The organism is Nostoc sp. FACHB-892, from assembly GCF_014698795.1.
Classification (GTDB): domain Bacteria; phylum Cyanobacteriota; class Cyanobacteriia; order Cyanobacteriales; family Nostocaceae; genus Nostoc.
This window is the reverse complement of the sequence record NZ_JACJTR010000018.1, coordinates 1-57,671: the sequence shown is the minus strand read 5'-3', so window position 1 is coordinate 57,671 and position 57,671 is coordinate 1. Positions and strand designations below refer to the sequence as shown.

Genomic DNA, 57,671 nt, shown 5'->3' with positions numbered 1-57,671 from the left:
TATTTAAAAATATTATTAAATATTTAAACTATTTGAGTCGAGTCAATTACTTTTCCCTGTTGTACCGTCAATTTTTTTAACGAACCGCATACTCCTACGGAGAAGCAAGCTACGTGCAGCGTCTCGTCAGAGAAGAACGCAAAGGAAGAGAAGTAAAGAGAAAAAAGAAATTCTTAACTGAACTGTATTGCCACTAAAAGATTGCTGAATTCTGTTTGGAGAATTCTTCTTAAAAATATAAAATTTGATATGTCAGAGTCTAAATTTACCGTTACTGTGTCTCAAGAGTTACTCCACTCAGAATTGTCTGAACGATCGCCTCTTCCTAACCTGCGACAGAAGATTCTAGCAATTCGCAACAGTCTACGTCCTGGACAACAACAAATGGCTGACTGGCAATCTGGCCCTCTAGCTATTTCTGCCGTTCCTGGCGCAGGCAAATCTACTGGTATGGCGGCGGCGGCAGCGATCGCGATCGCCCGTCAATATGAAGGTTCATCCTCGCGTCGTCAATTGGTGGTTGTCACCTTTACTCGCTCTGCTGCTGCCAACATTAAAGCGAAGATCCGGAAATTCTTACGAGATGATTTATCTTTACCCCAGACAGGCTTTTTTGTCTATACTCTACATGGTCTAGCGTTGAACATTGCCAGTCGCCATTCTGATTTATCGGGTTTGCAACTAGACAATGTCACGTTAATTACACCAACCCAAAGTCATCGCTTTATCCGAACAGCTGTAGAGCAATGGATTGCAAATAATCCAGGAATATATTTGCGGTTATTAGAAGGTCATCAATTCGACGGAGAAGAGACAGAAAGGTTGCGTCGCCAATCGGTGCTACGAACAGAAGTATTACCGGAATTAGCTAATACAGTAATTCATGAGGCAAAAAGTTCTGGGATATCGCCAAAGAAATTGCGAGAGTGGAGTAAACAAACTACAGACGAATATGCAATTTTGAGTGTAGCGGCGGGATTATATGAACAATATCAAAACTTAATGCGATCGCGTGATTTCATTGACTACGACGATATGATTTTAGCCGCACTACGCGTTTTAGAAAACGACAGCGCCCGTCGCATCGAGCAAAACCAAGTTTTCGCCGTCTTTGAAGACGAAGCCCAAGATTCTAGCCCCCTACAGACGCAGCTATTAGAAATTTTAGCTAGTAATGGGGATAAAGGAGGTAACTCCTCACTCCTAACTCCTAACTCCTCACTCAACTTAGTCCGAGTCGGTGACCCCAACCAAGCGATTAACTCTACCTTTACCCCAGCCGATCCGATTTATTTTCGGCACTTTTGCGAAGAGTGCGATCGCATCGAACGATTAGCAACAATGGATCAAGCTGGTCGCAGTACTAGAATTATCATTGAAGCCGCTAACTTTGCCCTCAAATGGATCAATAATCAGTCATTAGCAAAAACCAATAACGCACAACAGATTCCTGACAACCGACAAGTACCATTTCGCTTGCAGACAATTCGCCCTGTTGAAACAGGCGATCCACAAAAGAATGCCAACCCAGCACCAGTAGGACAAGGACTGGAACTTTATACCCCGCGTGACATTCATCACACCGTTGAATTGTTATCTCAAAGAGTAATCGAGTTATTTGGCGAAGACCCAACACAAAATAGTGCAGCGATTTTAGTGCGAGAAAATCGCCAAGGAAGATGGTTAGCAGAGGCTTTAACCCCTATATGCAAAGAGTATAAAATTACACTTTACGATGTAGGAGAACGCGATCGCCGTTCCCATGTTCCCCAAGAAATTTTAGCATTACTGCAATTTTGCGATCGTCCTCATTCCCCCGATTATCTCAAAGCCGCATTAGAAGCATTAGTACAACGCCAATTAATTCCTACTCAAGACCTCAACGCCCTTGCTAGTCTCCCAGAAGAATTTTTGTATCCTGGCCCCCTAGCAGCACCCCAGCCAGAAACAGTCCAAAAAGCCGCTCGTTTGTGTCGCAATTTACTTCGCGCCCGCTTGGAATTGCCTCTGTACCAGCTAATTTCCTTTCTCGCCTTGACTTTAAATTATGACCAGGCAGAATTAGCAACTGCTGACAAACTCGCAGAACGGGTCAACCAGCAAATAGCTGGCAATAGTTCAATGGGGGGAATGCTGTCTGCTTTAAGTGAAATCGTCAGTTCCGAACGGTTTGAACCAGTAGAAACCGAAGATTCGGAAGAACGTTACACTCGTCGCGGTCAACTGACCATTATTACCATGCACAAAGCCAAAGGGCTGGATTGGGACTATGTATTTCTTCCCTTCCTCCACGAAAGTTTGATTCCTGGTCGATTTTGGGTTCCTCCCCAAAGCCAATTCTTAGGGGATTTCACCTTAGCAGAAGTAGCCCGTGCCCAAATTCGTGCTGCTCTCCACGGAGAATCTACAATACCAGATGTCACACAAGCATGGGAACAAGCAAAGCACTTGAAAATGTCTGAGGAGTACCGTTTACTCTACGTTGCCATGACACGAGCAAAGCGTCTGGTGTGGATGTCAGCATCACAGAAAGCCCCTTTTACTTGGAGTAAACCGGAGAATTTGCAAGAACAAGCTCCTTGCCCTGTGTTTCCAGCATTAAAGCGTCAATTTCCTGAATCTGTGGTCAATTTAGCAGTAATTAATAAATAAGGATGATGAAAACTTTTATTAAGCTTATCCCACCCCTAAAAGGAGATGAGATAACACGAAAGACTGTTGACTGTTAACGGTGTCGAGGGATCTCTCTCTTTAAAATATTGGGTTTTCCCGATGCCTTTTTACAAATATAGTTTTAGATAGTTTGAGTTCGTTCAAAATGTATATCATTTTGCAAAAATTACGAAACAGCAAAGGGAAATTCCATGTCCGCTTTGTAAAGATGGAATTTCCCTTAGATTTTTGCCTTACCTCTAACAAAAAATACCTATGTCGAGCTTCAATTTACTCAATTTCCACCAGACACAACAGATTTATTATGTATAGCAGTGTCTTCAGGCTTTCTCTGCCATTTTCCATCGTCGCCTGCTTCGTATTCATTCTTTACACTATTCCAAGCAACTTCACGGGCACCCTCTTCACTCATACCATCACTTTGAGCAGCACTTAAGGCTGCTGCAAAAATCTGCTGTGCGTGTTCAGGCAACTGTTCTCTAATATCATCAGGCAATTCATTTATTGTTTGATCAGGCATAAACTTACTCCAATTATTTCAACTTATAGTTCATGTTAAAAAACTGGCAATATAATTTCCTCTTTCTGGAAGTAGAGAAGTAAATAATCATACTTTTGGCTGAGTCAAGCAAATTTTAAATCAGCGGTACAACTATTTATATTGATACTCATAGCTAAAAGGGTATATTGAAAAAGAAGCATAATATGCTATGTAATCGAGTCAAGCGCCTCACCTTGTGGGATGTCGTCTGCACATCTGAAACTTGACTGGTCATGCCAATTACAAATGAATAATATAAACATTGGCAATAGTCTGGATGTTAGTAAGCAATCAAATGCTTCCCCACTAAATGAACCTTAAGCTTAATACAATAAGCTATTATGCCTTTAAATTACACAATAACTCATCAGGCTGTTGACTGCTGAGAGTCAACAGTCAGAAGTCAATAGTCAACACAGAAAAATGTGCAACATTAGATAGACGATAGCTTACCATTTAGTTAATGGGTGTTAACCATTGGTTATTATTCGACCAAAAAGCAAACCTTTGAAACTGTGTTTCTAAGAAGCAAGAATTTCCCACTAACCGCAAAGCGGTTAGCGGGAAATGTCAATTTAATTTGCCTCTGATCGTCTCTATCCGTTGACGATTTACACCTAAATCACTCTGGCCTAAACGTGAAGCTGAACGTACTTGGATTACATTAGCATTCCGATCTAGATAGAATTCTACATCATCCACAAATCCCAACAAGGCACTTTTAAATTCTGCATATAAATAATCTTGGCTTTCGCTAATGATTTTGGTTCTTGGTAAGGACTGAATAATCTCTTTAAGATTAGCGATTGCTTCTTCTGGGGTAGATGTAAAAGTCAGTGGTGCAATTTTGTGGGTTTCATCTGTACTTTGACTAGAAACGCAATTAGGAGAATTAGGGCAGGGTGCTAATTTACCGTTGCTGATACCTAAATTATTTGGTCGTTTGCCAGCAAAAACCATAATTATGTCTTTGGATAAGTTAATAGTATACTCTCATACATTTGTTTGAATCACTGTAATACTCGCATCTTCTGACAAATGACAAATTCATAATACTTACCCCGCATTTCTCACAAAACGGTAGGGGCGGGTTCACGAGATATTCGTGAACCCGCCCCTAAAGTCTCTAGACTTGGGTTTCATAAATTTGGTGAGAAATCCAGGTTACGCAGGAGAGATCCCCCAACCTGTAATAGATAGCTTTTTAAAGGGGGTTAGGGGATCTTCCGCAAATATCACTGGCACTAAGGGTACTGAGAAACTACATCCCCTTACCGTTATTTTTAAAGTAGATTAAGGGACTAATATGTAACAAAAATTTGCCAAACTGATATCAAATGGCGCGGGAAAATTTTGTCTCTCGCATTCTTGTGTGAGTATCAAATATGACAGCAGTATTTCTTACTAGTAATCTACCGATATCTGTAATCTGGATCTGGCTATTTGATAAAGTAACTAAACCATCGGTTTCTAGTGGCTTTAACGCCTCTAGTTCCTCAAAGAAATATTCATCAAAATTGATATCATATTTGTTTTCAATGTCTTGCTTATGCAATTGAAAGTGAGACATAATCCCCATAATTACATCCCGTCTGATGATGTCATTTTGAGTAAGCTTGATACCTTTGCTAACAGGTAAAGCACCTGTTGCAATTGTGTTATAATAATCTTTTAATTCCTTGTGGTTTTGAGCATAAGCATCTTCTAGCATACTGATGGATGTAGAACCAAAACCAAACAGTTCCGTCTCGGCGTGGGTAGTGTAGCCCTGGAAATTGCGTTTTAGAGTACCATTGCGTTGAGCGATCGCTAGTTCATCATTAGTTTTAGCAAAATGATCCATCCCAATAAATAGATATTGGTTATTCGTTAATTCTTCAATGGTCATTTTCAGAATTTCTAACTTTTCCTCTGCTGGGGGTAGCGCCTCTTGAGGAATATTTTTTTGTGTAGGTTTAATCCACGGTATATATGCAAAGTTAAAGACAACAATTCGATCAGGATCTAACTCAACAGTCTTTTTCAACGTCTCCCGAAATGTTTCGCGGGTTTGATAAGGTAAACCGTAAATAAGGTCTACATTCACACTTTCAAACTTAGCTTCTTTAACCCAACTCATGACATCAAATAGCATTTCTTCTGGTTGAACACGATTTATGGCTACTTGAACTTGGCTATTAAAATCTTGAATACCAAAACTAATCCGGTTAAATCCAATTTCTCTCAGAAAGAAAATGTAATTTTTATCAATATAGCGAGGATTAATCTCAATTGAGATTTCTGCTTGTAGATCGATGTTGAAATGACGATTAATGTTTTTCCATAAAAATTCTATTTGGTCACGATCCAAGTAATTAGGAGTACCGCCTCCCCAGTGGATTTGTAGCACTTTTCTGTCTGGATCAATTAAAGCTGCGGTGTTTTTAATGTCTTGAGCCAAAGACTCCACATAAGGTTTAGCAATATTCTTGTTGTTGGAAATTACCGTGTTACAGCCGCAGAAATAGCAAGCACTTTGGCAAAAGGGGATATGGAAATATAGACTCATAGGAGTTCTGCGTTGATTCGAGGCTGCGATCGCGGCCTTAAAATCAGTTTCAGTAAATGTTTCGCTCAACTCTGTAGCAGGCGGGTAACTGGTGTATCTAGGTGCGCGAGTGTCGTACTTTTGAATCAAATCCAGATCAAACTTGACACCAGGTAATAGAAAAACCATTGAGTTGCTTTCCAGTGAATGAGGGGAGTAGGGAGTGGGGAGTGGGGGAGCAGGGGGAGAATGACAAATGACAAATGACTAATTAGTTAGGCTATTAAACATAACTTGACCGAGTGCTTTAATTAAACTTCCTTCTAACTCTTGAGCCATCTGCAAATTGAACCCAAAGGCATTATTAGCTTCTGCAACAATCCGTTCTGCTGTTATATCATCAATGGGTAATGCATTTAATGCCTGACGATACTTATCCTTAAATGCCTTTTTGTCAGGAATTTGCTCAAAATTATAAAAGGATGTGCCTTCATAGTCAGAAAGCTTCAGGGTTGACTGAGCAACTTTTTGTAGCATTTGACCCCCAGAAAGATCGCCCATGTAGCGAGTGTAGGCATGACCTAGCAATAAAGCTGGTTCACTAACAGAAATTTCCCGAATGCGGTCAATGTACTTTTGGGTAGCGGGTGAGGGTATAATTTGCTCTTTCCAATTATCCCCATAGTAAAACACCATGTCTTTTTCGAGCGAAGATTGGCGATTAAGTTCGGGGAAGTAAACCGTACTAATCACAGGATGCTCTACATGGCTCTTTAATGCCGCTTCTAGTTCGCTGTAGACGTAATACAAGTTGCTTAAGAACTTGGCGAAGCAGTCTCTATCCACAACTCCTTTCAGAAAACATTTCATGAATCCCACATTTTCTGCTGAGGTGTGGGCTTGTTGAGTTCCAGAGCGCAGTTTGATGGCTAGATTACTACTCATTGTTGCTTCCTTTATGTTCAAGGGCAAGGTTTCTGGGCAGTCACCGACTCAAGATGCCTGCCAGTGCCAGCTAAAAAATTGTTATTCTAGGTTTAGAGAGGATCTGCATCACTCTATCTGGCAAGTACCACTGCCGATGTCGATCCAAACTATTTTTATTTCTCCTAAGATTATTTAACTATTAATTTATATATAACTATAAAGATATTAGTATTTATTTATATTTTTCTGATTTTCACCCTTAGACATATCTTAGTTGAGTAGTAACAAAACTGATTGGGGAATAGGCATTTAAACTCTGTTGAAACAACGGGTAATAAGTTTATTTCTCACAATTTACTCTCAATAATTTAACTGATGTCTACAAACAGCTATTTATGCTTATATAACTTTTAAAGGATGAAATAATCAAAGGATTCTTATGGTTAAGTCTCTGGAAACTTCCCAACCTGAGTTGCTAAAACCAGGTGTAAAAGCGCCTGTTCAAGAAACATTATTAACACCCCGATTTTATACCACTGACTTTGAAGCTGCGGCGCAATTGGATATTTCGTCCCAGGAGGCTGAGTTACTGGCAATTGTAGAGGAGTTACGAGCAGACTATAACCGTCATCACTTTGTCCGTGATGAAGAATTTCAGCAGTGTTGGGATCACATTGATGGGGAAACACGCGTTGCCTTTATTGACTTTTTGGAACGTTCCTGTACCTCAGAGTTTTCTGGGTTTCTGCTGTTTAAAGAGTTATCACGCCGTCTGAAAAACCGCAATCCGATTTTGGCGGATGCTTTTAATTTTATGGCGCGAGATGAAGCACGCCATGCGGGATTTTTGAATAAGTCAATGGCAGATTTTAATCTTTCCCTCGACTTAAGTTATTTAACCAAAAATCGCACTTATACCTTCTTTCCGCCAGAGTGGATTATTTACACAGTCTACCTGTCTGAGAAAATTGGCTACTGGCGTTATATCTTGGTGTATCGCCACATGGAAAAACATCCAGAACACCAAATTTATCCTTTGTTTCGTAAGTTTGAAAGTTGGTGTCAGGATGAAAATCGACATGGAGACTTTTTTAAAGCACTGCTGCGATCGCAGCCTCAACTATGGAACAATTGGAGAGCTAGATTATGGGTGCGTTTCTTTTTGCTAAGTGTTTTTGCTACTCACACATTAACAGTATTTGAACGCGCCACGTTTTATCAATCCATTGGGATAGATCCGCGCGAATATAATACCAGAGTTATTCAAGAGACGAATAACACTGCTGCACGGGCATTTCCCCTGATTTTGAATGCAAATCATCCAGAGTTTTTCCGGCGGTTGGAAAAGTGTTCTGACCTTAATTTGAAACTAACAGAGATTAACAATAGCAATCGCTCACCAGTTGTCAAATTCTGCCAAAAATTGCCCTTGATAGCTTCCATTATTGGGCATCTATTGCAGACTTACCTAATCAAACCCGTTGATGCTGAATCATTGAGAGAGACAGTTCATTAACTGGTAACTGCACATATCAACTGAATCTACAAGTCTTCTTTGGGAATCTCTTAACTCGAATATAACCCAATACGGTTTGTACATCTTTAGCGTTGGCATGATGAATCATGAAATTAATCGCACTGCTGCCCCTCAAGATATTGCCACAAAGACAAAAGATTTTGCGCTCGTTGAGGTAGGGTTCCGGTTAGGAGAAGTAGCTCCATTCCACCTCAGAGCCTAGTAAGCTTGAATGCTCTGACGGAATTTGAATTTCTGGTTTCGTATCTGGATTACCCGCTTCGAGGAGTAACACGGTTGTTTCACTGTCTTCTATAAGACGGTTGGCGATCGCGCAGCTAGCCGCCCCTGCACCAATTACGATGTAATTAGGAAACTCCAAAAAATAAATTATCCCAATTTCTGGATTCAATACGACTGTTCCTCCCCCAGCTAAGAACTCCCTGCTCCCTTGCCCTAAACGCGGTCGGATATTTTTTTAGTTGGAAGTCCCTTATATTGAGTCATCCGATTCTCACTGTCTGCTGTTTGTCGTGTGAATCGATTGGTCTTCAGCTAACGCAGTGACCCGAACGCCGCGCGGATCTCCTCAGAGAAGAGCTGCGGCTGCTCCCACGCCGCGAAGTGACCGCCCTTGTCGACCTCATGGAAGTAGCTCAGGTTGCGATAGGCGCGCCGAGCCCACGTTTCTGGAGCTCGATATATCTCCCCCGGAAATACTGTGATGGCCACCGGGAGCAAGATATCGGCGGTCTTCTGCGCGACCGCGTTCAAGATGCTGTTGTTGTTCTCCCAGTAGAGCCGAGCTGACGAGACGGCGCTGTTTGTCAGCCAGTACAGCGTGATGTCGTCCAGCACCTCGTCTTTCGTCGGGGACTTTTCGGAATCGCTGTTGCTGCTTGTCCATTGCGCGAAACCTGGATGTCCGAGCATCCACGCCGCGAGTCCGGTCGGCGAGTCCGTCAGTCCATACCCCACCGTCTGCGGTCGCGTACCCATTATCACGGCGTAGGCTCGTTCCTTCTTATTGAACTTGTCGAGTGAGTCGAACGCCGCGCGTTCCTTCTCGGAGAGTCCCGTTGGCGCGGACCCGCCGTCGGCGAGTACCGAGGCCACCTCTGGCGGTATCGTCGCCGGCAAGTTGATGTGGATGCCGAGTAATCCTGCCGATGCCTGGCGCGCCATTGCGCTAGAAATAGGGGATCCCCAGTCGCCGCCTTGGGCGACGTAGCGGGTGTAGCCGAGGCGTTTCATCAGCTCGGCCCAGGCCCGTGCGATGTGGTCGGGGTTCCAACCTGTGCCCGTCGGCTTGCCGGAGAAGCCGTAGCCGGGAATTGACGGGATAACTAGGTCGAAGGCATCCTCCGGGCGGCCCCCGTAGGTCGTCGGGTCGGTCAGAGGGCCGATGATCTTTAGCTGTTCAAATACCGATCCAGGCCATCCGTGCGTGACGATCAACGGCAAAGCGTGAGGATTTTTGGAGCGGACGTGGATAAAGTGAATGTCCAATCCGTCGATGTTCGTTACAAACTGCGGCAAAGCATTCAGCTTCGCCTCGGCTTTGCGCCAGTCGTACTTCGTTCCCCAGTAACGGACAAGTTCCTTCATTGTCGCCAGTTGCACGCCCTGCGACTGGTCGGCAACAGTCTCCTTATCAGGCCAGCGGGTCGCCGCAATGCGCCTGCGGAGATTGACGATCGCCTCTTGCGGGACGTGGACGCGAAAGGGACGGATGGCGTTGTCTTCGGTCGCGCTCGCCTTGCCCGCGACCTGGGTTTGTGCGCCGGTTTGGGCGAATTGCTGTGCAAGCAGGCGAGCGGACGGTGTCAGAAACACCGTTGCCGCCAAGAGCGCGACAAGGAGTCGCCAGAGCAGGACGAAGGTACCTGCGGTGCGGGTTTTGGTTTTGTAGTGTACTTTTTTCAGTTTGGTCATAGTGTTTTCTCTTTGCTGCAAATTGTCCGTTTCACAACTTAGGCTAAACCCAATCAGTAACCGTCAACTTCGACGACGGCCTTAGCAAACTCCCGCGGTGCTTCTTGGGGCAGGTTATGACCGACACCGCCCTTGATGATCCGATGTGCGTATTTACCCAAGAATTTCCTTGCGTAGGAACTGGCATCTGGGTGCGGCGCACCGTTGGCATCACCTTCAAGAGTGATGGTGGGTACGGCGATCGCGGGGGCTTTGACGAGTCGCTTCTCAAGATTGTCGTACTTCAAATCCCCTTTGGCTAAGCCGAGCCGCCAGCGATAGTTATGGATGACGATACCGACGTGATCCGGATTGTTAAAGGATGCAGCACTACGCTCAAACGTCGCGTCATCGAAGTGCCATTGCGGCGAAGCGAGCTGCCAGATGAGCTTGTTAAAGTCATGCCGATATTTTTCGTAGCCGTCGCGCCCCCGCTCCGTCGCGAAATAAAATTGATACCACCATTCGAGTTCGGCCTGCGGCGGCAGAGGTGTCTTGTTAGCTTCAGGGCTGCCGATCAAATAACCACTCACGGAGACGAGTGCCTTGCAGCGTTCCGGCCAGAGTGCCGCGATAATGTTGGCTGTTCGCGCCCCCCAATCATAACCAGCGAGAATCGCCTTCTCGATCTTGAGCGCATCCATCAGTGCGATAATATCGACAGCGATCGCTGACTGCTGACCATTGCGGAACGTCTCGCTCGAAAGAAAGCGCGTCATGCCATAGCCGCGCAGATACGGGACGATCACCCGGTACCCCGCCGATGCCAACAACGGGGCGACATCGACATAGCTGTGAATGTCGTAGGGCCATCCATGTAGGAGAATTACCGGACGGACATTCGCGCTACCAGCTTCAGCGTATCCGACATTCAGCACACCGGCATCGATCTGCTTTAGTGAGCTGAACGACGTGTTTGTCCCTGGCTTAGTCATGGACAGAACTGCTGGTTTTGTTTTGCTCGACTGTGCGATGGTAGAACCGAATATGCCTAGCTGTGTAGTAGCAATGGTCATAGCCGCAGTACCCAAAAAGCGGCGGCGCTGATAGTTGATTTTTTCAGACATTTATCTTCTTCCAATTGGATTCAACTCAACTTGCTTATCTTCCGACGACAAAATTCTATGCAGGATATTCCACCAGAGAGTCCAGCCCATAGAAACAGCAGATTGCCCGTCTGCATAGCTTCCACATCAGCACCGAACGACTCAGGTAGCACCGGAAGCTTGATGCCAATTGCTTACAACTGCTGCTCGGCGCTGAACGTCCCAGAGCTTTCGCGGGTTGCCATCTGCTCTTTCAAATCCATTTCTAATCCTGTTCGCCGAACGTTTGCGCGTAGGTTTTGCCGTACGGGTAGAAGAGTTCTTTGCGTCCTTCCTGCCATGCTGCTTTCAGTTCAGGTGTTGTGATGTCCCAGTCCGGTCGGCATTTCCTGAGAACAGCGTGCAGATCCTGGCGAAGATTTTCTAGAGTGGGTCGCCCGAAAAACCAGTAACCCATGTAGATTTTATAAATGACCAGACCCGGTTCCAGGACAATCGTGTAGGGGATCATGGGATTGTGGAGAGGGTCAGTGTATTCGGCGATGTCGAGGTCTTTTTGGATTCTGCGTCCCGCATCAGAGAGGAAAGGCCAGTGGGCCCCGACACCACTGCGATATTCATTCGTCTCGGTGATGTTGTCGGTGCTAATCGTGACCAGGCGGCAATAGCCGACCTCAAGCTCACGATGGAGTTGAACCAGCCCTTCAGCCTGTCGGCGATCCTTGGGGCAGTACCCTCCGCGGCTAAGGACGATAATCATCGGATGTTGACCTTGCAGATCGGAGAGCTTCCGGCGTTTCGCAGTATGGTCGGGCAGTTCGTAGTCGGGGAAGACCGCCCCTGGAACAATGTCAGATCGCATTTGAAATCCTTCTTTCTTGTTGAAATTGACAACCTCAGCATAAGGAACCGACAAAGCCCCTCAAGCCGTGGCTTTACTGGGCGTGAATTCAGCGGCGTGCAATTTCACGAAGTCGTACATGCTCGTCGGCATTTTGTCGGTAAGCTTGAACAGGTCATCCGTCATGCGGTCATACCGCCCCTGCGCGTGAAGTTCAGCCATCACTGCGAGGTGGTTGACGAGGTGCATCGGCACCCCAAACTTACGAAGCGTATTAACCCACTCGGAGAGCGGCACGTTACGATAGCGGATCGTTCGGCCGAGTGCCTGGGAAAAGACGCGTGCGTAGTGTTCCAAATCGGCTGACTCAAATCCGGTCAGGTTGTAAACATGACCAATGTGCGAGGCAGGATCGTCGAGGATCACGGAAACGGCGTGCGCCACATCAACAGCCGATATCGGAGAGGTCTTGCTGTTACCCAGGGGCAACGCCAGTTCATCGCTGTCCCGGATGCTAGCAGCGGCGAGACGCAGGAAGAAGCCCTCAAGGAAGACTGTCGGCCGCACCGTAACGACCGGCAGCCCCGACCACGCCAATGCCTGTTCTGCAAGCCAATGCAGCTTGTGCTGCGGGCTTGGGGTAGTCTCGGTGATGCTCATCTGCGTTACCGTCATCTGCGATATGTTCACGAAGGCTTCAACCCCGTGGTGGCGCGCCACCGCAGCAGTGTTGACCGTGGCTTCGAGATAAGCCGCCGAGACCGACATTCCGAAATAGATGCGCGCAACCCCTGCGATCGCGCGGTGCATTGAGGTAAGGTCGGTCAGATCGCCCTGCACAACCTCGGCACCAAGCTGGCGCAGGCCAAGAGCGCGTTCATCCTCCCGTCGTACCAAAGCACGCACCTTATGCCCTTTAGCGAGCAGCATTGCGGTGAGGTGGCGGCCGATCGCACCGAGATCGCCAGCCGCTCCGGTCACGAGGATTGGGCTGTCATGTGTGGATTTCATCGTCATATCATTTACCTTGCGTTCACTTTCTTGTCCCTTGTTGCGAAGGCGTATCTGTTTGCGTTATCAGCCGAACGTGAATGCAAAAGCCTCTACCCCAGAATCCAGAAACTCGATCTCGAACTGTTGATCAGTGATGGGCTTCGGCTGTCGAACCAGTTGGTACAACCGCTGTTCGGTAGCTGTTCCTTCGCCTCGCACATCGACATCAAGTCCGTGAGCTGCAACTACCGGCTGCCCGTCTACAAGCACGCGAAACCGCACGGACGTTCCTGGCTCGGACGGCCCCATGACGAGATGAAGGTCGCGTGCGTGGAAGCGGTACGCAATCCGCCCGCCGGACTTGTTCAGTACAATGGCTTGTTTTCCGATTGTCCAATCGCCCGAAAGTGCCCATTGATTAAGTTTCAATTGCGCGGGGACGGTATATAAATGAGGCTTGTTTAACACCGCGCTGTCGGGGGATGCAAAATTCTCCGTTCTTTCGTAGCCAAGGTAGTTTTCAGGCGATTTCAGGCTGTTCCAATCGGCGGCAGCCTCAAAACCGTGAGCATCGACTTTGACTATTTCCTGACCAACACGGCCAGTTCCGGACTCAGACAGTAGCTGTTGAATGACCCTTTCCGATTGCTCGTACTCGCCCTCGCCGAATTCGTGATGACGAATGCGTCCTTGCGTGTCTATAAAATAAAGGGCCGGCCAATAATGGTTCCCGAAAGCACGCCATACCGCATAATCGTTATCCACGGCGATCGGATAATCAATTTTCATTTCTGTTGAGGCTCGGCGGACATTATCGACATTCTTCTCGAATTCAAACTCTGGCGTATGTATACCAATTACTACTAGTCCCTGATCCTGATACTTCTCGGCCCACGCGCGAACATAAGGGAGTTGGCGTAGCCAATTGATGCAGGTATAAGTCCAGAAGTTGATCAGCACGACTTTTCCACGGAGTTCGTCAACTGTTAATGGCTGTGAATTGAGCCACGCGATCGCGCCGGCAAGAGACGGTAGTTCGCCTTCAATCGGTAACTCAGTCGTTGCTGACGTAGCATATTGTGTGGTGCAGCCGATTATGCCAAGCTGAGTGGCAGCAATAGTTTTAAGCATGGTTGTTAAGACGTAGCGGCGATTATGATTGATTTTTTTGGACACGTGCTGGCCTTCCTGTAGTTGCGTTCCGATAGGTACGGTAGCATTAGAGAACCTCGACGGTTCTCTCCTCATCAACGGCTGCGCGCGCGACATCAGACTTGGGGTGTGCGATGCGCTCATGGACGGGCGACGTGGGTGTCCGATCAATCAGTAAACTGAGCAGTTCAGGGCGGCTGTAATGACCGCGCGTGTCTATAAGCCGCTTGCGGGCATCGATCTGAGCAAAGTCAAGCTCGGCAATTACTTCACCTTCGCCAGCTTTGAGCGGCTCACCGATGATCCGTCCGTCGGGACTGACAATGGCCGTAAAGCAGCCACCCGAAATCGGCTCGATCGCACAACCCGTATCCTGCATAATCTGAGTCTGCTGATCGGCATTCAGCCACGCAGTTGCACAGACGACAAAGCAGGCGGATTCGAGGGCGTGCTGGCGCACGTTAATTTCTGCTTGCTCCGCGAACAGTGGACCGACGAACGATCCGGGATACATCGCTGAGTGGATTTGCTCACCATCGGCGATCAGGGCGTAACGTGCCAAAGGATTGTTATGCTCAAAGCACGCAAGTTGTCCGATGCGCCCAACCGCACTATCGATGGCGCGCAGTCCTGAGCCGTCACCCTGACCCCAAAGTATCCGCTCGTTATAAGTCGGCGTAAGCTTGCGGCGGCGCTGGATCAGCGTACCGTCTGCGTCGAAGAGAAGTTGCGTATTGTAGATAGAGCCACCGTCGCGCTCATTGACACCGATAGAAACAACCATATTTGCTTCTTTCGCGGCTTCGGCGATCGCCTGGGTTTCCATAGACGGCACTCTAACCGACTCTTCAAGCAACCGCAGATGTTCCTTTGCTAACGCGAATGGGGCTAACACGTATGAGAAGTAGGGATAATAGGGAATGATGGTTTCGGGGAAGGTTGCGAACTGAACGCCCTGTTGACCTAACTCTTGGATCTTTTTCACGACCTTCTCGACGGTACCCTGCCGACTGTACAGCACGGGGCTGATCTGCACGGCTGCTGCTTTAACGATCGTACTCATTGCGTCTTCCTTTCTCGTGCTGAGACTAGTTTCATTAATACCGATACCTCTTGGTGGGCGACTCGATTTACGCTGACAGCGAAGGTTTCTCACTTCTAGTGCTTTGGCCCGATCACTTGCTGTGCCGAAGCTGGAAGTAGGCTTGGCTTGCGTGCTTCTTCTACTCCGGCGAGATAGGCCGGGCATGAAGGCTCCGTTAGTGCGCGTGCGCGCTGTTGTGATCAGGTACGATGAACTTTAGCGTCACCACCTGTCCGGGGAAGACGTTGTGGTTAGGGTCAACCAACTCGATCTTCACCTTGTGCTGTCCGGGCGGCAACCCGGCTATGTCGATTGTGTTGTTGTCACTCGCATCCGCCCACCACCAGGGCAGGTCGTCGACGGTTATGTGCAGATGCCCGACCCGTGGAGATACCTGGACAGCACCCGCCCCGAACACGGGTACGATGCGTAAGTTCTCTACTCGGTACTGGGCCCAGAAGATGCCCTGGGCCAGCCCTTCAGGAAGCGGGGGATCTACGATCAGCTTGGGTGCGGGTTCGTTCTTGATCGCGACATACGGTGAAGCACCACGAATGTCCCTCGCGCTCTGGGCGGAGGGGCGGATTGCGTTTGGGTCAGTGGACTGCACGGTTCTAGGTTGAGGTGTGGCAGTCTCCTTTGGTTTTGTTTGGCTCGATTGTGCGTTCGTAGAACCGAATCGACTTAGCTGTGTAGTTGCAATGGTCATGGCTGCAATGCCCAAAAAACGGCGGCGTAGTGGGTTGATTTTTTCAGACATTGATCTTGCTCGAATTGGGTTTAACTGAGGTTACTTATGGTCTGCCCACATGATTCAGCTGTGATAGTGGGGCGAGTTTGGGTTTAAGTTCCGTCGCTCGCCCCATCGCTCAATGCAGCGAGGAAATGGCGATCGCTGCTAGCAACGTGTTACTGATGTTCTGCATGATAGGTGAGCTAGTTGCTCTCACCGATTAGCGTCGTCCAGAACTCGGCCTAGTGGATGCCATTGTGAGCGCATCATTTGGAAAGAACAGGCAAAATCTCTTCCATGTAACGGTCAGCGGCGGCGGCGGCCTCTTCTGGGCTACTGCCATTTTGACGCGCACTCAGGTAAGGCGCGTACCAGTCCCACCAGTTATGCTCGCCGTGAGTCTTCTCGTAATGGTCGTGGCGTTCTGCCGTCTCGTGAAGAAGGGTTGCAAGGGTTGCAATGTCCATGTCTCGTGCTGGCATGGAGTCCCACAGACGACCAGGAAACCGCGTTGTGATTTCCTGGAGCAGCCAAATGTTTCCGTCCGGGTCCTCAAACGAGGCAAATGAGAAGTAGGAACGACCTTCCGGGTCGCGTCCGCTGACGCGCGGGTTCTCCACGGCGTTGTTGAATGGTCCGCCAGTGTAATGAAATATCTCGCTAACGTTGACACCACGAGCGATCAAGTCTTCGCGGGCAGCGTCGAGGTCGTCAACGGCAAGGACTAGGTTTTGCACCGAGCCGGAATTGGCTGGAGTGACTCCCTTGCCGAAGATGATCGAGGCATCCGAGTGGGGTGGCGTTACATGCACGTTGCGGTAGCCGCCCTCCGCGATGTCAATATCGAGTCGCCAGCCGAGATTCTCGTAGAATGCCTTCGTGCGATCAACGTCGGAAACTGTGAACACCACAACTTCGAGCTTCATGTTTGGACTGTTTACTTGATTGCTACTCATCTTTTTTCTCCTTTGAATTGTGAGCTTGCTGCTCACCTCGATTAACTTCATTCTTCTGCAATCGCCCCATTCACACCACTCAAGTTCTTTGAGTTAACACGCGACTTAGATGTGCGTCTGCCAATGAAAAGCGCGGTGATTTTATGGCGCGCCTGAGACTGTTTTTACAGTGGTTTGCAGTTGGTGTTCGAGCTGTAGAATTTCCGCTGCCCGCTCCCCAACGATCACGCAGGGAGCCATCGTGTTGCCCGTGGTTACTCGCGGCAAAATCGATCCATCCGCAATCCGGAGATTGTCGATTCCATACACTTTCAGGTTGCTATCCACCACCGACAGGTCATCTCGACCCATCTTCGCGGTGCAGGTTTCGTGCCAGAAACTTGTCGCCGCATCTCGAACAAAGCGTTCGAGTTCGGCCCCTTTCAAATTACCTGGCATGACTTCACGCTTGACAAACGGACGAAGCAAAGCAGAGTTACCGACTTCGCGGCAGAGTTCTACGCAGGCGATCGCAGTTTTGAGATCATCCGGGTCAGACAGCGTGTTTGCATCAATCAGAATCGGGTCGGATGGATCGGCTCCCGTCAGGTGCAGACGACCTCGACTTTTGGGGTTTGCGATCGCCCCAAATAACGTCCAGCCTGCATCAGGTAGCCCAAAGCGGATGGCATTCTCAGCAGTGGTTTTTGGCACCTCGGCCTGACAGACAAATAAATCTGGACTATCAAGCCCGGACTGGCTGGTTGAGAAAAAGATTGCCTCGGACAAGTTGTTTCTGGGTTCGAGAGCGGTTTCATATTCCCAGACACAATCAAATGCAACGTGGTCTTGAAAATTTTGCCCCACACCGGGAAGGTGCTGCACGACAGGAATTCCAAATCGTCGCAACTCGGACTCATCGCCGATACCAGATTGCATAAGCACTTTTGGCGTATGGATTGCACCGAGCGACAGCACAACTTCGACTGCCGCACCAATGCGATAGATCGCATCACGATAAGCAATCTCCACGCCAGTCACCCGCTTGCCCTGGAACGTCAGCCGTGTGACCAGTGCATGACTAAGAACCGTCAGGTTTGGCCGATCCATATAAGGGAAAACGTAGGAGCGGAATATCGATTCGCGTTTGCCATTGCGGACTCGCACATCGCTGATAGAAGCACCCTTCGCCGCTTCCATCATGCGTCCGTTCGGATTTTCAAAAGTAGGAATACCCACCACCCGCGCTCCTTCGACTGTTGCGGGTGCAAGTGGGTTTGGCTCCGGCGCGGGCTGGACAAATACTGGCCCTCCCGTTCCGCGATACATTGGGTCTGGTACGCCATGCCAATCTTCCAGGCGGCGATAAATCTGCAAGACGGATTCATAATTCCATGCCGGATCGTTGGCAACGGATGCGAAGAAATCCCAATCATGCTTGTGTCCGCGTGCCCAAACCATAACGTTGATGCTCGATCCACCGCCGAGTGTCTTGCCCATAGAGAACGGAATCGAACGACCGTTCACATGTAGATTCGGCTGACCCTGGAAACTCCAGTCGCGATCGCTTCCCAGGTTCATCGGCCATTGATTCGCTTCCATGACATTTGGCACATCATCGCTGCCTCCAGCTTCAAGCAACAGAACGCTGACATCGGGATTCTCGGCAAGTCTGCGGGCAACCACCGAGCCAGAAGATCCAGATCCGCAAACAATAAAATCGTACTGGTGCCTTAACTGGGAGGTGATCTGGTGCTGGTTGCTGCGGACACGTTCGGCAAAAATATCACGGTTATCAGTGCCACGTTGATAGTTCTCACGTTCATCCTCAAAGGACTTGTTCTCAAAATTCGTCTTCATCGCGCCTACCTCGCTTTCAAAATCGAATTAACTCAGGTTGCTTATTGTCCGTTTCCCCTGCTTTGGGAGAACTTGAAGTTCTGCCTACGCCCGAGAATCATGTGGAGGGTAATCTCTTTTAGATTAGTGAGCTTGCTGTCCACCTCGGTTAACTTCAATTCTTCTGCGATCGCGAAGCGTGGTCTCTGCCCAATCGCCCGAAATTCCAATCCTGCTGCTAGTGTCGTAGCTTGGGCATCGAGAACTCCGAGAAAGGTAACGCGATGACCGCGCCGTTGCAGTTCACGACCTAATACGAACATTGGGTTGAGGTGACCCGTTACCGCTGGACAGACAATAGCAAAATGAGTCATATAGTTCTAAACCAGTTATCTTGATTTGCAAGCAGTTGTTCAGAGATAGAGTTTGGTTTGAACTGTTAACTTTTTACTTGAGTTGTAAAGAAGCAGTTACGGCAATAAATTCTTGTATGATTTTTTCGATCAGTTCACCTGCTGGGAGAGCTTCGGCTAATGCTGCTCCCTGTCCTGCCCACATACTGACAAAATCTGGACTTGATTGTTGAGCAGAAGTTTGATACAAAACCCGTCCTATAGACATCTGAGCCGGGAATGGCAGTACTTTATCCCTATTATTTTCCATTTCACGGATAAATCGATTTCGGATTGCTCTGGCGGGTTTGCCGGAAAATACTTCAGTAATAACCGTGTCTTCGTCCTTAGACTTGAGTACCGCCTGCCTATAGACTTCTGGGATATTGTTCTCAGGGCAGGCGAGAAAGGCGGTTCCCATCTGTACCCCGCTTGCCCCAAGTGCAAACGCAGCAACGATTCCTCGAGCATCCATGATTCCGCCCGCCGCAACGACCGGAACCGATACCGCATCGGCTATTTGCGGCACTAACGCTGCTGTTCCAATCAATCCGTGTTCATAAGGTACCGCAAAGGTGCCGCGATGACCTCCAGCTTCAAAGCCCTGGGCTATGATGACATCGACTCCTGCTTCGACGAGCGCTTTGGCTTCACGGACGGTCGTGGCGGTTGCTAATACAATTGAGCCGATCGCATGTATCTCACGAATTGCCTCAATTGGCGCAGGCCCAAAGTGGAAACTAAAAACAGGTATTTTCTCCTCAAGCAGGACAGTAAGTTGATCTAGAAATGGTCCTAGTATCGGTATTGGTTCGGGCACAGGTCCGGCATTTAATTCGTTATGCCATTTTGTTAATAGCTCAGACATCGGTGTTTGCTGCTCAGGCGTCAGTTGATACGCTTCAACGGCTGGGGCAAACAAATTCACGGCAAAGGGTTGGTCTGTCAGCTCTCGAATTTGCCTGATAATGGAGCGAAGTTTGGCTGGTGGGGTGGCCGCACCACCATACGAGCCAAGACCTCCTGCATTAGAAACAGCCGCAACCAACTCAGGTGTGGAAGCACCAACCATCGGAGCCTGAATGATTGGATGCCTGATCTTGAGCAAATCTATCAGTTCTGTTTTAGCCCACATAAGTATCTCCTACGCCTGCTAATAGAAGCAGCAAGATATATGTCTTTCAGTGATTGTCTGCATGATTCAGTTGTGACGGTGGAGGGGAGTCTGCATGCCAGATGCCACGGATTCAAGTTCCCTCACTCCCCCCACCGAGGAAAAGGCAGTCGCTGCCAGCAACTCGCTGCTGATGTTCTGCACAAGTTGACCGTCCTTCTCGGTTTCGGCCTTGATCGCGATCCATTCGGGGTCGGTGAGGAATGCACTCCAGCGCTCCTCGCGCTCAGTCATGCTGTTCCAGGCAAGCAGGTAGGTAAGCCGATTACTCTCGTTCGCGCCGATTAGCGTTGTCCAAAATCCTGCCTGGCGGATGCCATGCTTTTCCCAAATCTGTAATGTGTGGTTCTCGAAGCGCGAAAGCAGCGCTGGTAGTCGTCCGGGCATGGCATCATAAATACGTAATTCGTAGATCATACCTTTTTCGAGTGGGGTCATGGTATGCGCTCCTTGGTCAACAGGTTAGACGATCACGCAATTTTGCTTGAGAGCGTCAGAGTCATTTTTCTAATCGCAAGGCGATATCAGTGTCCCGCACTCTGACCACCATCTACATGAAGGATTTCGCCCGTCACAAAGTTAGCTGATTCGAGGTAGAGAATTGAATCAATGATGTCAGAGATTTCGCCCATACGATCAATTGGGTGCATGGCAGCGAGCTGTGCATGGGTATCGGCAGGGTGCATTGGCGTTTTGATGTTACCTAGCGCGATCGCGTTCACCCGGATACCGCGCTTGGCATACTCGATCGCCAGCGATCGGGTCGCGGCATTCAGTCCGCCTTTTGTGAGTGATGCAAGTACAGATGGTACGCCAGCGATCGGGTTGTCAACCAGGCTTGTCGATATCTGCACAACATGACCCCTCCCCTGCTTCTCCATCTGGGCGATCGCAAGTTGCGTCATGTGAAAGAAGCCAGTGACGTTTGTACCCAGGTAAGCCGCATAGTCAGCCTGGGTGTATTGGGTAAATGGTTTGGAGATGAAGATACCAGCATTGTTGATGAGCGTGTCGATGCGGCCAAAGCGGGACACGCCTTCGGAAATAGTACGCTCGGCGGTTTTGCGATCGGCAATGTCGCCAGGTACTGTGAGAATTGCATCATCGTTCGATGGCTCGATCGAGCGCGAGGTGGCGACTATCAGATAGTTGCGATCACGGTACGCCTTAACAAGAGCCGCGCCAATGCCCTGCGATGCGCCGGTAATAATAGCGACTTTCTGTTCGGTACCCATGATAAAACTCCTTTGGAAATACTGTGTGAATGTATGAATGTTACAAGTCAGGCAATGGCCTAAGCTGCGATGCGCTGGTCATGGTCGGTACTAGTCGCGACGGGCAGCCATGCTTCAATGTCCTGTGCCATTTTCGCGGCGCTGCTTCGGTACATCGCGATCGTGTCGTTGCCAACGGGCAAATGCAGCGGTGGATGGTCTGTATTAGCGAGTTGAATCATCACAGCCGCAAACTTTTTCGGATCACCGGGCTGGTTCCCATGTAGCGCATCGGCTCCGCTTCGCATCGGCCCTACTGTTGCCTGGTAATCGGCGATGATGGTTTTAGCGGCAACATAGGATTCAGTACTCAGGAAGTCGGTCGTAAAAAGACCGGGAGCCACTACGGTGACGTGGATGCCGAGCGGTGCCAGTTCAACCGCTAGCCCTTTTGAAAGACCTTCGACTGCAAATTTAGTAGACCCATACAATCCCCAGCCTGGAATTGCATCGTAGCCAAACAAAGACGAGATATTGATGATGTGTCCGGACTTTTGCTGGCGCAGGTACGGCAATACGGCACGAGTCACGTTGAGTAAACCAAATACGTTGGTGTCATACTGTTTGCGAACTTCGGCATCCGTGGCTTCTTCAATGGCAGTCACCATGCCATACCCGGCATTATTGACTAAGACATCGAGCCGACCGAAACGGTCAATGCCTTGCTTGACAGCCGCTTGTACCTGGTCTTCCTGGGTGACATCCATCTGCACAACGTAAAGATCCGGGTGGTTGTCCAGGGTAGCGGTGAGTTGTGCGGGCTGAGAGCGAACCGTTGCTACTACTTGGTCGCCTGCCGCTAGGGCTGCTCTGGCAATTTCTAACCCAAAGCCTCTGGAGGCTCCGGTAATAAACCATACTTTCTGCGTTTTCATCTTGTTCTCCTTTAGATTGGTGAAGCTCAATGCCCACCTCGATTAACTTCATTGTTCTGCGATCGCTCAATTTACACCACTCAAGTTAGTTGAGTTAAAACGCGACTTAATCATTCGGCTTGGCGGAAATTATCAGGAACTGAGCCGGAAGTCATTAGACCTGATATGCTTTAGGTGAGCTGCGTGATGAAGTAATTCTGGATTGTCCTCCTCACGCATATAAAGTTGAGTAATATCACCGTTGCCGATGATATTATCATCCCAATTCACTAGCTCTAAAGTGTCTCCGGCTCCAACTTCGGTAGTGTCGATACATAAAAATCTTTGTGTGCAATTTTGCGTCTTACTCGTCGTCCGGTGTGGTCAGGTTCTCTTCATTGGTATCGACAACAAAGACGGCTAGCATACGCATGGGTTGAGTATTACTGGCATTTGCGCTGACACGATGATGATCGCCAGGTACTTCAAAAAAGTTCTCACCAGCGTGATACACCTGCTCCGGATTATCATTGATTTTGCTACGAATCGCACCTTCCAGCACTGTTGCATAGACAAAAGCCGAGGCTGCATGGGTATGTGCGGGTGTTGAGCCACCTGGCGCATATTCGACCAGCAAGCCTTTGACACTCTTTCCAGACACATTGGGAAGGGCGCGATCAAAGACCAGCGTTACCTTAGACGTATCAGCAGATAAATCATTGGCTGAAGCTGCAAAAACAGGGAGAGTTGTGAATATGGAGAGTACTATGAATATGGAGAGAGTCATGAATGCAACTCGCGAGAAAATAAGAGTAAACACTTCCGTTCTCCTTGCGTGAATACAAACTGGTAGATATAAATTCGTATGATGTGCCCTCATGCTGAATCAAGCCGATCGCGGATTAGACATATGTAGGTTGAGTTGAGCTTTGCAAAACTTAGCAGTTGCGGGATGCTGGGCTTTGTGTCCTCAACTCAACCGATGTCAGCATTGAATTCTCATTGCTGATCTTTAAGCGATAGAGCGGTTGAGCCAGTCCTCGAAACGGGTCGAGCCAATGAGCGAGTTGCCCTGTGGAACGAGCTGATCGTTCAACGCTGCACCAAAGTAACGGGCGTGGCTGTCTACAACTACCTGACGTGAGTCGTGAGTTACACTCAGGAATTGGCGGATGATTTCCTCAAAATGAAACCGATCTGGACCCGCTAAATCGATAATGCCGTTGACTGGCGCTCCCAGTGTGATATCGACCAGCGCATCTGCAACGTCATCTGACAGGATGGGCTGGATAAAGGCAGGGGGCAAATGAACTGTTTGCCCATCCGTGGGAAATTGAGCAATGATCGTCTCGATGAACTCAAAGAACTGCGTAGCGCGAACGATAGTATAGGGTATTCCTGCGGACTGGATCAACTTTTCCTGAGCGACTTTCGCACGCATATAGCCGCTATCAGGGATGCGATCGGCACCGACTATTGACACCACAACGTGATGAGCCACACCCACGTTTGCTTCCGCCGCAAGCAGGTTTCGGGATGACTTCTCGAAGAACTCCAACACCGCCGCATCCTCAAAGGAGGGTGAATTCGTCACATCGACAACAACTTGGGTGCCCACTAACACCTCAGCTAGTCCCTCACCTGTAACGGCATTGACACCTGAAGAAGGGGACGCTGCCACCGTTTCATGTCCGCGCTCACGTAGCCTACTGACAAGCTTCTTACCGATCAGTCCATTGCCACCAATGACAACAATTTTCATGACAAAACCTCTGATAATTTAAAGAACAGAGTTGTTGAGTTTTGAGCCATCCGCAGTGAGTTGTGAAAAAACGAGAACTTACTCTCGATTGAATGCGTAGGTCTTTGCCAATATTTTGCTCCTAGCTCAATTTCCTGCCAGTTTGGTGTGTTGGTGGCGGCACAGGCGACAAATACGATGCACCTCTAATTGAATGGAATAGTGAGATGTGCGAAGCTCGTAAGCAATCAAAACTATGCCCCCAAAAAGAACGGCAACTCCGCCGAGAAAGACTATCAGTGCCATCTGTGATAGCCAATTGGCATTAATGGCGACTGCTATAGCAATGACCAGCATATCCAGCATAAAGACTAGGATGGAAGTATAAGTAAGAACAAGAGCATCATGCACGAAATGATGGTGTCTCAGCAGATCCCTCAGCAGGGATTCAAGTTCTTGTAACCTCTGAGCTTTGTTTTGATTGTGAGCCAGATCGGACTCCTGCAAGTCGCTCAGTTCGTGGTTGACGGTACGTAGGCGATCGCCAAGGGAACCGTACCGGACAATCAACCCATTTACCACGATGGCACAAGCCGTGATCATGACGACAGGCGCAATGATCAGGTCAATTGTCTTTGTCACTTCCTCAATTGACGACATAATGCCACGCTCCCTTAGATAAGGCGTTAACCATATCTCTATTTGATTTCGGCGGGGTCGAATTCGGTGACTCGTCCCGGACGGGCAGCCAGAAATACATCGTAGGAAGAACAATAGGCAATCGTGACATCATCAGCTTTGTTGTAAAGATGAACGACCGTGTTCGCTCCTCCAGGTTGAAGGGCAATAGGTTCCAGGTCGCCAAAAAAGAGGCGACGAATGGTATCACCGCTGCCTAATTCATCCCTTAATTTCCGCAACAGAGCCAGTTTCCCTTCCAGGGTTGGAGGGGTTGGATCAGCAGGATGTTTTACTTGAGTCATAATTGTTCTCCAAGGTTGTTGAAATTACTGGTCAAACTTTTTCATACCCAGACGCAGTCAAGTTGCGATGAAACCATGCTGCTCAGGCAAGTAGCAGGTTTCTTTTTAACCAAGAGCCACAGTGGTGTGAACCTGGGAAGCCACACTTTTACCGTCTAAATCACTGAATGTTGAAATGCTCTACTTTGTTTAGACAGAAAGATTGAGTTTGGCAGTCACTGTTGCGAGTTTGCTGCCAAGTTGCAGGATACTTGTCTGTTGGGCTTCATCCTTCAAATTGCCATTCTCATCAAACGCTTGATAAGCGTTGCCAATTGCCTGCTGATCTGGCAATACCAGAACTCCAATGTTGCCAAGAATGGAACGGACATGAGTTAATCCTCGCAAGCCTCCCAAATTCCCAGGGGAAGCACTCATTAACACCGCAACTTTTTCTTTGAAACACACCAATGAAGGTTCGTCCGGTTCAGGACGCGATGCCCAATCGATCGCATTTTTCAGCAGTGGGGTGATCGAACTGTTATATTCTGGGCAGGCAATGAGGAATCCCTGATGCGCTTTCATGAGGGCCTTGAGCTTGAGGGCATTCTCTGGCAGTCCCTCAGCCTCCTCCAAATCTTCATCATAGAGCGGTAAGGGCAGATCGCGAAAATCCAGGTAGGACACTTCTGCACCTACGGCTTTAGCTCCTTCAACGGCAATTTTCGCCAGTTTTTTGTTGACAGAATCTTGGCGAGCACTCCCAGCAAAAGCGAGAATTTTGGCAGTAATCATGAATTCCTCCTTTCCTTCTAGTTTTCTCGTGATGAGTCTATGGTTGTTGAGTTAAATTGTGAAAACATGAGAACTTACCCTCGTTCAGGCGTGTTTTTCACTCATGGCATTTTCACAGAGGTATGCAAACCGGAACAGTAGGGGACGAGAGTGGTTAAAACCGTTGAGAGGAAATCATATTGCCTTCTCTGGTGACTGAATTGTTCTCAACGCTAATCCACTAATCCAACATCCCAATCCATCGACAATTAACATCAGGTAAGCGGTGACTTGGAAAAGCAAGCCAAACCCTTCAAAGGACACTTGAGAAACATGATCTGGGCTAATGACCAAGTGATGATTGTAGATTGCAGAAAGGAGTGAGCCTGCCATTGAACCTAGCAAGAGCCAGCTACCGATGCGGTAGAACGGTGTCCAGAGTAAACCGGCTGCAATAATGGGAGCTAATATCACCACAACACCTACAAACAAACCCTGAAGTAGAGAAAGGGAAACTGGGATTTCGTTATGCGCGAAGCCGTGCAGTCCATGAACGATTACATGCATAACGACGATCGCTGTTCCATACTGAGCAATCTTCATCTTACTTTTCCTTTAACTTGTTAACTGGCATGAGCCGCAACGGTATTAACCATCCATTCCAACGGTCGAGGCTGAAAATTTAGTTCGCGTTTTGCTTTGGCATTCGATGCGCCTCGCATTTGAGTTTGGTAGTAAACAATGTCTGCACCCCCCTCCAGTTTGAGAGCATCTTCAACGGATACTCGCGGCGGGGGTGGAGCATTCAGCGATTGAGCAAACGCAGGCAGCCAATCGCGCACCGCTAAAGGCTGATCATCCACAATCAGATAAACGCCCCTGTTGCCCTGCTCTGCGGCTGCAACTGTTGCGATCGCTGCATCCTCAATGTGTAACCACGACCAAACGCCATCACCATTTCCAACAATTGGAAACTGTTGCTGCCGCACCTGTTGCCCTACATCACCATCAGGATTGAACCAGGTGCCGGATCCGTAGAAGAAACCATAGCGTAAGGCAATTCCTTGGAGATTGGATGTTTCCAATAAACGGTGTTCAATCTCAGTTACGAGGTGAGCATCTGCGGCAACGGCGGGGGAGGCATCAAGCGATAACGGTGTTTCCTCATCTGCCAATCCAGCACCAGGAATTCCCCAGAAGGCGACCGACTGTCTCAGGTAACGGCGCACCCCTGCTGCCTGCGCTGCCGCCAGCACATTGGCTCCGCCTTCTAATCGAATGCGCGTATTCAGAGGCCCTGCTGCACTCATTGATTCGCGGCTGTAAGTTTTGGGTAAGGCGGTGAGTTGTTCAATCACCACCTCCGGTTGAGCCTGGGCGATCGCTGCTTTAACTGAATCTGCATCGAATACATCTGCGATCGCTGGTTCGATTCCCTGTGCCGTTAATGACTCTGCTCTTTCTTGGGAGCGGGTCAGCGCGACAACGTTGTGTCCTTTGGCAAGTAATTGGTCGAGTAACGGGCGACCGATCGCTCCTGTTGCCCCGGCAACAAAAATCTTCATCTGTAAATCCTCCAAAACTTGTTGGTTAGTATGGTACTACATTGCATTGATAGCGGAAGTGGTAGAGGGGTAAGGGAGTAGAGGGGATGATAAATAACTCCTTCATTCCTCTACTTCTCCACCTATTTCCTTCATAAACCTCTGTCGTGAACTTCGCTTCTGTTCTTAAGCGATCGATGTTCCATTACCGTCCGGGAAGCCGCACCCTGACCTCTTGGAGTATCCAACCATTGCCGTCAGGATCACTGAACGAGGCATAGGAAGCATAATCGCCACGCTTTGGATCGGGACCTGGTACTCGTCCCTCAGTTCCTGCATGGTGGAAGATCCCGCCGATGTCGTGGAACACTTCACTTACCTCCACACCCCGCTCAACAAGTTCGGCACGGGCTGCTTCGATGTCGTAAACGATGAGATACAAGCCTTGAACTGAGCCTGGCTCGGCTAACGACACTCCTTTCCCAAAGATGATTGATGCTTGCGATCCAGGCGGGGTAAATTGCACGACTCGGAAACCATTCTCGCCAGGAAAGTCAGCATCGAGTCGCCATCCCAACGTTTTGTAAAAGTCTTTGGAGCGATCAACATCGGCAACGGGTATCACCACAACTTCGAGTTTCATGTCTTGACTAGTTACAGAATTGCTACTCATCTTGTTCTCCTTTAAATTGGTGGATTTGCTGTTTAGATTCGTTACTTTTTATTCTTGTGCGATCGCTCAATTTAGACCACTCAAGTTCTTTGAGTTAAAACGTGATTTAATCGTTCGGTATTGGAGGAAAGCAGCAGGAAATTGTCAAAAGAGGCAGGGGAGCAGGGAGCAAGGGAGACGATCTGAGACAGAGCTTGTACTCCACCCCAGATGAACGCCCTAGAAGGGCGGGGCTTTTCTACGAAACGCTCCACGAACATACCTATGTTCCGCTACGCTCCGCACCAAAGGAAAGGGCTTGCTCCCCCTGCTCCCTGCCCCCTTCCCCTTTGCCTCTTCGGTGATGTGTGTCCTCCTAGACTTTCAGCATTCAAGTGAATTTAGCTTCGGTGTACCAAAGGTTGGGATGAATTGAACTAATACCTCTAATCCATCTGATTTGAAGTTAAAGTCATGAAGCGCTCCTCATGAAAACCTTTGTTGGGATAAACATCAAAAACGTTAGTTAATTGCTGCCACAATGGCTACTATCAATTGCTCAATAGTCCAACGTTCGCGATAACGAATCTCATTAACAAACAAAGCTGGTGCAGCTTCTACCCCACTTCGATATCCACCTTGAATGTCTGCAATGATGTGATCGATATAAACTCCTTTGGATAAATCTTGCAAAAACCGAGGAATGTCAAGTCCCAGACGATTCGCATATTCCACAAGGTATCCGTTTTCTAACGCTTGTTGATAGATAAAGAGCATCTCATGCATCTGCCAAAACTGACCTTGCATTGCTGCTGCTTCCGCTGCTTCTGCTGCCCGTTGAGCATGAGGATGAATCTGTTTCTGGGGAAAATGACGAAAGATAAAACACACATCATTCTTCGCCAAAGAATGACTTAACTGCTGTTGAGCGGCTTTAATCAACCGATAGGCGTTTGCACTTTGAAAACATTCATAATCTCCATACATGATGAGTACAACACTGGCACTTAGCACACCTTGAATGTGATCCTGAATTAAAGGCGGGACAAACAAGGAATGATGCTTGCGATCGTCAGCCATCTTTCAGACCTGTCAAGCAAACTTAAACCCTGCAACTAAATTGCTGTTAGCGTTTGCATGAAGTCAATATAGGTAATTTACTTTTACATGTCATCCACTGAAAGTCCATAATTTGGCACAACATAAGGATGGATGAAGTAATCCATCAAAAGTAGTAGATTGACTCCGACTAAAGTCGGAATCCAAGCCTCGACTAAAGTGAAACCTATAAATTAACAAGCCCACGTTTAACAGCAACAATGACGGCTTGGGTGCGATCGCTAACTCCCAGCTTGCTCAAAATACGAGTCACATGCGATTTAACAGTGCTTTCACCAATATTTAGAGCAGTTCCAATGTCTTGATTACTCAATCCCTGCGCCATTAAACGGAGCACTTCTAGCTCTCGCTCACTGAGTACTGGGTTGTTCATCCGTTCTACCAATTTTCTTCCCACGGTCGGAGAAACATACTGCTGACCATTATGAACGATGCGGATCGCATTCAAAAGTTCATTTGGTTTTGCATCTTTAAGCAGATAGCCCTGAGCACCTGCTCGCAATCCTCGATAAATATCTTCGTCACCATCGTATGTGGTTAGCACAATAATTCGAGCTGACTTAAATTCAGCACAAATCGCAGTAATGGCTTCAACCCCTGCCATTCTCGGCATTCGTAAATCCATGAGGGTGACATCAGGCTGATGTTCACGATAACGGTCGATCGCCTGTTGTCCGTCCTCTGCTTGAGCAACCACTGTCATTTCTGGATCATAGTTAATGATGTTTGCCAATCCTTCTGTAACGAGGGAGTGATCGTCAACAATCAGAACCCGAATTTTAGTGGATTGACTCATGATGATTCTCGCTCCCGATTGACAGTGACAATAATTTCTGTTCCTTGCCCAGGTTGGCTTTGAATTGCCAGGTGTGCGCCAATCCGTTCTGCTCGCTCGCTCATTCCCAACAAACCAAAGCCACCAAGTGATGAAAGGCTCCCAACGCCAAAGCCCTGTCCATCATCTTTAATGTGCAGAAGACATTGAGTATCCTCATACACTAGCTCAACCAGAATTATACTAGCATTTGCGTACTTGATGGCGTTTGTTAAAGCTTCCTGTCCAATCCGTAGTAAATGATTTTCCACTTCAGTTGGAAGAGAGTAAATTATACCCTTGCTTTCGTAGATTAAAGTCGTCTTAGTAGTTGAGCGCATTTGAGTCACAAGGCGATGTAAAGCACTCTGTAAAGTATTCTCTTCTAACAACTGGGGACGGAGCGCTACCACTGAACGACGAGCTTCAGCAAGTCCAGTTCGAGCTAATTCATCAATCTTTTCCAGCCTTTCCAGATATATCTGAGCAGAGCCTGAATCATCTACCAGCATTTGTGTTACAGATCCTACATGAAGCAAAATGCCTGTAAAAGCCTGTGCTAACGAATCGTGAATTTCTCGTGCCATGCGGTTGCGCTCTTCCAGAATTGAAGTTTCTTCAGCACGTCTGCGATCACTAATGTCTGCAATCAGACCATAGTATCCTTTCACTTGACCATTGTCATCGAAATCAGGGATGAGGGAATTACTGATATATTTCTTGCCAAACACACAAGGAATTTCTGCCTCATAGGTTGTGATTTGGCCTGCCAGTGCTTGATTGATGTATGGTTGTACAACTTGATAAGACGCTTCACCTAAGTTTTCGCAAACATGCTTGCCTAGAATCTCACCTGGACTACGGTGAAACCATTCCTCGTAAGTGCGGTTGGCAAACCGATAACGCTGGTTGGCATCTACATAGGTGATACAAACAGGTAGAGCGTTCGTAATCACTCGTAATTCCTGTTCTCGATGGCGTAGTTCTGCTTCGCTTTGCTGTAAAGCTGCTGTCCGTGCTGCAACCTGTTGTTCTAAGGTGCGATTATAATCAGCAAGTAGTCTCTCAGCTTTCTTGCGTTCGGTAATGTCTTGAAAGGCAACGATTCCATAAACTACATTGCCCTGTTCATCAAAGACAGGAGTGCCCCATACCTCAATTGGAATGGTTGCATTGTTCTGCCGGATATCTACATCATCAATCTTAGTACGTTCCCCGCTCAACGCCCGGATGGCTGGCAGTCTCTCTGTTGGATAGATTTGATTCGTTTCGGTCACATAGAACTGATAAACCTCAGCGATTTGATTAGGTGGTACGGAAGGATCAATCCCTCTACCCATTAACTGGATACCCCGTTGATTGGCGTAATAAGGACGACCTGCCGCATCGACGATGCCAATTCCAACTGGAATCGCTTCTAGAAATTGAGCCATCTGGCTTTCGCTCGTGCGTAGCTTTGAGTAGAGTTTGGCATTCTCGATCGCAATTGCTGCCTGAGTAGATAGTAGATTTAGAAGTTGTGTTCGCATAGCGTCTCCTTCGGAGAATCGCTCCGGTGTAAATGCTCCAGTTGCTAATTGATTTTCCAGATACAGCACACCAACAAGTTTACTTTGATTCAACAGCGGCAAACAAAGAAGTGATTTCGTTTGGTTCTGCTGAATATATGGCTCATTGATGAAATTACCTTCACGAGTTGCATCATTTAAGATTACAGATTCATGAGTCCGAATCACATAATGAATGATAGATTCGGGTAAGCGATTTACTATTGAAACCGATTGCAGTACTTGTGTAGTACAAAGATTCGCTCCATCATTGAGTTCACAAGCAGCCTCGATCGCCCATTCTCCTGCATTTTCTAAAATCAAACATCCAGTTTGTGCGCCAGCGTTCTCAATTAATATCTGCATCAAAGAATTGAGTAGCTGATCCAGTTCAATTTCGCGAGAGATGGTGTGGAATGCTCTGATCACTGTTGCTAAATCGAAAGCAATATGTGAGGTGTTAGAAGTAGTTCCAGCAGTGGTATGAACTTGTGTGAGAGCCAGATTCAGTGACTGAGGAAAAAACTGTGGATAGCGGGTCTCTAAATCTTTGGCTTTTGCAGTTGCTCCCCACCGCTCATAGCAGTAATGCGCTTCCTTCATATAGAGTTGAGCAAACCTTTCTCTACCACGAGCTAAGTAATGTTTGGCAGCTAACTCATAGCTTAAGGCTTCTTCTTGAAGGTACTCGTTTTCTTTAGCACCAAGAATTGCTTGTTCGTAAAACTCCTCTGCCTCAAAAAACTGACCCAAAACTCGTGCTTTCTCTGCCTCAACTAACTGAAATTTATGCAAAAAATTCATGGGGGCGTGGTTTGCCCATTTCTGCATCTTCTCTTGGTTGGCGTTAACACGATTCAACCAAGCTGCTTTTTCAGAGTTTGAAGCATCCGCAAACAAGCTCAAAAATATGAGGGAATCATAGAAATGAAATGGAGGTACAGAGACTAATGCTGTGGCTGCGCTTAAATATTGTTCTGCTAAAGTAGCCGTTTTTGCAGCTTGCTCATAATCCCCAAACAGATAGTATAAAATCAGCTTATTTAAGTAAAAATAGTGAAGGCTAGTTCCATCCTTGACCGCGATCGCCTGTGCTAGTGCTTGCTCTTCATCATAAATACAACCCACTAAGCGACTTGGATTTTCAGATTGACCTCGCAGGTTCAGGATTGTTTGCTGCAACATTGCCAGCCAAGTAGAAACAGTTTCTCGTCTAATTTGATTGGTGGCTTTCCGATAAATCGCTGTTTGTTGTTCCAGTTCTGTCAGTTCTTGTCCTGCAAAAAAGGGGCAATAACATAGGCTAAATGCACAATAACCTGCAAATTCAAACTCTCCACTTTCTATCCCGCTTTGATAAGCATCCGCTAAAGCGGGGAACGTCTCTTTAAGGTGGGCTTTCCAGTGAATGATATGGAAATTCACCATCAGCAATGCTTTGCAGTTAACTTTCTTGCTACTTAATCTTTTCGCTAAATTTAAGGATAGTTTGCCAAATCGATAGCCCAATTCAATGTCTTGTACAACTCCACATAGCATCATGCCATAGGCAGCATAACCGAGAATCGACCAGATAGCGTTTCCATTGGCGATCGATAGATTCACCATTTTGCACACAATCAGCACCATGAGAGGAGGTGACACATTAAAAGCCGCACCCACTGTGCTTACTAAAATGTGGATTGCTGCCAGTGGCACAGGTTCAGTCATCTCTGGCAGATCAATTAAATCTTCAATTTCCCGCCCAGCCAATTGTAAAGCTGTTTCCTTTAATCCTGCTTGAACGTCTAACTGACTTGGAGCTTCTACTAAACTAATTCCCAAGAGTTGCAGCACTTCCAAGCCAGTTTTAAGTGCTTCTTTAGGGTCTCCCTGCGACAGCCATGCTTGAATTCTGCTATCGTAAGCTTTCACTTTATCGAGCGATGTCTTCGCACGGTTGAGAACTTCTTCTACAAGCCGCTCCATTTGGTCAAAGTGACCACTGAGGTATGCTGCCTCTGCTGCCTCTGAATGCAACACCAAAGTTAGGTCATACTTACGCTGCCAACTTTCCACATCAAGGAGTTTAAGCCCTGCATTGAAATACTTGAAAGCTGCTTCATAAGCCGTCGCTGCCAGCGCTTTCTGACCTGCTTGCAAATTCAGTTTGGCAATCTCATTCCGTTGGGATTGCTCACTGATTAACTCAGTTCCATAATTCAGTTGGTCAACAATTTCAAACAACCGCTCTGCTAGCTGCTGTGGCGAAGTCTTTTCGAGTAAATTGTGACCGATTTGCAAATGTACCCCAAGTTTTTGCGACTCATCGATTAAGGCATAAGCTGCTTGCTGTACGCGATCGTGCAAAAACTTATATTCTTGAACTAACAAGTTTTCATCTAATTCAGATATAGGTTGAATTAATCCAGCTTGAATGGCTACTAGTAAATCTAGAGAAATTGCTTTAGGAGATTGTTCGCAAACGATCGCTAATGTATTTAAATTAAATTCAGCACCGATACAAGCTGCTAACTGGAGAATTTGCTGTGTGTTTTCTGGTAATTTATTTAACTGGATCAGTAGCAAATCCACCACATTATCGGTAATATCCTGGGCTTGAATATCAGCAATGTTCCATTGCCAGCATAAGTGTTGTGCATCAAATGTCAGCAGATTTTCACTATGCAGCATTCTCAAAAATTCACCGACAAAGAAAGGATTGCCCTCGGTTTTACGCAGTACTAACTCGGCTAAGGAACAAACTGTGTCTGCATTCTGATGTAGCGTCTCGGCAATCAACTGATTCAATGGCAAGAGCGTTAAGGGTGCTAAGATAATTTCCTGAAGCACTGCCCCTTGTTTTCGCAGTCTTAAGAGCGTTAACATCAACGGATGAGTTGGATTTACCTCATTATCTCGATAGGCTCCAATTAAAAATAGGAATTGGGTTTGTTCATCAAGCAACATCAGCTCGATTAACTTCAGCGTTGCTGAGTCTATCCATTGCAAATCATCTAAAAAGATAACAAGCGGGTGTGATGAACAAAACACCCGCACAAACTTTTGAAAAATTAGATTGAAGCGATTTTGAGTTTCAGTTGCTCCAACTTCTGATACAGGCGGCTGCTTACCGATAATTAATTCAACTTCCGGGATGATATCAATGATAATTTGTCCGTTGGTTCCCAAAGCCGTTAGCAAGCGCGATCGCCATTGTTGCACTTGCTCCTCTGGTTCACCGAGCAATTGTTGTACTAATTTTTGCAGGGCATCTGCGATCGCGCTGTAGGGAATATTGCGCTGAAATTGATCGAATTTACCAGAGACAAAATAGCCGCGTTTTGCAGTGATGGGCTTGTAGAGTTCTTGTACTAACGCTGATTTACCAACCCCAGCGTAGCCAGATACCAACATCATCTCAACTTGGAATTGAGAATTTTCTTGATTCTTCACTCTTAATTCTTCATTCCCTGTTTCTGCTACTCTGTCAAACGCTGCTAATAATGTTTCAATCTCTGCTTCGCGTCCATACAATTTTTGGGGAATTTGAAACCGATCCGAAACATCTTGAAGACCGAGTTGAATGCCATCGATTTTATCGGTTTGTGCGAACTGGTGAAGACCGATTTCTAAATCTGCTTTGATGCCCCAGGCACTCTGATAACGATCCTCTGCGTTTTTCGCCATCAATTTCAAAACGATATCTGAAACTGCTTTAGGGATCGTTGCATTCAGTTCGTGAGGTGGAACAGGCACTTTAGCAATATGACAATGGACTAGCTCAAGGATGTCTGTTGTTGGAAATGGCAGATGTCCGGTTAACAGTTCGTAGAACGTTACACCAAGGGAGTATAAATCGGTGCGGTAATCGAGCAAACGGTTCATCCGCCCGGTTTGCTCTGGAGACAAGTATGCGAGTGTTCCTTCTAATACATGAGGACTTTTGAAGGTTGGATTTGTGCGCTTAAATTGGGTGGCAATCCCAAAGTCAATAATTTTGACAACGCCAGTATCCAGGTTTAGAACTATGTTTCCAGGGTTGATATCTTTATGAATGATATTGGCTGCATGGATTCTACCCAGAATGTCGCAAATAGCGATCGCAAGACCTAGAAAAGTGGATAAAGGCATGGGGCAAAAGATATCTGGGCGCTTGTGCATCCATTGCTCTAGGGACTCTCCCCCAAAATCTTCTAAGATAATCACCAGAGTGCGTTGATAGTCTTGTTGGCTATATGCCTTGATCACTCCTTCCAAGTTAAGGGAACAGGTGATTTTATATTCCTGTCTGTAGCGGGTTAGTTCTTGAGGTGAGGGATAATCAAGCTTTAGTATTTTGGCAACGATCCCTACTCCATCGTCTCTGATGCCCCGATAAACTAGAGAATTAGAACTTTCATATATCTTGTTTTGAATGGCAATACCAGGTAGAGCAATCATAGAGCAAGGAGTATGATCTGGCATACCTCAAACTATACAGCAATACTTGCTGTTTGATAATCGAGAATAAATTTGATTAAATAAATGACTAAACTATTATGATACAACAGTCAACAATTTCTCCTCCAACGCCTTCAAAGAAGCCCGATTCAGCTTCCCTAACGACTCCAAAAACCTTGAACTGGTAGCTGCTCACTGATTCTTTCTCTTCATTCACCAATCAATATGCAATCTACAATCTCGATTCCCAAACACTGGGGCTACTCTCGCTTTGCTTTGGATCAGCGTACTAAAGATGGCGTTATTCTGGGGCTTCAATACTAGCCGAATGGTACTGAATTAGCTGAACAATTCGGTAATGGCTGGCGTTATGCCTTGATGTCTAATAGGAACTCTGACGAACTATTCCACTTTCAGGAGTCTCAAATCCAACCACTAGGCAATCAGCTAAATTAGAAACACTCACTTTTTCTATACTCAACACCGCTTAGAGCTTAACCGAACCGTATTGGGATCGCTCCGCTCCTACCTAATTTTTCACCCCTTCGGTATTTTCGGCGGACACCAAAATAGGTTTTTGCTAGACACCCCAAGGGATTCCAGAATTCCTCGCATTACCTCTGTGCAGTACATCCAGTGTCCTAAATCGTCATACATGCGATCAGGATTAAACTCCACGTTATAATGCAGCAAATTAGGAAGCTCTAAAAACTCATCATCGCTTTGGGGAGAAAGAAGCAAGAGATGAAATGGCTTCCCGTGGCATTGTTTTTCCAGCTTGTTAACCAGATCAATCACACCACCGCGATCGCTAATTCCTGTGCGAACAAAAAGCACTTTATCGCAGTGCCGCAGTGCGTACCAAAACCTTTCAGACCTTGCCGTGTACCGAACGCGCATCCGTTCATGGACGGGAGACATATCGCTGGTTGGGTCGTCTGTCTTCTCGACTTCATGGGCAAATGATAAACCTGACCACTTACTGTGGTAAATTCTGCCTGCATCAGGACTGTAATGCAGAAAAGCAGGGTTCCACATATCATCAAAACCGTTTTCGATCGCATCGGCGACATCTCCAATATTGGTGGTGCGCGTTAAATCAAAAGGAAAGGCGGGGCCATCGTACTCCATCTTATATAGCATCATGCGGACGGCACAGCGATCGCCAAGGGGAAGAATCGCTACACGGCTGATATCCGTTAATTTGCATTTGTATTGGAAAAACACCGCAGATTTAGGTGGTGCTTTCACCCGGCTTTCTAGCCCATCTTTGCCAATCATCATGGTACGAAAGGGGGAATCGGGATAAAGCGGATCTTCATAGACACCCGATGGCATGGCTTTAAGTGCGTTGCAAACCTCCGTCCACATCGGCTGGATGTTGTACTCGTTATCTGATTCATTGATCACCCAAAGGTGGCGTTCGTCTGCTTGCAAAATCCCCAGATGTCCGTCATAGAATAAAACGTTGTTCGGCGAAAAGAGATTAAAGGCGGTGGTATATTTTAGATCGGCACCAGGGGGAATGTTTATTGTAGTTGCGATCGCGCCATCCTCTACAGCAAAGAAGGGGAGCGTCCCTGGTTGGACATCCTTCGCAATGTAGATACCCGGTATCAATCCAGCCTTACTTTGCAGTGTGGTTTGTAGTTCCTGCCAATAGGGAGCGATCGTGTAGCTGTATTGCGATCGATTAACAATCCGTAAACGCTTCTCTTCCATACAGACAGAGACATGAAAGCCCGCATTGTCAAAGTAGATAGGAAATTCCTTCGGTTGCTGAAAGCCTTGTTTTTCTTTTGCTAATTTATCTTTGTCGATATCGAAGAGGCGCTGGTCGATCTGCTGATACATGAGGTTATGACCGACTGTGTTCGGGTGAGCCGGGTCGAAGGATATCCCCGCTTTCCATCGTCCTTGCCCATCATCCACAGCTGCTAACCAATCCAGTACAGGTACACCCCAACTTAGCATTCGGTTGTATGTGTCTCGGATCAGCCAGTAATGTTCCTGGGAATAATCGCCATTGGGATAGACTCCGCCCAGAATTGGAATTGCCCCGATGTCGCGCGTCATTTTTACAAGCTGCTGCAAGCCTCTTTCAAACCGTCGCTGTACTGCTCGTCGTTCGTGAGGGGGACAGTAAGCTAATCCTTCGTTGCCCAGAGACAAGGCAACGATCACAACATCCGGTTGTTCTGGGGTGACAACTGAGCCAAATCGAGCGATCGTTCTGCTGACATTCGCCCCCACTTCCGACACATTCACGAGTTTATGCCCATATTTTTGCTGTAAAGCCTCTGCCAACAGCCAAACCCAACCTTTCAAAAACCAGGCTTTATGACCTAATGCAACGGAACTCCCAATGACCACAATTTTGAGTCTTTCAGCCCCTTCTTCTACGGGCATTTTGACAGATGACTTTTCAATGTATCCAAAGGGGTAAGGTTGCAAATAACCGAATGCGCCATCATCCACAATAATTGTGCTGGAATTATCGTTAGGATTAATCGGAATCCAGCGATTTGTATTTAGTAAACTCTCCCACTGGGCATTACCCTTTACATCAAGATGTATGTACTTGTATTCAATCTGTTCATCGCCCGATAAAGGCTGCTCAATGTCAATTTCATCTGTCCACCATAAAGGATAGCGATCGCCACTTGTACGCAGGCGGACACATTTCACTATGTTCCACAGTCCCAACTCTGGAGCCGAACCGACAACACCGATGGATTCACCCGTTTGTGTGTATGCACTGATCTGGAATCGATACATAGAGTTTATCCTAGTTTAGTTAGTACAATACCAAACGGTCAGACTGAATCCTTAAACCTGCTTTGACAATATTACATACAACTACTGAGAGTCCGGTATTAATATTTTTAAGTACACTTTATGTCTAATTTACCTTACTCAAAGCTACCCGTAGTAAAGCTTTTCAAAAATTAAATCGTTTTTTTATAGAAGATTTAATACTCATCAAATAAAATATATTGCATTAAAAGTATTGAGACAACTAAGAACAAATAAAAATAAGGATAAGATTAAGTTAAATCTGTTCTATCGCTCCGTTAATGTACAGAAGAGAAAAATTCTTGAATTTATGGAATAAAATCATCTCATAATCTGTCAAAGTTCTACTTAGTAAACATTTTTAGCGTTTTCAGACTGAAGTAAGAATGTTTTATCTGTAATTAAAACATAAAAATTTAGGTTTCAGGATGCTAGTGATAAGATTTCCCGTAGAGCAAATGATTAACCTAGCAGGGATGAATGACCTCAATCTTTACGAAGAAATTAATAATAAACTTAAGCTAATTAAAAAATTAGGCTATGGCTTTCACAACTTTGAAAATTTTAAATTACAAAGTTTATTAACTTGGAATTTTGGTATTAATTGTCCATAAATGGAACAATAATGTCACTATATTCATACAACTATTACAAATGATTACAAATGAAATTTATGCTTACATAAATGAAATTCTATGTAGTATTATTGATTTAAGTATATGTGTATCTTTACTTAAACGTGGGAGAAATTATGTCTGAAAAAAAACCAGAAGAACTGAATTCACAAGCAGTACCCTTCTTTGCCAGATTTTTAGAAGGGCAAAGCTTTGAAGATTTATCTGATCAAGAATCAGAAGGGATTGGCGGCGGAAATTGTGGTGTAACCAGGGACAAAAAACATCAGAAGAAGAAACATCCATTGATCGAAACTCGGAAGTACCCATCCGATCAAGAAGATGGAGTAACAAAAAAGCATCCCTCTGATGATGAACAGATATTTGTTACTCTGAAGTTCCCTTCAGACGCCGAGGATAATGGAGGGGGATCAGCAAGTTAAAAATAAAATAACTGCATACTTTTAAGTACACCAGAGATGCAGTTTTAAAAATATCCTGAGAAGAAAAAGACTGTTAGCTTTGCCAACTCCATTTAGGGGTTGGTTTCCCATTAAAAAAGTTTATTTTTTTATAGTTGGCAGTAGTGACAATACAAAAACCTAATGAAAATATTTTATGTACCTTGACCGTGATGTGGTTTTATTAATCACCCATAGTGGTGATTACTTCACAATAGATAGAGTTGCAGAAGCTGTATCAAAACGAGGCGCACAGCCATTTCGCCTTGATACTGATAAGTTTCCGATGACAGTACAAATCGAGGCGAATTTCAGTAACTCTGGGAACAATCATAAACTGGAATATGGCGATGTCTTGCGACAAGCCGCTCCGCGTCTACGCTCCCTGAATACTGAGCAGGTGCAAGCAGTATGGATGCGACGGATCTGGCAACCTGATTTAGGTGAAGAATTGGCTCCACAATTCCAAGCAGCCTGCTCTAGCGAATCACTCGCAGTCTTAGATGGCTTTTGGGACAGTCTGAGGGGAGCTACCTGGGTGGATGATTTACAACGGATCAGTGCAGCTGAAAACAAGCTACGCCAACTGAGAATTGCATCGGAAGTTGGTCTTGTCATACCTCAGACTCTCGTCACTAATAATCCTCAACAAGCACGAGAGTTTTTTGGAGAAGTTAAAGGAAAAATGGTTGCCAAGCTACTCAGACCTCTTTCTTACGGGATGCAAGCCTCGTCTTTTTTCATGTATACCAGCGCGGTTAAAGAAGAAGACTTACTTGATGCTGAAACACTGCGCTATTCCCCTGTTGTATTTCAAGAACAAATCCCCAAACAGTTAGAACTACGTGCAGTGTATGTAAATGGTAATCTCTTTGTTGGCGCACTGGATGCGTCTGAGTATGCAGCATCTACCCAAGATTGGCGACGGGGAACAAAAGAGACTCTTAGCTGGCAACCATATCAATTACCTGATAAACTAATCCGTTGCCTCGATGCTTTTATGGCAAGGTTTGGACTGATTTTTGGAGCATTTGACTTTATCAAAACGCCATCAGGGGAATACGTTTTTTTAGAAATTAATCCTACAGGAGAGTGGGGAATGCTGGAGAGAGATTTGGACTACCCGATCGCAGACGCGATCGCAGATGCACTACTTTCAACAAGTCCTAAGCAAAATGCTTTTACTTAAAACCAACTGACAGCCTTTATAAATTTAGTAACTTATTAATTTTTAATTTTTAATTCGGAGCGAAGCAACGTGACTGTTTTAATCATTACTCACAGCCAAGACAACGAAAGTATTCCTCTAGTTATTCAGGCAATTGAAGCCCAAGGAGGAAAAGCATTTCGTTTTGACACAGACCGATTTCCTACAGAAATCACCTTAGATGTTTACTATGCTAAAAGTGAGCGAGTTACTCTAAGCGTTGACAACCAGACATTAGATTTGAATGAAGTGTCAGCAGTTTGGTATCGCCGTATCGCAATTGGGTCAAGAATTCCCGACTCAATGGACAAGCAACTTAGACAAGCCTCGCTCAAAGAATCTCGCGTCACCATTGAGGGAATGATTGCCAGTATTAAGGGTTTCCATCTCGACCCTCTGCCAAATATTCGCCGAGCCGAAAATAAGCAACTGCAATTACGAATAGCACGAGAGATCGGTTTAGATACGCCACGTACTCTGACTACAAACAATTCAGTGACAGTAAAGCAATTTGCCCAAGAGTGTAAGGAGGGAATGATTACAAAGATGCTCTCTTCCTTTGCCATTTACGATGAACAAGGACGAGAAAAAGTTGTATTTACGAATCCAATTTCATCTGAGGATTTGGACAACCTCGATGGATTACGTTTCTGCCCAATGACATTTCAAGAAAAAATTCCTAAAGCATTGGAATTGCGGACAATTATTGTAGGCAAACGTGTGCTGACAGCTGCGGTTGATTCTCAAGCTTTGGATAAGGCGCGTTACGACTGGCGCAAACAGGGAATTGCCTTACTTGACGCTTGGGAACCGTACACTCTGCCTGAAGATGTTGAAGAGAAACTGCTCAAACTCATGGCAGAATTTGGTTTGAACTATGGAGCTATTGATATTATTTTGACTCCTGATGGTCGTCATGTATTTCTTGAGGTTAACCCAGTTGGCGAGTTTTTCTGGTTAGAACGCAGTCCTGGCTTACCCATTTCCGAGGCGATCGCACAGGTTCTACAAAATTAAAGTTAAGAATTATTCGGTGCAAATTTAGAGAAAATTGGTCAGGACTTACGCAAAATACCTCTCAAACTCTTATTCCTCCGTGTTCTCTGTGCATCTGCTATATAAAGATCACACATGGCTACAAGAGCAATAATATTTAACGCGGGTTTTGGAGCGAATCACTGATTTGAGTACCTGTATAATTTGGAACCCAACCTTCTGCAATTGCAAAATAGCGTATCCCTTTGAATTTCAACGATGCAGTTGGACTGCACCAATGCTCAACGCCGGCGGGGATATAAAGATAGTCTTGTGCCTGAACTAAAAGCTGTACTTGGCTGCCATCAGGTCGCACAAAGCCATAAATCATTTCTCCTGCCAACACGTAGAGGGGTTCAGCAGCAGGATGAGTATGGTAACGACCGTAAGTTGCTATTAGGTGGTGAAGATTGAAAGAACCTGGATGTACATTTAGCAAATCACACCAGAGAGCGCCATTTTCTTGCTGAATAAATTCAAAAACGCTGTTATGGAGTTCTACACAATAACGTTTCTCAGACTCAGTTAAAATGTCCTGGTCTAGCATATCGGGGAAGAGAAGCGATGTTCCTGGGTCATAATGTCTGAGTTGAATCCCAAGAGGCTCAAGTTCACGAGCTATTTCGCCTAAATCGCTCTCAATCTTACCGTCATCAAGTAGTAGGTTAGCCATGACCAAAAAGACTAATTAACTGTTAAGAAGAGTATACTCAACTTTAAGTTAAAAAACCACTATTCCCGACTGATAAACCGGGGTTTGTGGGAATGGAGCATAGGGCATGGTGAGATGAGGGGGATGAAGGAAATGGAGCTTCAGAATAATCAATGCTCATGCCCATTAACAGAAGAAATTTATCGCCAGAGTGATGATCATTGGTACCACTAGCATTTAAGCTAGTACGGGTGAACTATATCCAATAGGGAATGTCTGACTTAATTCTGTTTTGGCATCGGCGCGATTTACGCATTTCTGACAATACGGGACTGGCTGCGGCAAAACAGCAGAGTCCGAAAGTGGTGGGCGTGTTTTGCCTTGATCCGAATATTCTGGAACGGGATGATGTTGCTCCTGTGAAAGTAACTTATATGATTGGCTGCTTGCAGAAACTCCAAGAGCGATATGCTGAAGTTGGTAGCCAGTTATTAATACTCCACGCCAATCCTGTACAAGCGATACCAGCTTTAGCAGAAGCAATAAATGCCAAAGCTGTTTTTTGGAATTGGGATGTAGAACCTTATTCGCAAGAACGCGATCGCACCGTTATAAATGCCCTCAAAGAAAAAGGCATTCAGTTTCTTAACCAAAACTGGGATCAGATCCTCAACTCCCCAGAGCAATTACGCACCGGTAGCAATCAGCCTTATACCGTTTACACCCCTTTCTGGAAAAATTGGATTACCAAACCGAAAGCAAACCCAGTAGAAACTCTGCAAGATGTTGAAGGGTTAACAGAAGCTGAACAGGAAATTGCTAAACTTGCAGGAGCCTTAACGCTACCTTCAGCAAAAGATTTAGGGTTTATTTGGGATGGAGAATTGATTATTTCACCCGGAGAGGCGGCCGCACAAGAACGACTAGAGGAATTTACTGCTAAAGCCATTACTGAATATCAAGAACAGCGAAATTTTCCCGCAGTTGATGGAACATCACAACTGAGTGCAGCTTTAAAATTTGGGGTAATTGGCATTCGCACCGTTTGGAAAGCCACGATAGAAGCACTAGAAAACAGCCGTAGTGAAGAAACAGCTGTTAATATTCGCACATGGCAACAAGAATTAGCTTGGCGGGAGTTTTATCAACATGCAATGTATAACTTCCCCGAATTAGCTGATGGTGCTTTCCGCGATACCTTTAAAAACTTTCCTTGGCAAACTAACGAAGAACATTTCCAAGCTTGGTGCGAAGGGAGAACAGGCTATCCTATTGTGGATGCAGCAATGCGCCAGATGAATGAAAGCGGCTGGATGCATAACCGTTGTCGAATGATTGTTGCTAGTTTTCTTACCAAAGACTTGCTAATTAATCCCCAATTGGGTGAAAAATACTTTATGCAGCACCTGATTGATGGTGATTTATCTGCTAATAATGGCGGTTGGCAATGGAGTGCTTCTAGCGGTATGGACCCTAAACCTGTGCGAATTTTTAACCCAGCCAGTCAAACACAAAAATTTGATCCAGAGGGGGAATATATTCGGCAATGGGTGTCAGAATTACGGTCTGTAGATACAGAATATTTAGTTACTGGTAAAATTCCATCTTTAGAACGTCATGCTGTTGGCTATCCTGAACCTATTGTGGATCATAAAATACAACAACAGCAGTTTAAACTGCGTTATCAACAGCAAAAAACCGTTAATAATGGTGGTGAGTAAAATTGTGAATTTTTTAATGTTTATTTAGGTTGATACTGTATCATAATAAGAATCTTGCTATAGGGCTATTTCATTCTCATCTAGCCCGCCTCAGAATGAATTCACCTCTCTTATAGCGAAAGTCGTCTTTAGACGATTGAATAAAAGGTTATAGTCCGTTAAAACGGACTTTAGTTAAAAGCCTGTGAACTTTAGTTCTGGGCGATTTATGTCTAGAACGAAATAGCCCTGTGTTGCTGGGCGATCGCATTTAAATAAGTAGTCAGACAGAATTGATTACACAATGTCATTGCGATCGCTCGCAATGACTGTAAATATTTTTGTCGGACTACTTATTGACGAGAGACGTAGCACTGCTACGTCTCTCTAACGCATTGACAAATGAAATAATAAATGCGGTAGTAAAACAACTGGAATCAAACAGATAAGGAACACCAATTTATGACCTCAACCACAACTTACACTTACGATGTCGATGGCAAAGTGATATCTGAGAGGACAGACAACAACGGTGATGGGATAATAGACTCAGTTATTACCTACCGCTATGACCTGACATCCAATAGCCTTGACGACGACGGCGACGGCAAAGTTGATTATGCCGAAACCTATACTTATGATGCCAAGGGCAACCTGACATCCACCAGCCGTGACTTCAACGACGACGGCAAAGTTGATTCTGTCCAAACCTATACTTATGATGCCAAGGGCAACCAGACATCCACCAGCAGTGACAACAACGGCGACGGCAAAGTTGATTATGTCGAAACCTCTACTTATGATGCCAAGGGCAACCTGACATCCACCAGCCGTGACGACAACGGCGACGGCAAAGTTGATTCTGTCGAAACCTATACTTATGATGCCAAGGGCAACCGGACATCCTTTACTTCTGATAGCAACGGCGACGGCAAAGTTGATTATGTCCAAACCTATACTTATGATGCCAAGGGCAACCTGACATCTGATAGCGTTGACTTGAAGGGCGACGGCATACCTGAGTATGTCCAAACCTATACTTATGATGCCAAGGGCAAGGTGACATTTAGTAGCTTTGCCAACGGCGACGGCATACCTATTTATGTCACCACCTATACTTATGATGCCAAGGGCAACCTGATATCCAATAGCTTTGACAACAACGGCGACGGCAAAGTTGATTCTGTCCAAACCTATACTTACGATGCCAAGGGCAACCGGACATCCACCAGCTATGACAACAACGGCGACGGCAAAGTTGATTCTGTCGAAACCTCTACTTATGATGCCAAGGGCAACCAGACATCCACCAGCCGTGACGACAACGGCGACGGCAAAGTTGATTCTGTCGAAACCTCTACTTATGATGCCAAGGGCAACCTGACATCCACCAGCCGTGACGACAACGGCGACGGCAAAGTTGATTTTGTCGAAACCTCTACTTATGATGCCAAGGGCAACCGAACATCCTTTAGCCGTGACTTCAACGGTGACGGCAAAGTTGATTATGTCGAAACCTCTACTTATGATGCCAAGGGCAACCTGACATCCTTTAGAGTTGAAAACAACGGCGACGACAGATTTGATCCTTTCCAAACCTATACTTCCTATACTTATGGACGCGCATCCGCTAGCTATGACTTCAACAATGATGGTGTAATTGATGCAGTTGGCATCTACAGCTACGATTTTAACGGCAACCTGAAATCACAAAAAATTGACAATAATGATGATGGCATCTTTGATGAAGTCACCGCTTATAGTTACGACGCTAACGGCAAACAGACTGCACAGGTAGCTGACAAAAATAATGATGGCATCCCTGATGAGATTACCACTTTCAACTACGATCGCAATGGCAAACTAATTTCCGCAGATATTGACAACAACAGTGATGGCATTACTGATGCAGTTGCCACTTATCTGTATGATACCAATGGTCAATTAATCAGTAAAATCACTACAGACGAAAATGTGCCAAAGATTACTTTAAAAGGTGGTAACGGTGCAGATGAACTCAGTGGTGGGGCTGGTAATGATCAAATTTCCGGCAAAAATGGCAATGATAAACTCTTTGGATTAGCCGGAAATGACAAACTAGTTGGTGGTAATGGTAATGACATTCTCAATGGTGGCGCTGGGCGTGATACCCTCACAGGCGGTTGTAGCGCTGATAAATTTGTGTTCAGTAGTCTAAGTGATTCGCTGCTGTCTAGCTTTGATAAAATAACTGACTTGAACATTTCTCAAGATAAAATTGATGGGCTATATGCAGTTAGCGCGGCTAATTTAGTTCAACTTGGCACTGTTGCGAGTCTAAATCTCTCAGATATACAAGAGATATTGACTGCAACTGCTTTTGTAGCTAAAGGTGCGGCAACTTTTACCTTTGGTAAAGACAATCATCAGCAGACTTTTCTGGTACTCAACGATAACACTAATGGATTCTCTGCCCTCACGGATGCTGTGATTGAGATTAGTAGCTACAAAGGCAGCTTGAATAATTTAGCAGTTGTCTAACTTCATACTGCTGACCAAAACTAGAGCGTCGGTTCGTACCCTTTGTCCAAATTTGAATTTATTATCCCCCTTGCTAGAAAGCTCCCTGTTTTCTGCCTCCTTTAATAAACCTTATTAACCTGAGTTCGGGATAAGAAATACTCAAAAGCCTTGAATTATCGTTGTTCGGTCTAAAGCTCTGTTTTCATCTATTGTCAATAAGACATATTGCTGAGATTAGTTTCATTTATGAACCTTATTGACAAAATGATTCCACTTTTATCCCTGCTTTGATCAATTCCAGTTTTATTCAATCCTGACAGAATAAGCTTTTTAGCTTCTGGCTTAACCCGAACTCAGGTTTATTAGGCGCAGAGAACACAGAGAAAAGAGGAATTATGAGCTAAAGCGCAGCTTTGGCGGGGTAGGCTTGGCGGTATTATGCTTAATTGCCTGGACATCATTAGGACTTACGCAAAAATTGCCAAAAAGCTTAATTTATCGAATCGCCTTTCCTTCTCTACGGGACGCTGCGCGAACGGAACGCTACACATTCGCGTAGCGTCTCGTAGAGAAGACGCCAAGAAGCCAAGAATCGTAGAGTGTGCGTGAGTCCTAATTATATTACCTACGCCTTGACAGGTAAACGAGAAATTGTCCATAAAATAAGCAGGAAGATTAAGTAAATTATCCCAACTAGCCCAAACTCAATCAAAGGAATATAAGTTATTTCGTAAATTCTGCCCAAGCCGCGTTCAGTCAACCCATAAACGACCAGTACACTGACTAAAAAGGCTCCGTAGATAGTACGTTTAGTCCATATCCCCACAGGTAGACCGTGGAGTTGGGTAAGTACTACAATGCCAAGAAAACCAAAGAGAAATGTTGGCCACTTGCTTTGTCCTAGCATCAACGACACAACGACACTATGTAAAAGCACTGAAATTTCTAAAGTGAATGTCCACCAACGGTTTACATGGGTGCGGTTAAAGATCAATGACGATTGGAGCAGAAGTAAGAACATATAGAGGAAACCAATTAAATGCCCCACAGTCGCTTCCATTGGGTGATACCAGAAGGTATAGATAGCGGCGAAGGAGAAAAAATAGCCGTGGTACAGCTTGATAATTTGCAAAAACTGTTGATGAAAGGGAACAGAATTGCCAAAAAACAAACCGCGTCGAGGCGTTTCCAAAATCAGTACGAACACCAGTAGCAGGACAACCGCACCTTGAGAAGCCCAAATTGAAGTATCTTGAGCTAGAGCATCGTACCAAATATAGGTCTGGAGAAAGTGTAGAGCAATGAATGCACCATTAATAGCAAGCATAAGGTAGTTTATCGGGTGCAAGGCTGATTTGTATTGCAACTGCGATGCCTGCGGCGGGCGTAGCCATCGCTGCGCCCATAAGATGCACCCCCAGATGCTAAACTGATGCCCAAGGTACATCCCCCAAGCCGTCGCTCGACTCCAAAACGTTGGTTGGGGAAGCTTCCAGTAGTACCAGTTTAATCCTTGGTCAGGAAGTTTGATGATGCTTGCAGGAATGCTCCCACCTACCCAAATTGCGTAGGTGAGGAGGATGCTTACAAAGATGCCTAAAAACAATACTCGACGACCAGTCATAGTAATTTTAGATTTTAGATTTTAGATTTTGGATTTGGGATTAAAAATCTTTAATACAAGGCTGTTTCAAAAAATTATTAAGTTTTGAAATCAAGATTCTCAGGCTACACGTTCTGTGTTTGGTTCAGATGCACTTTTCGTTACTCGCAAACTAAGAGTCAAAGCTATTAGCATTACTAAAAATCCACTCAAAAAAGGAGCATAACTCCCAAATTTCATAAAACTCAGCCCTGCCCAGATTGGGCCACCAATCCGTGCCAGCGCAGAGCAAGAACTGGCAATTCCTAATATTTTTCCTTGTTCTTCTGCGGCTGTCATTTGGGAAATCAAACTGTTTAATATTGGTTGGCTGACACTAATTCCCCATGCCACAAGGGTGGTGGCGACCAATAATAAAATTAAGCTTTGTGAGAATCCAATTAGCAGTAGTCCTACACCTAACCCTAATATCCCCAAGGTAAGTAACTTTATTTCACCTAAGTGTTTCTTAAGGAATCCGAGCAGTCCTCCTTGAATGATTGTGCTGACAATCCCCATGAAAGCAAAAAGATAACTAGTTTGTTGAGGACCCCAGTTTAATTGCTGCTTAGACCATAAAGCTAATGTAGAGTCCATAGCTGCAACAGCAAAGGTTACTAAAAAATAGATGCCGACAAGTATACAGAACTGTGGACGTTGTGACAGTTGTAGCAAATTCAGCCGTCGCTGACGGTAGCGATAAGCTTGGATTTTGGCTTTAGTCTCAGAATTTAGAGATTCTGGAAGTAACATCAAAGCACAAAGCAATGCTAATAAAGATAATCCGGCTGCGAACAACGACGGTAGATGGAAGTTAGCATTGTCTGGATCAGATCCGACAAGAAGACCTCCAATCGCTGGTCCAAGAATGAAACCAAGGCCAAAAGCTGCTCCGATTATCCCCATGCCACGCGCTCGATTAGCTGGCGTGGTAATATCTGCTATGTATGCTTGAGCAGTAGCAATATTCCCTGCCATAATTCCGGCAAGACTACGAGCAATAAATAAAATCCATAATGAGTTGGCAAAACCTAACCCAGTGTATGCAATTACAGAACCTAATAAAGTAAGTAATAAAATCGGACGACGACCGTAGCGATCGCTAAACTTACCCCATAATGGTGCAAATAAGAACTGCATTAAAGAATAAATAGCTACAAGTAGTGTCGCTTCATTAGGTTTTGCCCCGAATTGTTCAGCATACAAAGGCAGTATCGGTAGGATAATTCCGAAACCGAGCAAATCTATAAATACAGTCAAAAATAAGACGAATATAGCTCTGCTATTATTTTTAGTCTCCATAGTATAATTCATTGTTATAAAAAATATGTATAACTTTGATTAATTTTATAGACATTAGAAAACGCTTGATCATAAAAACCTATTGAACGCAACCAGTAATCATCTCAAGCAATATGATTGAATTTGAGTGTGGTTGAGCAAAATAGCGTGGAACAAACCGAGTATAAAAATCAAGCCAATAATGCTACTAATAGAAGCAACTATGACTTCGTGCTTCCGTATAGCTTTTTGTATCTTAGCGTCTATGATGTGTTCTAATTCTTTGTATGCCATCGACTTTAATATTGCTGATAAAAATTATGTTGAGCCTACATTTGACACAAGTTTGAGTATGCCCGGAACCTCGAATTTATTCAATGAAGAATTATTTCGACGCTCGCTGTAGGAGTGTCAAAATGATTCTTCAGTGATAATACCCGCCTCTGGCGAGAAACAAGCTAAGTAATTGTTGACTCCAATCACTGTTAGGCGATTTCCGGAAAATGAATTATTTGATATAAGATTTTTATTTGATTGCGTAAAAAAACTCGCCCTCAAGTTGAAACGTCTGATTTCCTACTCTCTACTCCCTACTCCCTACCTAACGAAAAAGCAAGTTTGCGTACCCCTACAACAATCTTGCTAACCAGATCGTCTTGTAGAGAGGGTTTTTTAGACCACCCAATTCAGAGATTTTGATGTGGGTTGCTGTACCCTCTTCAATTACGAATTACGTACCTTATTTCTACCTGGAGGTGACTGTTACGAATTAGCAATTATTTGGTCAAGAGCGTTGGCGTAGTTTTAAAACAGCACCTGAAATACTAAAAGCTAATATAGCTAAGGTCAAAGTTGGTTCAGGAGCTGCAACAATAGTGACCTTATTAATAGCCAAACCGTATTCTGGATTAGAACTGCTAAAAACGAGTCGTGAGATGTTTGCAGTGTCACTACGAACTCCCAAGAATACTGCTGAGTTATCTAATGCTAGCGACGAAGTACTGAGAACTGAGAAACTACCTAACAACTTATTGCTGCTATCAAAAGCGTTAATAAAAGTTTCGACTTCTAAATTACTAATATCTACAGCTATCTGAGTACCAGCGCCATAAACCGGCTGGGCAAAACTAATGCTCAAAGGGCCTCCATTACCCTGAGTACGAGGATCAGGAGAACCAGGAGGAAGAGGTTGAAATCCTGTTGGGTTTATACCTCCGAAGAGAATAAAATCGCCTTGGGCGAAGTTAGTCCGAATGCCAGGTGGAGGTAACGTTTGAAAGATAAATGGTGGAGTAATCTGAGGATTCTTAGTTGGAGTTATATTTACATCTAAGCCTAAACCACCTTGAGATGTTGCTGAAAAAGAGTTAGGTAAAAAAACAGAAAAGTCAGGCGCAGAGGGATTAAATACCTTACCTAAACTTCCCCAATCAACTTGATCATTACCTCCTAAAAGAGCGCGTTCATGTACTAAAAATGTAGCTGCTTTAACTGGTAATGGGAGAACCGTTATTATTGCTGTAATTGCTGTTAAGTATTTAACAGATAAGTTGAATAATTGATTGATCGTAAATATCACAAGGCTTACTCCTTAATTTTGTAGAAAATATCATATCATCCAAATGGAAGAATTCAATACCCAGGATGAGGCAGTGCGTTGCTCTGGTCGAGAGAGTTAAAGCAACTGCCGTGTTCAATGGTTATGTTGCAAAAACTGTTTGAAGGTTAGCTGATGAAAACTGATAGAATTTATACTTTTATCAGCCCAACCTCATTCTTTTTTTACAACAGAACTTTTATCCTGGTAACAAACTGCAAAAAGCTTTAATTTGTCGTGGACTCGTGACTCGAAGTAATTTTATACCAATTGAATATTCACATCGGATGGGAGATTTTCGAGGGAAGCGAATTGATTTCCTAAGAAAGACAAGTTACCGCTAGAGGTGTCGTAAGAAAAGTCGCTAATTTTAGTAGTACCAAACCCTACTTTAGAAACTTGGATTACATCGCCCTCAGCAAAGTTGTAATCTTTAATGATATCAAAACCCTCCTTAGCACTGTTGTAAGTAAAATTATCTGCACTAAAGCCACCTGTGAGAACATCGTTACCTTCTCCACCAATGATGGTGTCATTACCGAAGCCACCTGAGATAGTGTCATTGCCAGCATTACCGACTAATCGGTTATCTTGGCTATCGCCAGTAATGCTGTCACTTTCATTTGTACCGATCACATTGTCAAAGTTGAGTACATTAAATGTCAATTTCCCCAAAATGGGAACGTTGTTGGCAGAGATAGTTTGGGCTTCTAAGTTAGCGGTGGCAGATACTCCAGACAAAGATTGAGATGCATCTATGGTATTATTGGCAACACTAGCATCAGCAATAACTGTTTCTACTTTAAAGACTTGATCTGTCCCAAATCCATCAGCTTTGGTAATTGTCCCTACACCTGAGAGGGTGATGGCTTTACCCAGTTGGCTGTAGTCTGCGGTATCAAAGCCATCTCCACCATCGATGCTGTCGTTACCCCCACTGCCCTTGAAGGTGTCATCACCTCCACCACCTACCAATGTGTCATCGCCTGCACCACCTACCAATGTGTCATCGCCTGCACCACTTACAAATGACACATTGCCTCCACTACCTAGCAATGATACATTGCCTCCACTACCAACAATTACATTATTTTCTTGGCTAATGGAGATGTTGTCATTGCTTCCACTACTAAAAATCTGATCTTCACCATCTGTGATCGACAAAAAATTATTGTCAGCAATTCCAATAACAATAGACATAGTAGACCTCTTGCAGTATTACAACGATCAAATGTATTTGATCGTTGTAATACTTGCATAATAGAACCCCTTGAATTATAAAATTCTGATGAAATCACCTTAAACAGAATTAATGTTGTTTTATATATCTGATCAACTAAAGATGCATAAGGGTTCAGTTTTTCCAAAAATGCGTTCTTGTGTCGAAAATATTGAGAAGTAATAAAATTAGGATTTATACACTTTACAAAAATAGCATCCTATGTATGAGGGCAAATGGTCGTTTCAGCCTTTTACTAATCACCTTTTATTTATTGATTGCATAAGTCTAATCCGCACTTCTCTACGAACGCAAACAGCGTGTCGCGCGTAGCAAAACTCCCAAAGGGTTATACCAGCGTTTTTTAGTGCGTCTGTTACGCGAACAGCGATCGCACCTGGATCAAAATTACCTAGTTTCCAAACTTATTTGCATAATTTCGGATACATTACCGCAAATGCGCTGATAATTTATTTTCCCCTCTTCATAAATTCCGCAAAAACACCGTTACGCTATTTGTGCTTGTGATCAAAACTTAGAGCATCCAGTTTATTAGGGCGTGTTTATGACCAACCCTGTAAAGACAGTTATCCAAGTCAATCTGAAGATGGCTCTAGAAGTAGCTCAAGAATTGGAGCAAGCTCCATACACTCAACTCAGTGCTTATTGTTTAGAGATTTTGCGAGAGATAGGATGTGCTGCTACTGAACTCCCGGTCAACTTACAAACTCGCGATCAGCAGTTAAACTTTATTACAGGCTTTGCATCTTATGCATTTGGAGAGGTACAAAGTGTATAAAACATTAATTGAAGATATATTCTCTGATCCAGAAGAGGCAGAAGAAACTACTTTTCCTGCCACAGATCAAGATTTGCTAATTTTAACAGAAAAGTTTTTAGCATTTGAAATTCCTTCAAAGGTTTTCTTACAAGCTATAGCCATTGCTGATTACGATGGTGTAGCTGCTTTTCGTTACGTTGATAATTATTTGACTACCCTGAAAAATAAGAATAAACGTAAACATAAAAAGTTACTTGTGTTAGGTGCTTCGACTAAGTTTGATCATAATTGATGTGTTTCTTTACAAGCTAATTAACAACCAATCTGATTTAGATAAGATAATGTGCGCTACCGATGTAGAGAGGTTTCATGGCAACCTCTCTACACACATTTGTCCCACATATACAAAAAATAAAAATTAGTAATTTATCAATTACGAATTACGAATTACGAATTATTATTGCTCTCTCCCAAGACAAACTTGTTCATAGCTTTTACCAGCCATATCCCAAGTAAATTGTGTTTCTACTAGTTGTCTGCCGTTGTGAGACAATTGTGAACGCAGATGTGGGCGATCAAATAGTTGACTAATAGCGGTGACGTACTCCGCCGGTTTATTTGCTCGTAATGCCCGTAATGGATGACTAGCGCCATCTACGGCTAATCCTTCTAAACCGCGATCGCTAGCTACTATCGGTACACCAGCTGCCATTGCCTCTAAAGTTTTATTTTTAATGCCAAACCCCGTCCGCATGGGGACAACGCAGATGGTAGATTGATGTAAATATTTAACCATCGAAGGCACGCGCCCAACCACACTAACTCCTGGTTTTTTATCAAGTGCTAAAACTTCTGACACCGGATGAGAACCGACAATATCGAAAGTTGTATCAGGATACAATTTTTGGATTTCTGGCAAAACTTCGTTGCTGAAAAAGCAGACAGCATCAATGTTTGCCAAATTATCCATTGCACCGATAAAAATTAAGCGATGTCCACCTGGATCGGTGGTACGGCTGGGGAAAGAAGCTAAATCTACACCATTGGGAATAACTGTAATTTCACTATTGGGGTTAAACTGTTGTAGTTGAATTTTATCTTCTTCTGTTGTTGCAACAATTGCCGAAAATTTAGCACAGTAGTTTTGCTCATAACGCCGCAGAAGTGGCAGATTAATTCTGTCTCTGAGGGAATTTTCGGAAATGCCGGTTGATAGTTGGTTGCGACAAGTAGCGTAAACAGAACTATGAATATTAACTATAGTTTTTAGCTGTTTCTGAAAATGTGGCTGCACATAAATTTCATTGACGCTATGTTCGCAGGTAATTACATCACATTTTCCCGCTTCCACCCAGTTATCAACCCATGTTTGCATCTCAACTGAGTAGCGGTTAAGTACGCTTGGCGGTGTCCCCTGCTGCATAAATCTCCCAAATCGTTGTATTTTCTTCAATATTCCGGTATTTCCAGAATCTGGCGGGCGTTCAAAAATGGCTAGATGATCCACACAATCGCGTAATCCTGCTACTTCTGCGTCTGTAACATCGCCCTCGCGTTGAGTTGCGAGGGTAACACTATGACGTTGACTTAGGTATTTCAGTAAATTAAATGTCCTGACTTGGGTTCCCCCGCGCGTTGGTGGGTAGGGAAAGGTGGAAGATAACATTAAGATGTTCATATAAATAATGAATTAAATGTGATACATACACCCAATACCTTAGCCAAAATAAGAGTATGAAGAGTTAGGGCTGACGTAGTAGAGTTATTGTCTCTCACAACGACAACTCAAAAGCCACAATCAGCCCATGTTCGATATTTTATCACTTCTACAATGCTTGCTACCGCAGATAAACGCTACGACTATGCGGCAATTGAACCAGATAATAATGGCAATGCTAGCAATGGATGGGAGAGTAACGATGCTGGGAATCTCTCGTTGGACAGGCACTGGTGGTAGTTATCGGACGATGTTGAGATTCTTTCATACAGTAATCCCTTGGGCGACATTGTTTTGGCTATTTTTTCGCAAGCATTTGTTCCGTGCGAATGAGATATATTTGCTTGCAGGAGATGAAGTTGTAGTCAGCAAATCAGGGAAACAAACTTATGGGTTGGATAGGTTCTTTTCCAGCTTAATAAATAAACCAATATCAGGACTATCTTTCTTTACATTATCGTTAGTAAGTGTCGAAGGAAGACACTCATTTCCTTTTTCATTTAGAACAGGTCATAAAAAGCGATGTGGAAAAAACTAGTGGAGCGCCAAATACAGAAATCAAAACCAAAGAAAAACGTGGACGTGGACGACCAAAAGGGAGTAAAAACAAAAAGAAAACAGAAGTAATTTTCACATCTGAATTACTCAGAATTAAGAAAATGATTAATGAGCAAGTCTTGTTAATAGCTAACTTTATCCCTCTAACTTACTTAGTCTTAGATGGTCACTTTGGCAACAATAATGCCTTGCAGATGGCTCGACAAGTTAATTTGCACATAATTTCCAAGTTGCGCCATGATTCGGCATTATATATACCTTATCAAAACCCTGACCTAAATCGTCGCTCCCGTCGTAAATACGGCGATAAGCTGGATTATTGTAATATACCTGACGCATATTTGTGTAAAAGTACTATTGACGAGGATATCAAAACTGATATTTACCAAGTTACTTTACTCCACAAGGAATTTGCCCAAGCACTGAATGTAGTGATTTTAGTCAAAACCAATCTTAAAACTAATACTCGTAGCCATGTGATTCTGTTTTCTAGCGACCTAGAGCTATCATTTGAAAAAATAATTGACTATTATAAGCTGCGCTTTCAAATTGAGTTTAACTTTCGAGATGCCAAGCAGTTTTGGGGATTGGAGGATTTTATGAATCTGAGCCAAACTGCGGTGACTAATGCTGCTAAAACACGCATTTTTTCTGGTTAATTTATCCCATTATCTTCTCGCTGATTTCCGTCAACATAATCCTGGCTCCGGCATTATTGACCTTAAAGCATATTATCGTGGCTTTCGATATGTTCGTGAAATGCTAAAAATGCTTCCCGATATCCCTGAGCCTATTTTATTAACCCAGATTTTTGCCAAGCTTACTTCTTTAGGACGTATTCATCCCGTTTCTACAGGCGTTGAACCCTCTTAATTTGGCAACGGTATTGCTCATATTACAGTGGTGAAATCCGAGGCGAGGGCATCTCAATCTCCCTGTATCCTCCCCAGAATTAGAAGGGTAAACACGTATAAGCGAGTGAAAGTTTTGAAGGGTTAAACATCTCTATAAATCCTAACACCCAAGCATAAAGGAAAAAGTCTAACCAACTAAGTAGAGCAAGTTACGAACTACGCTATAGCCACTTAGATCCCAAAGTAGGTAAGCAAGGAAGCCAATCATCGCAAAGCGCCCGTTCCAAAGTTCAGCTTGGGGATTCCAGCCAAAGATCAAGTCATTCCGGTCTTTGCCATTGTAAGCTTTAGCAACAGGGGGTTTTTCAGTAGCAGTGTTAGATTGCATTGTTAATATTCCTCAATAAAACTCAATATTTCTTTGATATTCCGATAATAATTATCCTGAACAAAAAAATTCCCTGTCTTTAGATTTAAATAGCACGCAACCTGAAGGACGATTCTTCCTACAAGAAACTTGTATACAGGAACACAATATACTCGCTTTGTATAAAAGGCTATTTACAACTACTCAGTTAATATCTGATTTATTTCAAAATGATAATTACTGCTTTGAAACTCTTGTATATCAAGTTTTTAAGGAGTAAAAGTGTCAACCTAAAGTCATTACATCTGGAAGTACTTTAAATATTAATATGTGATGATGCCTGAGATGGATGGGTATGAAGTCGCCCGTCGTATCCAAAACAACCCGATTCTACAAAATCTGACTATTTTGTTCATTACTGCACATGGAGAGGTGTTTTCGATCAGCACCCTGATGTGAGAGTCAGGGCAGTTATCCGAAAGCCAGTTGAGCCAGATTTACTAATAGAATAGGCGTTGTTGCGTGAATAAGGAAAATGGTAAATTTTACCTATCGCCTATATTCTCTTGCCGCCTAGCCCAACGATGAAGACGAAAGCCCAGTATAAAGTTCGGAATTGGAACGCTTATGATGCAGCA

Annotated in this window: 47 protein-coding genes and 4 pseudogenes; 11 read left to right on the top strand and 40 right to left on the bottom strand. The window is 45.0% G+C overall.

Annotated features, from left to right (window positions below; translation table 11 throughout):
- Nucleotides 1-249: 249 nt before the first annotated feature.
- Nucleotides 250-2,652, top strand: a complete 2,403-nt coding sequence (locus H6G96_RS22270) for an ATP-dependent helicase (RefSeq protein ID WP_190913472.1) — start codon at nt 250-252, stop codon at nt 2,650-2,652.
- Between the two features lie 295 nt (nt 2,653-2,947).
- Here the strand turns inward: H6G96_RS22270 and H6G96_RS22265 are convergent, their stop codons facing one another.
- From H6G96_RS22265 to H6G96_RS22245, 5 genes and pseudogenes are all read right to left on the bottom strand, one after another.
- Nucleotides 2,948-3,193 carry a ChaB family protein gene (locus H6G96_RS22265; protein WP_190913471.1) on the bottom strand — a complete coding sequence of 82 codons (246 nt, stop codon included), beginning with the start codon at nt 3,191-3,193 and terminating at the stop codon, nt 2,948-2,950.
- Between the two features lie 154 nt (nt 3,194-3,347).
- Nucleotides 3,348-3,482 (bottom strand): annotated as a pseudogene (locus H6G96_RS22260) (DUF1345 domain-containing protein); the annotation flags it as partial.
- A 302-nt stretch (nt 3,483-3,784) separates the two neighbouring features.
- Nucleotides 3,785-4,174 (bottom strand): DUF1499 domain-containing protein, encoded by a 390-nt coding sequence (locus H6G96_RS22255; RefSeq protein ID WP_190913469.1) that lies wholly within the window; start codon nt 4,172-4,174, stop codon nt 3,785-3,787.
- Between the two features lie 373 nt (nt 4,175-4,547).
- A complete protein-coding gene (hemN, locus tag H6G96_RS22250) occupies nt 4,548-5,930 on the bottom strand; it encodes an oxygen-independent coproporphyrinogen III oxidase (RefSeq protein ID WP_190913468.1) in 1,383 nt (460 codons plus the stop codon).
- A 78-nt stretch (nt 5,931-6,008) separates the two neighbouring features.
- Nucleotides 6,009-6,686, bottom strand: coding sequence for a heme oxygenase (biliverdin-producing) (locus tag H6G96_RS22245; protein WP_190913467.1), 678 nt, complete (start codon nt 6,684-6,686; stop codon nt 6,009-6,011).
- 421 nt (nt 6,687-7,107) lie between these two features.
- Here H6G96_RS22245 and acsF point away from each other — a divergent pair, with 421 nt between their 5' ends.
- Entirely contained in the window at nt 7,108-8,184 is a 1,077-nt protein-coding gene (gene acsF, locus H6G96_RS22240; RefSeq protein ID WP_190913466.1) for a magnesium-protoporphyrin IX monomethyl ester (oxidative) cyclase, read from the top strand.
- Nucleotides 8,185-8,371: 187 nt separating this feature from the next.
- On the opposite strand, the gene H6G96_RS41520 is transcribed toward acsF, so the two are convergent.
- The 28 genes and pseudogenes from H6G96_RS41520 to H6G96_RS22100 all read right to left on the bottom strand — a co-directional run bounded on the left by H6G96_RS41520 (nt 8,372) and on the right by H6G96_RS22100 (nt 38,828).
- Complete coding sequence (locus H6G96_RS41520) at nt 8,372-8,596, bottom strand: GMC family oxidoreductase N-terminal domain-containing protein (protein ID WP_242063363.1); 225 nt, start codon at nt 8,594-8,596, stop codon at nt 8,372-8,374.
- Nucleotides 8,597-8,739: 143 nt separating this feature from the next.
- Nucleotides 8,740-10,119 carry an epoxide hydrolase family protein gene (locus tag H6G96_RS22230; protein WP_190913465.1) on the bottom strand — a complete coding sequence of 460 codons (1,380 nt, stop codon included), beginning with the start codon at nt 10,117-10,119 and terminating at the stop codon, nt 8,740-8,742.
- Nucleotides 10,120-10,172: 53 nt separating this feature from the next.
- Nucleotides 10,173-11,225, bottom strand: coding sequence for an alpha/beta hydrolase (locus tag H6G96_RS22225; protein WP_190913464.1), 1,053 nt, complete (start codon nt 11,223-11,225; stop codon nt 10,173-10,175).
- Between the two features lie 244 nt (nt 11,226-11,469).
- On the bottom strand, nt 11,470-12,066 hold the full coding sequence (locus H6G96_RS22220) for a redoxin domain-containing protein (RefSeq protein WP_190913463.1): 597 nt from the start codon (nt 12,064-12,066) through the stop codon (nt 11,470-11,472).
- Nucleotides 12,067-12,126: 60 nt separating this feature from the next.
- Nucleotides 12,127-13,062: an NmrA family NAD(P)-binding protein gene (locus H6G96_RS22215; RefSeq protein ID WP_242063362.1), complete on the bottom strand. Its 936-nt coding sequence runs from the start codon at nt 13,060-13,062 to the stop codon at nt 12,127-12,129.
- Nucleotides 13,063-13,122: 60 nt separating this feature from the next.
- Nucleotides 13,123-14,214, bottom strand: coding sequence for a thioredoxin family protein (locus H6G96_RS22210; protein ID WP_199339699.1), 1,092 nt, complete (start codon nt 14,212-14,214; stop codon nt 13,123-13,125).
- 43 nt (nt 14,215-14,257) lie between these two features.
- A complete protein-coding gene (locus H6G96_RS22205; protein WP_190913462.1) occupies nt 14,258-15,253 on the bottom strand; it encodes a carbon-nitrogen hydrolase family protein in 996 nt (331 codons plus the stop codon).
- A 196-nt stretch (nt 15,254-15,449) separates the two neighbouring features.
- The gene (locus H6G96_RS22200; protein ID WP_199339697.1) at nt 15,450-16,034 is read right to left on the bottom strand and encodes a DUF6130 family protein; all 585 of its coding nucleotides are present in this window, start codon (nt 16,032-16,034) and stop codon (nt 15,450-15,452) included.
- A gap of 239 nt (nt 16,035-16,273) precedes the next feature.
- Nucleotides 16,274-16,963: a VOC family protein gene (locus H6G96_RS22195; RefSeq protein WP_190913461.1), complete on the bottom strand. Its 690-nt coding sequence runs from the start codon at nt 16,961-16,963 to the stop codon at nt 16,274-16,276.
- A gap of 141 nt (nt 16,964-17,104) precedes the next feature.
- Entirely contained in the window at nt 17,105-18,802 is a 1,698-nt protein-coding gene (locus H6G96_RS22190; RefSeq protein ID WP_190913460.1) for a GMC family oxidoreductase N-terminal domain-containing protein, read from the bottom strand.
- Nucleotides 18,803-18,987: 185 nt separating this feature from the next.
- A pseudogene (locus H6G96_RS22185) lies at nt 18,988-19,155 on the bottom strand (glycosyl transferase family 1); the annotation flags it as partial.
- A gap of 73 nt (nt 19,156-19,228) precedes the next feature.
- Entirely contained in the window at nt 19,229-20,308 is a 1,080-nt protein-coding gene (locus H6G96_RS22180) for a nitronate monooxygenase family protein (RefSeq protein WP_190913459.1), read from the bottom strand.
- A gap of 66 nt (nt 20,309-20,374) precedes the next feature.
- On the bottom strand, nt 20,375-20,785 hold the full coding sequence (locus H6G96_RS22175; protein ID WP_199339695.1) for an NIPSNAP family protein: 411 nt from the start codon (nt 20,783-20,785) through the stop codon (nt 20,375-20,377).
- A gap of 86 nt (nt 20,786-20,871) precedes the next feature.
- The gene (locus H6G96_RS22170; protein WP_190913458.1) at nt 20,872-21,582 is read right to left on the bottom strand and encodes an SDR family oxidoreductase; all 711 of its coding nucleotides are present in this window, start codon (nt 21,580-21,582) and stop codon (nt 20,872-20,874) included.
- A 59-nt stretch (nt 21,583-21,641) separates the two neighbouring features.
- The gene (locus H6G96_RS22165) at nt 21,642-22,496 is read right to left on the bottom strand and encodes an oxidoreductase (RefSeq protein WP_190913457.1); all 855 of its coding nucleotides are present in this window, start codon (nt 22,494-22,496) and stop codon (nt 21,642-21,644) included.
- Nucleotides 22,497-22,628: 132 nt separating this feature from the next.
- Nucleotides 22,629-22,766 carry a hypothetical protein gene (locus H6G96_RS22160; protein WP_190913456.1) on the bottom strand — a complete coding sequence of 46 codons (138 nt, stop codon included), beginning with the start codon at nt 22,764-22,766 and terminating at the stop codon, nt 22,629-22,631.
- Between the two features lie 73 nt (nt 22,767-22,839).
- Nucleotides 22,840-23,295: a cupin domain-containing protein gene (locus H6G96_RS22155; protein WP_347242265.1), complete on the bottom strand. Its 456-nt coding sequence runs from the start codon at nt 23,293-23,295 to the stop codon at nt 22,840-22,842.
- Between the two features lie 192 nt (nt 23,296-23,487).
- Nucleotides 23,488-24,237, bottom strand: a complete 750-nt coding sequence (locus H6G96_RS22150; protein WP_190913455.1) for an SDR family oxidoreductase — start codon at nt 24,235-24,237, stop codon at nt 23,488-23,490.
- A 126-nt stretch (nt 24,238-24,363) separates the two neighbouring features.
- Nucleotides 24,364-24,876, bottom strand: a complete 513-nt coding sequence (locus H6G96_RS22145) for a DUF2721 domain-containing protein (protein WP_277932941.1) — start codon at nt 24,874-24,876, stop codon at nt 24,364-24,366.
- A gap of 38 nt (nt 24,877-24,914) precedes the next feature.
- Nucleotides 24,915-25,199, bottom strand: a complete 285-nt coding sequence (locus tag H6G96_RS22140; protein ID WP_190913453.1) for a hypothetical protein — start codon at nt 25,197-25,199, stop codon at nt 24,915-24,917.
- 189 nt (nt 25,200-25,388) lie between these two features.
- Entirely contained in the window at nt 25,389-25,973 is a 585-nt protein-coding gene (locus H6G96_RS22135) for an NAD(P)H-dependent oxidoreductase (protein WP_190913452.1), read from the bottom strand.
- A gap of 174 nt (nt 25,974-26,147) precedes the next feature.
- On the bottom strand, nt 26,148-26,555 hold the full coding sequence (locus H6G96_RS22130) for a hypothetical protein (protein ID WP_190913451.1): 408 nt from the start codon (nt 26,553-26,555) through the stop codon (nt 26,148-26,150).
- A gap of 20 nt (nt 26,556-26,575) precedes the next feature.
- Nucleotides 26,576-27,517: an NAD(P)-dependent oxidoreductase gene (locus tag H6G96_RS22125; RefSeq protein WP_190913450.1), complete on the bottom strand. Its 942-nt coding sequence runs from the start codon at nt 27,515-27,517 to the stop codon at nt 26,576-26,578.
- Nucleotides 27,518-27,701: 184 nt separating this feature from the next.
- The gene (locus tag H6G96_RS22120; RefSeq protein WP_190913449.1) at nt 27,702-28,169 is read right to left on the bottom strand and encodes a VOC family protein; all 468 of its coding nucleotides are present in this window, start codon (nt 28,167-28,169) and stop codon (nt 27,702-27,704) included.
- A 501-nt stretch (nt 28,170-28,670) separates the two neighbouring features.
- Nucleotides 28,671-29,228 (bottom strand): thioredoxin domain-containing protein, encoded by a 558-nt coding sequence (locus H6G96_RS22115; RefSeq protein ID WP_190913448.1) that lies wholly within the window; start codon nt 29,226-29,228, stop codon nt 28,671-28,673.
- 205 nt (nt 29,229-29,433) lie between these two features.
- A complete protein-coding gene (locus H6G96_RS22110) occupies nt 29,434-30,063 on the bottom strand; it encodes a response regulator transcription factor (protein WP_190913447.1) in 630 nt (209 codons plus the stop codon).
- Nucleotides 30,060-36,050 (bottom strand): AAA family ATPase, encoded by a 5,991-nt coding sequence (locus H6G96_RS22105; protein WP_190913606.1) that lies wholly within the window; start codon nt 36,048-36,050, stop codon nt 30,060-30,062. The genes H6G96_RS22110 and H6G96_RS22105 overlap by 4 nt, the downstream gene beginning before the upstream one ends.
- A 537-nt stretch (nt 36,051-36,587) precedes the next feature.
- Nucleotides 36,588-38,828, bottom strand: coding sequence for a DUF1796 family putative cysteine peptidase (locus H6G96_RS22100; protein WP_190913446.1), 2,241 nt, complete (start codon nt 38,826-38,828; stop codon nt 36,588-36,590).
- A 515-nt stretch (nt 38,829-39,343) separates the two neighbouring features.
- Between H6G96_RS22100 and H6G96_RS22095 the strand changes: the two are divergent.
- From H6G96_RS22095 to H6G96_RS22080, 4 genes and pseudogenes are all read left to right on the top strand, one after another.
- Nucleotides 39,344-39,460 (top strand): annotated as a pseudogene (locus H6G96_RS22095) (transposase); the annotation flags it as partial.
- A gap of 137 nt (nt 39,461-39,597) precedes the next feature.
- On the top strand, nt 39,598-39,903 hold the full coding sequence (locus tag H6G96_RS22090) for a microviridin/marinostatin family tricyclic proteinase inhibitor (protein WP_190913445.1): 306 nt from the start codon (nt 39,598-39,600) through the stop codon (nt 39,901-39,903).
- A gap of 175 nt (nt 39,904-40,078) precedes the next feature.
- Nucleotides 40,079-41,110, top strand: a complete 1,032-nt coding sequence (locus H6G96_RS22085) for an MvdC family ATP-grasp ribosomal peptide maturase (protein ID WP_190913444.1) — start codon at nt 40,079-40,081, stop codon at nt 41,108-41,110.
- A gap of 69 nt (nt 41,111-41,179) precedes the next feature.
- Nucleotides 41,180-42,145, top strand: a complete 966-nt coding sequence (locus H6G96_RS22080) for an MvdD family ATP-grasp ribosomal peptide maturase (RefSeq protein WP_190913443.1) — start codon at nt 41,180-41,182, stop codon at nt 42,143-42,145.
- Nucleotides 42,146-42,281: 136 nt separating this feature from the next.
- Here the strand turns inward: H6G96_RS22080 and H6G96_RS22075 are convergent, their stop codons facing one another.
- Complete coding sequence (locus H6G96_RS22075) at nt 42,282-42,836, bottom strand: cupin domain-containing protein (RefSeq protein ID WP_190913442.1); 555 nt, start codon at nt 42,834-42,836, stop codon at nt 42,282-42,284.
- A gap of 251 nt (nt 42,837-43,087) precedes the next feature.
- Here H6G96_RS22075 and H6G96_RS22070 point away from each other — a divergent pair, with 251 nt between their 5' ends.
- Both H6G96_RS22070 and H6G96_RS22065 read left to right on the top strand, forming a co-directional pair.
- On the top strand, nt 43,088-44,536 hold the full coding sequence (locus tag H6G96_RS22070) for a deoxyribodipyrimidine photo-lyase, 8-HDF type (RefSeq protein ID WP_190913441.1): 1,449 nt from the start codon (nt 43,088-43,090) through the stop codon (nt 44,534-44,536).
- Nucleotides 44,537-44,977: 441 nt separating this feature from the next.
- Complete coding sequence (locus tag H6G96_RS22065) at nt 44,978-47,035, top strand: bluetail domain-containing putative surface protein (RefSeq protein WP_190913440.1); 2,058 nt, start codon at nt 44,978-44,980, stop codon at nt 47,033-47,035.
- Nucleotides 47,036-47,642: 607 nt separating this feature from the next.
- On the opposite strand, the gene H6G96_RS22060 is transcribed toward H6G96_RS22065, so the two are convergent.
- From H6G96_RS22060 to H6G96_RS22045, 4 genes are all read right to left on the bottom strand, one after another.
- On the bottom strand, nt 47,643-48,641 hold the full coding sequence (locus tag H6G96_RS22060; RefSeq protein WP_190913439.1) for a hypothetical protein: 999 nt from the start codon (nt 48,639-48,641) through the stop codon (nt 47,643-47,645).
- A gap of 99 nt (nt 48,642-48,740) precedes the next feature.
- Nucleotides 48,741-49,961 carry an MFS transporter gene (locus H6G96_RS22055; protein ID WP_190913438.1) on the bottom strand — a complete coding sequence of 407 codons (1,221 nt, stop codon included), beginning with the start codon at nt 49,959-49,961 and terminating at the stop codon, nt 48,741-48,743.
- A gap of 763 nt (nt 49,962-50,724) precedes the next feature.
- The gene (locus H6G96_RS22050; protein ID WP_190913437.1) at nt 50,725-51,519 is read right to left on the bottom strand and encodes a hypothetical protein; all 795 of its coding nucleotides are present in this window, start codon (nt 51,517-51,519) and stop codon (nt 50,725-50,727) included.
- Nucleotides 51,520-51,798: 279 nt separating this feature from the next.
- A complete protein-coding gene (locus H6G96_RS22045) occupies nt 51,799-52,737 on the bottom strand; it encodes a calcium-binding protein (RefSeq protein ID WP_190913436.1) in 939 nt (312 codons plus the stop codon).
- Nucleotides 52,738-53,321: 584 nt separating this feature from the next.
- Here H6G96_RS22045 and H6G96_RS22040 point away from each other — a divergent pair.
- Complete coding sequence (locus H6G96_RS22040) at nt 53,322-53,555, top strand: hypothetical protein (protein ID WP_190913435.1); 234 nt, start codon at nt 53,322-53,324, stop codon at nt 53,553-53,555.
- Nucleotides 53,548-53,829 carry a hypothetical protein gene (locus tag H6G96_RS22035; RefSeq protein WP_190730383.1) on the top strand — a complete coding sequence of 94 codons (282 nt, stop codon included), beginning with the start codon at nt 53,548-53,550 and terminating at the stop codon, nt 53,827-53,829. Before H6G96_RS22040 ends, H6G96_RS22035 begins: the two co-directional genes overlap by 8 nt.
- A 165-nt stretch (nt 53,830-53,994) precedes the next feature.
- Here the strand turns inward: H6G96_RS22035 and H6G96_RS22030 are convergent, their stop codons facing one another.
- Nucleotides 53,995-55,215, bottom strand: coding sequence for a glycosyltransferase family 4 protein (locus H6G96_RS22030; RefSeq protein ID WP_190913434.1), 1,221 nt, complete (start codon nt 55,213-55,215; stop codon nt 53,995-53,997).
- Nucleotides 55,216-55,342: 127 nt separating this feature from the next.
- Between H6G96_RS22030 and H6G96_RS22025 the strand changes: the two are divergent.
- A pseudogene (locus H6G96_RS22025) lies at nt 55,343-56,685 on the top strand (transposase).
- A 168-nt stretch (nt 56,686-56,853) separates the two neighbouring features.
- On the opposite strand, the gene H6G96_RS22020 reads toward H6G96_RS22025, so the two are convergent.
- Nucleotides 56,854-57,054 (bottom strand): chlorophyll a/b-binding protein, encoded by a 201-nt coding sequence (locus tag H6G96_RS22020; RefSeq protein ID WP_190913433.1) that lies wholly within the window; start codon nt 57,052-57,054, stop codon nt 56,854-56,856.
- Nucleotides 57,055-57,671: the final 617 nt, after the last annotated feature.

Excerpts from the sequence above, each read along its gene's own strand:
- H6G96_RS22190 (WP_190913460.1), bottom strand. The coding sequence starts at position 18,802 with ATGAAGACGAATTTTGAGAACAAGTCCTTTGAGGATGAACGTGAGAAC.
- acsF (WP_190913466.1), top strand. The coding sequence starts at position 7,108 with ATGGTTAAGTCTCTGGAAACTTCCCAACCTGAGTTGCTAAAACCAGGT.
- hemN (WP_190913468.1), bottom strand. The coding sequence starts at position 5,930 with ATGGTTTTTCTATTACCTGGTGTCAAGTTTGATCTGGATTTGATTCAA.
- H6G96_RS22100 (WP_190913446.1), bottom strand. The coding sequence starts at position 38,828 with ATGTATCGATTCCAGATCAGTGCATACACACAAACGGGTGAATCCATC.
- H6G96_RS22115 (WP_190913448.1), bottom strand. The coding sequence starts at position 29,228 with ATGGCTGACGATCGCAAGCATCATTCCTTGTTTGTCCCGCCTTTAATT.
- H6G96_RS22105 (WP_190913606.1), bottom strand. The coding sequence starts at position 36,050 with ATGATTGCTCTACCTGGTATTGCCATTCAAAACAAGATATATGAAAGT.
- H6G96_RS22060 (WP_190913439.1), bottom strand. The coding sequence starts at position 48,641 with ATGACTGGTCGTCGAGTATTGTTTTTAGGCATCTTTGTAAGCATCCTC.
- H6G96_RS22085 (WP_190913444.1), top strand. The coding sequence starts at position 40,079 with ATGTACCTTGACCGTGATGTGGTTTTATTAATCACCCATAGTGGTGAT.
- H6G96_RS22030 (WP_190913434.1), bottom strand. The coding sequence starts at position 55,215 with ATGAACATCTTAATGTTATCTTCCACCTTTCCCTACCCACCAACGCGC.
- H6G96_RS22045 (WP_190913436.1), bottom strand. The coding sequence starts at position 52,737 with ATGTCTATTGTTATTGGAATTGCTGACAATAATTTTTTGTCGATCACA.
- H6G96_RS22165 (WP_190913457.1), bottom strand. The coding sequence starts at position 22,496 with ATGAAAACGCAGAAAGTATGGTTTATTACCGGAGCCTCCAGAGGCTTT.
- H6G96_RS22230 (WP_190913465.1), bottom strand. The coding sequence starts at position 10,119 with ATGACCAAACTGAAAAAAGTACACTACAAAACCAAAACCCGCACCGCA.
- H6G96_RS22170 (WP_190913458.1), bottom strand. The coding sequence starts at position 21,582 with ATGGGTACCGAACAGAAAGTCGCTATTATTACCGGCGCATCGCAGGGC.
- H6G96_RS22145 (WP_277932941.1), bottom strand. The coding sequence starts at position 24,876 with ATGTCGTCAATTGAGGAAGTGACAAAGACAATTGACCTGATCATTGCG.
- H6G96_RS22215 (WP_242063362.1), bottom strand. The coding sequence starts at position 13,062 with ATGACGATGAAATCCACACATGACAGCCCAATCCTCGTGACCGGAGCG.
- H6G96_RS22245 (WP_190913467.1), bottom strand. The coding sequence starts at position 6,686 with ATGAGTAGTAATCTAGCCATCAAACTGCGCTCTGGAACTCAACAAGCC.
- H6G96_RS22040 (WP_190913435.1), top strand. The coding sequence starts at position 53,322 with ATGACCAACCCTGTAAAGACAGTTATCCAAGTCAATCTGAAGATGGCT.
- H6G96_RS22200 (WP_199339697.1), bottom strand. The coding sequence starts at position 16,034 with ATGTCTGAAAAAATCAACCCACTACGCCGCCGTTTTTTGGGCATTGCA.
- H6G96_RS22205 (WP_190913462.1), bottom strand. The coding sequence starts at position 15,253 with ATGAGTACGATCGTTAAAGCAGCAGCCGTGCAGATCAGCCCCGTGCTG.
- H6G96_RS22150 (WP_190913455.1), bottom strand. The coding sequence starts at position 24,237 with ATGAAAATTGTTGTCATTGGTGGCAATGGACTGATCGGTAAGAAGCTT.
- H6G96_RS22220 (WP_190913463.1), bottom strand. The coding sequence starts at position 12,066 with ATGCGATCTGACATTGTTCCAGGGGCGGTCTTCCCCGACTACGAACTG.
- H6G96_RS22225 (WP_190913464.1), bottom strand. The coding sequence starts at position 11,225 with ATGTCTGAAAAAATCAACTATCAGCGCCGCCGCTTTTTGGGTACTGCG.
- H6G96_RS22090 (WP_190913445.1), top strand. The coding sequence starts at position 39,598 with ATGTCTGAAAAAAAACCAGAAGAACTGAATTCACAAGCAGTACCCTTC.
- H6G96_RS22020 (WP_190913433.1), bottom strand. The coding sequence starts at position 57,054 with ATGCAATCTAACACTGCTACTGAAAAACCCCCTGTTGCTAAAGCTTAC.
- H6G96_RS22135 (WP_190913452.1), bottom strand. The coding sequence starts at position 25,973 with ATGATTACTGCCAAAATTCTCGCTTTTGCTGGGAGTGCTCGCCAAGAT.
- H6G96_RS22125 (WP_190913450.1), bottom strand. The coding sequence starts at position 27,517 with ATGAAGATTTTTGTTGCCGGGGCAACAGGAGCGATCGGTCGCCCGTTA.
- H6G96_RS22270 (WP_190913472.1), top strand. The coding sequence starts at position 250 with ATGTCAGAGTCTAAATTTACCGTTACTGTGTCTCAAGAGTTACTCCAC.
- H6G96_RS22110 (WP_190913447.1), bottom strand. The coding sequence starts at position 30,063 with ATGAGTCAATCCACTAAAATTCGGGTTCTGATTGTTGACGATCACTCC.
- H6G96_RS22195 (WP_190913461.1), bottom strand. The coding sequence starts at position 16,963 with ATGAGTAGCAATCAAGTAAACAGTCCAAACATGAAGCTCGAAGTTGTG.
- H6G96_RS22075 (WP_190913442.1), bottom strand. The coding sequence starts at position 42,836 with ATGGCTAACCTACTACTTGATGACGGTAAGATTGAGAGCGATTTAGGC.
- H6G96_RS22140 (WP_190913453.1), bottom strand. The coding sequence starts at position 25,199 with ATGACTCAAGTAAAACATCCTGCTGATCCAACCCCTCCAACCCTGGAA.
- H6G96_RS22130 (WP_190913451.1), bottom strand. The coding sequence starts at position 26,555 with ATGAAGATTGCTCAGTATGGAACAGCGATCGTCGTTATGCATGTAATC.
- H6G96_RS22255 (WP_190913469.1), bottom strand. The coding sequence starts at position 4,174 with ATGGTTTTTGCTGGCAAACGACCAAATAATTTAGGTATCAGCAACGGT.
- H6G96_RS22070 (WP_190913441.1), top strand. The coding sequence starts at position 43,088 with ATGTCTGACTTAATTCTGTTTTGGCATCGGCGCGATTTACGCATTTCT.
- H6G96_RS22265 (WP_190913471.1), bottom strand. The coding sequence starts at position 3,193 with ATGCCTGATCAAACAATAAATGAATTGCCTGATGATATTAGAGAACAG.
- H6G96_RS22055 (WP_190913438.1), bottom strand. The coding sequence starts at position 49,961 with ATGGAGACTAAAAATAATAGCAGAGCTATATTCGTCTTATTTTTGACT.
- H6G96_RS22120 (WP_190913449.1), bottom strand. The coding sequence starts at position 28,169 with ATGAGTAGCAATTCTGTAACTAGTCAAGACATGAAACTCGAAGTTGTG.
- H6G96_RS22065 (WP_190913440.1), top strand. The coding sequence starts at position 44,978 with ATGACCTCAACCACAACTTACACTTACGATGTCGATGGCAAAGTGATA.
- H6G96_RS22180 (WP_190913459.1), bottom strand. The coding sequence starts at position 20,308 with ATGTGGGCTAAAACAGAACTGATAGATTTGCTCAAGATCAGGCATCCA.
- H6G96_RS22175 (WP_199339695.1), bottom strand. The coding sequence starts at position 20,785 with ATGACCCCACTCGAAAAAGGTATGATCTACGAATTACGTATTTATGAT.